The 57,671-nt window shown below is 31.4% G+C and carries 58 protein-coding genes (1 of these 58 running past the window's edge); 15 read left to right on the plus strand and 43 right to left on the minus strand.

Going from position 1 to position 57,671, the window contains the following annotated elements; genetic code table 11:
* The first annotated feature begins 316 nt into the window (after positions 1-316).
* The 4 genes from KA824_RS09265 (at position 317) to KA824_RS09280 (ending at position 3,093) form a co-directional block, all read left to right on the plus strand.
* A complete protein-coding gene (locus KA824_RS09265) occupies positions 317-1,192 on the plus strand; it encodes an undecaprenyl-diphosphate phosphatase (RefSeq protein ID WP_107360223.1) in 876 nt (291 codons plus the stop codon).
* A 159-nt stretch (positions 1,193-1,351) separates the two neighbouring features.
* Positions 1,352-2,053: a hypothetical protein gene (locus KA824_RS09270; protein WP_107386406.1), complete on the plus strand. Its 702-nt coding sequence runs from the start codon at positions 1,352-1,354 to the stop codon at positions 2,051-2,053.
* Between the two features lie 5 nt (positions 2,054-2,058).
* Entirely contained in the window at positions 2,059-2,523 is a 465-nt protein-coding gene (locus tag KA824_RS09275; protein WP_107384439.1) for a YaiI/YqxD family protein, read from the plus strand.
* 3 nt (positions 2,524-2,526) lie between these two features.
* Positions 2,527-3,093: an LOG family protein gene (locus tag KA824_RS09280; protein WP_107384438.1), complete on the plus strand. Its 567-nt coding sequence runs from the start codon at positions 2,527-2,529 to the stop codon at positions 3,091-3,093.
* 57 nt (positions 3,094-3,150) lie between these two features.
* Here KA824_RS09280 and KA824_RS09285 read toward each other — a convergent pair whose 3' ends face one another.
* Positions 3,151-3,768 (minus strand): LysE/ArgO family amino acid transporter, encoded by a 618-nt coding sequence (locus KA824_RS09285; RefSeq protein WP_107384437.1) that lies wholly within the window; start codon positions 3,766-3,768, stop codon positions 3,151-3,153.
* A gap of 311 nt (positions 3,769-4,079) precedes the next feature.
* On the opposite strand from KA824_RS09285, the gene KA824_RS09290 reads away from it, so the two are divergent.
* Positions 4,080-5,507, plus strand: a complete 1,428-nt coding sequence (locus KA824_RS09290; protein WP_107386408.1) for an aminotransferase-like domain-containing protein — start codon at positions 4,080-4,082, stop codon at positions 5,505-5,507.
* 479 nt (positions 5,508-5,986) lie between these two features.
* On the opposite strand, the gene KA824_RS09295 is transcribed toward KA824_RS09290, so the two are convergent.
* From KA824_RS09295 to KA824_RS09310, 4 genes are all read right to left on the minus strand, one after another.
* Positions 5,987-6,541, minus strand: coding sequence for a GNAT family N-acetyltransferase (locus KA824_RS09295; protein ID WP_019468188.1), 555 nt, complete (start codon positions 6,539-6,541; stop codon positions 5,987-5,989).
* 94 nt (positions 6,542-6,635) lie between these two features.
* On the minus strand, positions 6,636-6,932 hold the full coding sequence (locus KA824_RS09300; RefSeq protein ID WP_046207354.1) for a hypothetical protein: 297 nt from the start codon (positions 6,930-6,932) through the stop codon (positions 6,636-6,638).
* A 250-nt stretch (positions 6,933-7,182) separates the two neighbouring features.
* Positions 7,183-7,395, minus strand: coding sequence for an SA0632 family lipoprotein (locus tag KA824_RS09305; protein WP_107505178.1), 213 nt, complete (start codon positions 7,393-7,395; stop codon positions 7,183-7,185).
* A 53-nt stretch (positions 7,396-7,448) separates the two neighbouring features.
* A complete protein-coding gene (locus KA824_RS09310) occupies positions 7,449-7,910 on the minus strand; it encodes a GNAT family N-acetyltransferase (RefSeq protein WP_181187685.1) in 462 nt (153 codons plus the stop codon).
* 98 nt (positions 7,911-8,008) lie between these two features.
* Here KA824_RS09310 and KA824_RS09315 point away from each other — a divergent pair, with 98 nt between their 5' ends.
* A complete protein-coding gene (locus tag KA824_RS09315) occupies positions 8,009-8,692 on the plus strand; it encodes a DUF1129 family protein (protein WP_181187690.1) in 684 nt (227 codons plus the stop codon).
* 76 nt (positions 8,693-8,768) lie between these two features.
* Here KA824_RS09315 and KA824_RS09320 read toward each other — a convergent pair whose 3' ends face one another.
* The 5 genes from KA824_RS09320 to KA824_RS09340 all read right to left on the minus strand — a co-directional run bounded on the left by KA824_RS09320 (position 8,769) and on the right by KA824_RS09340 (position 13,631).
* Positions 8,769-9,929, minus strand: a complete 1,161-nt coding sequence (locus KA824_RS09320) for an MFS transporter (protein WP_107384433.1) — start codon at positions 9,927-9,929, stop codon at positions 8,769-8,771.
* Between the two features lie 159 nt (positions 9,930-10,088).
* Positions 10,089-10,577, minus strand: coding sequence for a DUF456 domain-containing protein (locus KA824_RS09325; RefSeq protein WP_019468182.1), 489 nt, complete (start codon positions 10,575-10,577; stop codon positions 10,089-10,091).
* A gap of 6 nt (positions 10,578-10,583) precedes the next feature.
* Positions 10,584-11,792: a sugar efflux transporter gene (locus tag KA824_RS09330; RefSeq protein WP_107384431.1), complete on the minus strand. Its 1,209-nt coding sequence runs from the start codon at positions 11,790-11,792 to the stop codon at positions 10,584-10,586.
* A gap of 89 nt (positions 11,793-11,881) precedes the next feature.
* Positions 11,882-12,736, minus strand: a complete 855-nt coding sequence (locus KA824_RS09335) for a LysR family transcriptional regulator (RefSeq protein WP_210133263.1) — start codon at positions 12,734-12,736, stop codon at positions 11,882-11,884.
* A gap of 166 nt (positions 12,737-12,902) precedes the next feature.
* Positions 12,903-13,631 (minus strand): ribonuclease FAU-1 family protein, encoded by a 729-nt coding sequence (locus KA824_RS09340; protein ID WP_181187684.1) that lies wholly within the window; start codon positions 13,629-13,631, stop codon positions 12,903-12,905.
* A 211-nt stretch (positions 13,632-13,842) separates the two neighbouring features.
* On the opposite strand from KA824_RS09340, the gene KA824_RS09345 reads away from it, so the two are divergent.
* Entirely contained in the window at positions 13,843-14,955 is a 1,113-nt protein-coding gene (locus KA824_RS09345) for a 5-methyltetrahydropteroyltriglutamate--homocysteine S-methyltransferase (RefSeq protein ID WP_107384428.1), read from the plus strand.
* 71 nt (positions 14,956-15,026) lie between these two features.
* Here KA824_RS09345 and KA824_RS09350 read toward each other — a convergent pair whose 3' ends face one another.
* From KA824_RS09350 to KA824_RS09370, 5 genes are all read right to left on the minus strand, one after another.
* On the minus strand, positions 15,027-15,530 hold the full coding sequence (locus tag KA824_RS09350) for a cupin domain-containing protein (RefSeq protein WP_181187683.1): 504 nt from the start codon (positions 15,528-15,530) through the stop codon (positions 15,027-15,029).
* A 1-nt stretch (position 15,531) separates the two neighbouring features.
* On the minus strand, positions 15,532-16,248 hold the full coding sequence (locus KA824_RS09355; protein ID WP_107384426.1) for a YebC/PmpR family DNA-binding transcriptional regulator: 717 nt from the start codon (positions 16,246-16,248) through the stop codon (positions 15,532-15,534).
* Positions 16,249-16,652: 404 nt separating this feature from the next.
* Positions 16,653-17,009 carry a transcriptional regulator, SarA/Rot family gene (locus tag KA824_RS09360; protein WP_107386436.1) on the minus strand — a complete coding sequence of 119 codons (357 nt, stop codon included), beginning with the start codon at positions 17,007-17,009 and terminating at the stop codon, positions 16,653-16,655.
* 166 nt (positions 17,010-17,175) lie between these two features.
* Positions 17,176-19,326 carry a helix-turn-helix transcriptional regulator gene (locus KA824_RS09365; RefSeq protein ID WP_107524089.1) on the minus strand — a complete coding sequence of 717 codons (2,151 nt, stop codon included), beginning with the start codon at positions 19,324-19,326 and terminating at the stop codon, positions 17,176-17,178.
* Between the two features lie 460 nt (positions 19,327-19,786).
* On the minus strand, positions 19,787-20,449 hold the full coding sequence (locus KA824_RS09370) for a Bax inhibitor-1/YccA family protein (RefSeq protein WP_107385965.1): 663 nt from the start codon (positions 20,447-20,449) through the stop codon (positions 19,787-19,789).
* 452 nt (positions 20,450-20,901) lie between these two features.
* Between KA824_RS09370 and KA824_RS09375 the strand changes: the two genes are divergently transcribed.
* A complete protein-coding gene (locus tag KA824_RS09375; protein ID WP_107385293.1) occupies positions 20,902-21,711 on the plus strand; it encodes a LysM peptidoglycan-binding domain-containing protein in 810 nt (269 codons plus the stop codon).
* Positions 21,712-22,307: 596 nt separating this feature from the next.
* On the opposite strand, the gene KA824_RS09380 is transcribed toward KA824_RS09375, so the two are convergent.
* The 5 genes from KA824_RS09380 to KA824_RS09400 form a co-directional block, all read right to left on the minus strand.
* Positions 22,308-23,315 (minus strand): inorganic phosphate transporter, encoded by a 1,008-nt coding sequence (locus KA824_RS09380; protein ID WP_107385966.1) that lies wholly within the window; start codon positions 23,313-23,315, stop codon positions 22,308-22,310.
* A gap of 13 nt (positions 23,316-23,328) precedes the next feature.
* Positions 23,329-23,946, minus strand: coding sequence for a DUF47 domain-containing protein (locus KA824_RS09385; protein ID WP_019468170.1), 618 nt, complete (start codon positions 23,944-23,946; stop codon positions 23,329-23,331).
* Between the two features lie 736 nt (positions 23,947-24,682).
* On the minus strand, positions 24,683-25,708 hold the full coding sequence (locus KA824_RS09390; protein ID WP_181187682.1) for a sensor histidine kinase: 1,026 nt from the start codon (positions 25,706-25,708) through the stop codon (positions 24,683-24,685).
* On the minus strand, positions 25,701-26,375 hold the full coding sequence (locus tag KA824_RS09395; RefSeq protein ID WP_181187681.1) for a response regulator transcription factor: 675 nt from the start codon (positions 26,373-26,375) through the stop codon (positions 25,701-25,703). Before KA824_RS09395 ends, KA824_RS09390 begins: the two co-directional genes overlap by 8 nt.
* A 13-nt stretch (positions 26,376-26,388) precedes the next feature.
* The gene (locus tag KA824_RS09400; protein WP_107385316.1) at positions 26,389-27,306 is read right to left on the minus strand and encodes an NAD-dependent epimerase/dehydratase family protein; all 918 of its coding nucleotides are present in this window, start codon (positions 27,304-27,306) and stop codon (positions 26,389-26,391) included.
* Between the two features lie 121 nt (positions 27,307-27,427).
* Between KA824_RS09400 and KA824_RS09405 the strand changes: the two genes are divergently transcribed.
* Positions 27,428-27,934 carry a GNAT family N-acetyltransferase gene (locus KA824_RS09405; RefSeq protein ID WP_181187680.1) on the plus strand — a complete coding sequence of 169 codons (507 nt, stop codon included), beginning with the start codon at positions 27,428-27,430 and terminating at the stop codon, positions 27,932-27,934.
* A gap of 361 nt (positions 27,935-28,295) precedes the next feature.
* Here the strand turns inward: KA824_RS09405 and KA824_RS09410 are convergent, their stop codons facing one another.
* The 12 genes from KA824_RS09410 to KA824_RS09465 form a co-directional block, all read right to left on the minus strand.
* On the minus strand, positions 28,296-29,327 hold the full coding sequence (locus tag KA824_RS09410; protein ID WP_107385968.1) for an alpha/beta hydrolase: 1,032 nt from the start codon (positions 29,325-29,327) through the stop codon (positions 28,296-28,298).
* A 144-nt stretch (positions 29,328-29,471) separates the two neighbouring features.
* Entirely contained in the window at positions 29,472-30,539 is a 1,068-nt protein-coding gene (locus KA824_RS09415) for a YkvI family membrane protein (RefSeq protein WP_181187679.1), read from the minus strand.
* A gap of 592 nt (positions 30,540-31,131) precedes the next feature.
* A complete protein-coding gene (locus KA824_RS09420; RefSeq protein ID WP_019468163.1) occupies positions 31,132-31,632 on the minus strand; it encodes a hypothetical protein in 501 nt (166 codons plus the stop codon).
* A 185-nt stretch (positions 31,633-31,817) separates the two neighbouring features.
* The gene (dhaM, locus tag KA824_RS09425; protein WP_019468162.1) at positions 31,818-32,183 is read right to left on the minus strand and encodes a dihydroxyacetone kinase phosphoryl donor subunit DhaM; all 366 of its coding nucleotides are present in this window, start codon (positions 32,181-32,183) and stop codon (positions 31,818-31,820) included.
* Between the two features lies 1 nt (position 32,184).
* Positions 32,185-32,760, minus strand: a complete 576-nt coding sequence (gene dhaL / locus KA824_RS09430) for a dihydroxyacetone kinase subunit DhaL (RefSeq protein WP_181187678.1) — start codon at positions 32,758-32,760, stop codon at positions 32,185-32,187.
* 33 nt (positions 32,761-32,793) lie between these two features.
* Positions 32,794-33,762 (minus strand): dihydroxyacetone kinase subunit DhaK, encoded by a 969-nt coding sequence (gene dhaK / locus KA824_RS09435; RefSeq protein WP_181187677.1) that lies wholly within the window; start codon positions 33,760-33,762, stop codon positions 32,794-32,796.
* A 245-nt stretch (positions 33,763-34,007) separates the two neighbouring features.
* Complete coding sequence (locus tag KA824_RS09440) at positions 34,008-35,024, minus strand: FecCD family ABC transporter permease (protein WP_181187676.1); 1,017 nt, start codon at positions 35,022-35,024, stop codon at positions 34,008-34,010.
* Positions 35,021-36,022, minus strand: a complete 1,002-nt coding sequence (locus KA824_RS09445; RefSeq protein WP_107384951.1) for a FecCD family ABC transporter permease — start codon at positions 36,020-36,022, stop codon at positions 35,021-35,023. The genes KA824_RS09440 and KA824_RS09445 overlap by 4 nt, the downstream gene beginning before the upstream one ends.
* Before the next feature lie 8 nt (positions 36,023-36,030).
* A complete protein-coding gene (locus KA824_RS09450; RefSeq protein WP_107384950.1) occupies positions 36,031-36,834 on the minus strand; it encodes an ABC transporter ATP-binding protein in 804 nt (267 codons plus the stop codon).
* Positions 36,835-37,132: 298 nt separating this feature from the next.
* The gene (locus tag KA824_RS09455; protein WP_107384949.1) at positions 37,133-37,969 is read right to left on the minus strand and encodes a YitT family protein; all 837 of its coding nucleotides are present in this window, start codon (positions 37,967-37,969) and stop codon (positions 37,133-37,135) included.
* A 599-nt stretch (positions 37,970-38,568) separates the two neighbouring features.
* On the minus strand, positions 38,569-39,798 hold the full coding sequence (locus KA824_RS09460) for a NupC/NupG family nucleoside CNT transporter (protein ID WP_107384948.1): 1,230 nt from the start codon (positions 39,796-39,798) through the stop codon (positions 38,569-38,571).
* 338 nt (positions 39,799-40,136) lie between these two features.
* Complete coding sequence (locus KA824_RS09465; RefSeq protein ID WP_107385975.1) at positions 40,137-41,855, minus strand: ABC transporter ATP-binding protein; 1,719 nt, start codon at positions 41,853-41,855, stop codon at positions 40,137-40,139.
* Between the two features lie 241 nt (positions 41,856-42,096).
* Between KA824_RS09465 and pbp4 the strand changes: the two genes are divergently transcribed.
* Entirely contained in the window at positions 42,097-43,389 is a 1,293-nt protein-coding gene (gene pbp4 / locus KA824_RS09470; protein WP_107385252.1) for a penicillin-binding protein PBP4, read from the plus strand.
* Between the two features lie 202 nt (positions 43,390-43,591).
* Here the strand turns inward: pbp4 and tagD are convergent, their stop codons facing one another.
* The 4 genes from tagD to KA824_RS09490 all read right to left on the minus strand — a co-directional run bounded on the left by tagD (position 43,592) and on the right by KA824_RS09490 (position 47,158).
* The gene (gene tagD, locus KA824_RS09475; RefSeq protein WP_019468395.1) at positions 43,592-43,990 is read right to left on the minus strand and encodes a glycerol-3-phosphate cytidylyltransferase; all 399 of its coding nucleotides are present in this window, start codon (positions 43,988-43,990) and stop codon (positions 43,592-43,594) included.
* A gap of 91 nt (positions 43,991-44,081) precedes the next feature.
* The gene (locus KA824_RS09480) at positions 44,082-45,140 is read right to left on the minus strand and encodes a glycosyltransferase family 2 protein (protein ID WP_107385251.1); all 1,059 of its coding nucleotides are present in this window, start codon (positions 45,138-45,140) and stop codon (positions 44,082-44,084) included.
* Positions 45,137-46,228 carry a teichoic acid glycerol-phosphate primase TarB gene (tarB, locus tag KA824_RS09485; protein WP_181187675.1) on the minus strand — a complete coding sequence of 364 codons (1,092 nt, stop codon included), beginning with the start codon at positions 46,226-46,228 and terminating at the stop codon, positions 45,137-45,139. Before tarB ends, KA824_RS09480 begins: the two co-directional genes overlap by 4 nt.
* A gap of 129 nt (positions 46,229-46,357) precedes the next feature.
* Positions 46,358-47,158, minus strand: a complete 801-nt coding sequence (locus tag KA824_RS09490; RefSeq protein WP_107385249.1) for an ABC transporter permease — start codon at positions 47,156-47,158, stop codon at positions 46,358-46,360.
* A gap of 366 nt (positions 47,159-47,524) precedes the next feature.
* Here KA824_RS09490 and tagH point away from each other — a divergent pair, with 366 nt between their 5' ends.
* Positions 47,525-48,319 carry a teichoic acids export ABC transporter ATP-binding subunit TagH gene (gene tagH / locus KA824_RS09495; RefSeq protein WP_107384674.1) on the plus strand — a complete coding sequence of 265 codons (795 nt, stop codon included), beginning with the start codon at positions 47,525-47,527 and terminating at the stop codon, positions 48,317-48,319.
* Positions 48,320-48,479: 160 nt separating this feature from the next.
* On the opposite strand, the gene tarA is transcribed toward tagH, so the two are convergent.
* Entirely contained in the window at positions 48,480-49,226 is a 747-nt protein-coding gene (gene tarA, locus KA824_RS09500) for an N-acetylglucosaminyldiphosphoundecaprenol N-acetyl-beta-D-mannosaminyltransferase TarA (RefSeq protein WP_107384673.1), read from the minus strand.
* Positions 49,227-49,481: 255 nt separating this feature from the next.
* Between tarA and KA824_RS09505 the strand changes: the two genes are divergently transcribed.
* On the plus strand, positions 49,482-50,231 hold the full coding sequence (locus KA824_RS09505; protein WP_181187674.1) for a M50 family metallopeptidase: 750 nt from the start codon (positions 49,482-49,484) through the stop codon (positions 50,229-50,231).
* 173 nt (positions 50,232-50,404) lie between these two features.
* On the opposite strand, the gene KA824_RS09510 is transcribed toward KA824_RS09505, so the two are convergent.
* On the minus strand, positions 50,405-51,049 hold the full coding sequence (locus KA824_RS09510; RefSeq protein WP_181187673.1) for a metal-dependent transcriptional regulator: 645 nt from the start codon (positions 51,047-51,049) through the stop codon (positions 50,405-50,407).
* Positions 51,050-51,170: 121 nt separating this feature from the next.
* On the opposite strand from KA824_RS09510, the gene KA824_RS09515 reads away from it, so the two are divergent.
* Genes KA824_RS09515 through mntC form a run of 3 tightly spaced genes read left to right on the plus strand, consistent with a single transcriptional unit; the run spans position 51,171 to position 53,689 of the window.
* A complete protein-coding gene (locus tag KA824_RS09515) occupies positions 51,171-51,905 on the plus strand; it encodes a metal ABC transporter ATP-binding protein (protein WP_107384670.1) in 735 nt (244 codons plus the stop codon).
* 21 nt (positions 51,906-51,926) lie between these two features.
* Entirely contained in the window at positions 51,927-52,757 is an 831-nt protein-coding gene (locus tag KA824_RS09520) for a metal ABC transporter permease (protein WP_107385981.1), read from the plus strand.
* Entirely contained in the window at positions 52,757-53,689 is a 933-nt protein-coding gene (gene mntC, locus KA824_RS09525) for a manganese ABC transporter substrate-binding lipoprotein MntC (RefSeq protein WP_107385982.1), read from the plus strand. The genes KA824_RS09520 and mntC overlap by 1 nt, the downstream gene beginning before the upstream one ends.
* Positions 53,690-54,044: 355 nt before the next feature.
* On the opposite strand, the gene KA824_RS09530 is transcribed toward mntC, so the two are convergent.
* The 5 genes from KA824_RS09530 to mnhD2 form a co-directional block, all read right to left on the minus strand.
* Complete coding sequence (locus tag KA824_RS09530; RefSeq protein ID WP_107384667.1) at positions 54,045-56,096, minus strand: cation:proton antiporter; 2,052 nt, start codon at positions 56,094-56,096, stop codon at positions 54,045-54,047.
* Positions 56,097-56,464: 368 nt separating this feature from the next.
* Positions 56,465-56,914 (minus strand): Na+/H+ antiporter subunit G, encoded by a 450-nt coding sequence (locus KA824_RS09535; RefSeq protein WP_019468407.1) that lies wholly within the window; start codon positions 56,912-56,914, stop codon positions 56,465-56,467.
* Positions 56,889-57,191 (minus strand): Na+/H+ antiporter Mnh2 subunit F, encoded by a 303-nt coding sequence (gene mnhF2 / locus KA824_RS09540; protein ID WP_019468408.1) that lies wholly within the window; start codon positions 57,189-57,191, stop codon positions 56,889-56,891. Before mnhF2 ends, KA824_RS09535 begins: the two co-directional genes overlap by 26 nt.
* Complete coding sequence (mnhE2, locus tag KA824_RS09545) at positions 57,188-57,670, minus strand: Na+/H+ antiporter Mnh2 subunit E (protein ID WP_040029960.1); 483 nt, start codon at positions 57,668-57,670, stop codon at positions 57,188-57,190. The genes mnhF2 and mnhE2 overlap by 4 nt, the downstream gene beginning before the upstream one ends.
* Positions 57,670-57,671: a 2-nt sliver of a Na+/H+ antiporter Mnh2 subunit D gene (gene mnhD2, locus KA824_RS09550; protein ID WP_107386494.1), read on the minus strand. The gene runs 1,501 nt beyond the window's last position; a 2-nt sliver of its 1,503-nt coding sequence is all that appears in the window; its start codon lies off the right edge, out of view; only part of the stop codon is in view: it crosses the right edge, with 2 bases visible at positions 57,670-57,671. The genes mnhE2 and mnhD2 overlap by 1 nt, the downstream gene beginning before the upstream one ends.

Here is a 57,671-nt window from a genome sequence, read left to right on the forward strand (position 1 = left end):
AATTATACGGACTTTATCTATTTTTGCCATAATTATAATTAAACGATTGAATTATTAAATTTTAAACATAAACAGTAAACTTTTCATCATTATAAACTTATTAAATTATAAATAAAGTTTTCCAAAAAATATTTTGCCGTTCTAATGGAAATTTATAATGATGTACTTTTCGCCTCCATTAACTGAAGTAAGTACCTTTTTCCTCAGTCTTTAGTCCAAAATCTTATTTATCTATGGCACTTTATAATTTTAATGTGCTATTATTATAAAATGAAAATGAATAAACTATAATCCATATTATGAAAGTAGGTTAATTATGATATTGCTTGAATTGATAAAAGGAATCATTCTAGGAATTGTCGAAGGATTAACTGAGTTTGCACCTGTATCTTCTACTGGTCATATGATTCTTGTAGATGATATGTGGTTAAAATCAACTCAATTTTTAGGCTCTGAATCTGCATTCACCTTTAAAATTGTGATTCAGCTCGGTTCTGTGTTCGCAGGAGCCTGGGTATTCCGTGAACGTTATTTTGAAATGTTACATATAGGTAAATATAGATCTGAGCCCATCGATGGTATCGGTCAAAAACCAAAACGCTTAAACTTACTCCACATCATTGTGGGTATGATTCCAGCCGGTATCCTTGGTTTAATGTTTGACGATGTTATTGAAAAATATTTATTTAGTGTCCCAACAGTCATGATTGGATTATTTATCGGGGCAATATATATGATTATTGCAGATATATACAGTAAAAAAGTTACGAATCCACAAACAGTAGATCAAATTAATTATTTCCAAGCTTTTGTAATTGGTTTATCTCAAGCTATCGCTATGTGGCCTGGTTTCAGTAGATCTGGTTCTACAATTTCAACAGGTGTACTTATGAAAATGAACCATAAATCTGCTTCTGATTTCACATTTATTATGGCAGTTCCTGTGATGTTAGCAGCAAGTGGTTTATCACTAGTAAAAAACTTTGAATATATTCATTTAAACCACATTGGTTTTTACTTCCTAGGGTTTATCACAGCATTTATCGTTGGTTTAATTGCCATTAAAACATTCTTATTCTTAATTAGTAAAATAAAATTGATTCCATTTGCCATTTATAGAATTGTGTTAGTTATTATAATCGCAATCCTTTACTTCGGCTTTGGTATAGGCCAGGGAATCAGTGGACAGTAAAATGGTTAGAGGCTGAGACAAATAATTTGTCCAGCCTCTTCTTAAATTTCATTTCTAAAATTACAGCAATAAATCCATGAAAGAACGTGTATTTACCGTTTATTATGATGTATTATGGGGTAATAAGTAGATAGTATAAAATTATTGGAGGCAACGAGTATGGACAAAAAGCAATTAATTAAAACAATCATCACAGTAGCGCCTGTGTTTTTAGTACCGTTAATCGTTGAACGTAAACGTATTAAAGATCATCCAGATGTTAAAAAAGCCAGTGATGCAACTGCTAAAGCTTCAAAAACCGTAGCAAACAAATCTGTTCAAATTAAAGATACAGTAGTAGATAAATCTTCAAACGCAAAAGATTATGTTATTGATAAAAAACATAATATAGATCAAAAACGCGAACTAAAACGTATTGCTAAAGAGCACGATCCTGCTTATATTGAGAAAAAAGGCGAAAAACTTGAAAAAGAAAATCGTAAAGAAGCAGAGAAAATGAATAAGAAATTACAGAAAAATATAGACAAACGCCACAATGAAGAAGATAAGAAACGTCAAGAAAATGAAAAACAACGTATTCAATCTATGAAAAAATCTAACAAACACATGGAAAAAGTTGGCATGACTCCAGGAAAACTAGACAAAGAAACAGAACAAAAAGGCGAAAAACTTGAAAAAGAAAATCGCAAAGAAATAAATAAATTCAATAAGAAATTACAAAAAAATATAGATAAACGTCATAAAGAAGAAGACAAAGCTCGCGATAAAAATAAAAAAGATCGTTTAGCGGAATTCAAAAAGTACAAAAATTATGTTGCTAAAAGCATTGTTAAACAAAACAATGAAGAAAAAGGTAAATAATTATTATGACTCAAGTCATCATTGATGGAGATGCTTGTCCTGTTACCAATTCTGTTGTTGAATTGACGAAAGGGACAAGCATCTTTGTTACCGTCGTTCGAAGCTTTAGTCATTTTTCTTCAAAAGTACAACCTGATCACGTCAATATCATTTATGTTGATGACGGCCCAGATGCGGTCGATTATAAAATAGTTAAAATCACTCAATCAGAAGATATTGTAATAACACAAGATTATGGACTTGCGAGTTTATTGTTAAATAAAGCTAAAGTTGTTATGCACCATAAAGGGTTTGTGTTCAATCAAAATAATATCAACACCTTGTTAGAACAACGACATGCTAGTGCACAATTCCGAAAAAGTGGCGGGCGTACTAAAGGTCCTTCTGCTTTTACAGCAGATGACATTGCGATATTTGAACAAAATTTTTTGTCTATAATTAATGATTTGTCATTATTTACGGAGGAATAGAGTATGAAAAAAATTGCTGTTTATTGTGGTGCAAGTAAAGGTAAAGACGCATCCTACATGAAAGAAGCTTATCAGTTAGGCACTTATATGGCTAAACATAATTATGAACTGGTATTTGGTGCTGGTTCTGTTGGTATTATGGGAGCAATTCAAGATGGTGTATTAGATCATGGCGGTAGTGCCATTGGTGTTATGCCCAATATGTTAAACGAACGAGAAATTACTAGTACTAGACTAAGTGAACTCATATTAGTTGATTCTATGCATGAAAGAAAAAACAAAATGGCAGAATTAGCAGATGCATTTGTCATGGCCCCAGGAGGCGCTGGCTCTTTAGAAGAATTTTTTGAAATGTATAGTTGGTCACAAATTGGTATTCATGAAAAGCCAATCGCTATCTATAATATCAACAGTTTTTTCGAGCCTTTACAAACATTGATTGATCATATGATTCATGAGGGATTTATCGATAAAAAATATCAATCACTTGCACCACTATGTAACAATCCTGAAGAGCTGTTCGAAACGATTCATAACTATAAGCCTTTAGGTGTTAGAAGTTACGATTAACTTTAAAAGCAGAGATATGTATGCATTACGATGCAATTATCTCTGCTTTTCTTATGTTTAAAATAGTATTACTAATAATTGTTTTAATATGATACATGCAACTATCACAATAATCATTGCTGAAAATTTATTTAATATTAAGATATATTTTCCAGTTTTATCAATATTACCTACGACTTTGCCAGCAATAGCCAAAAATATAAACCAAAACCAAGAAACAATGATTGTAGTTATGGTAAAAAACATTTTATCTGTACCTTCATATATTGCTGCGTTCGTACCTATAACACCAATGGTATCCATAATTGCATGAGGGTTCAGTAATGAAACAGACAAAGCAAAACCAATTTGCTTTCGCGCAGACATTGATTGATAACGATCAAGCGCTTGAGGTTTCTCTTTCCATAATGACCAAGCCATATAAATAAGAAAAATAAAACCAATACAATAAATTACAATTTGTAACATTGGTAGTGACAGTAATATAACTGACACACCTAATACAGCTAATACAATTAATAATGTATCACATAGCCCTGCTGCTATGATCACTGGAATTGTCTTAATGAATTGTTTTTGGTTTGCTCCTTGATTAAATACAAATACATTTTGTGCACCTAAAGGTAAAATTAAACCTAAAGCTAAAAACAAACCATGAATCATTGGTTGAAACATATTATCTCCTCTTTCTGAATAACAAAATCATCACTAAACCATACCAGTTTCCCCTTCTCTCGAACTTAACTAGCAGGTATATTTAGCCATTCACAATCAATTACTACTAACCATCATTTCGCTTTAATTCACACATTATACTGATGCTTTCGACTGAATGAATTAATCTTCTACAAAATAATACGCATTAAATATTCAAATATAAATACGGAGCGTGATTCTGTATATAATCATGATACAATATATTCAATTGATTTTTACCAACCAGTTATAAATTAAAAAGCCAACCAATCATTTAAAGGAGATTTAACATGTTCACGCCAAAATACAAAGAAATTATTGATGATATACTTTCAAAGATTAAAACTGGTGATTTAGAAGCAGGTATGAAATTACCTTCTCAGAGGAATTTGGCTACTCAATATCGTGTCAATCGTTCAACTATTATTCAGTCTTTAGAAATACTACAAAGTTATGGAGTATTAGAAAGCAAAGCACGTAAAGGGTTATACGTTTCAAAAAGCAATTGGAATACATATATCAACCATAATATGAATTGGCATGACTATATTAAAAATAGCGCTTCAAAGAATAACCAATACTTTATACAACGAATTAACGAATTAGAATTCGATGCGCACATAATACGGTTAAGTACTGGTGAACTTAGTCCACATTTAATCCCAAACAAGCAATTTCGAGATATATTTTCAAAACAAACGACAACTGCTCTAAAAACCAATTATGAACACCCTTTAGGTAATTTGAATTTAAGAAAAGCGATTGTAAATCATGTTAAAAAATTGGGGATTACGTGTAATGAAGAAAACATTTGTATCACTTCAGGTGCATTGCAGGGATTAAAACTAATCGCTGACGGTTTACTCATACCAAATTCAAAGATTATTATAGAAACACCTTCATATATAAATTCTGTACATACATGGCATAATATTCGAGCAGACCTTAACTTTTTACCGATTTCTAAAATAAAACAACAAATAAATACTATTTTTAATGCAAAAACGTTATATAAAAATAGTATCTTTTATTGTATACCGACTTTACATAACCCCACACAACATTCATATACCCAAGCAGAAAAATATAAATTAATTCAACAATGCCAACAAGCAGGTATCCCTATTGTTGAAGATGATGTATACGGCGACTTGTGGTTCGAAGGTCTTCGCCCTCGACCTTTAAAATCATTGGAAGAGAACGATAATATTTTATATATGAGTAGTTTATCCAAAACAGTGAGCCCCGGTTTAAGAGTAGGATGGATTATAGGTAAACCTTCCGTTGTTATGCATTTAGCTGATTTAAAAATGCAAAATGATTATGGTGCCAGTTCACTATCACAATTTATCGCAACTGAGTGGTTAAATAATCCCATATACCATGAACAACATTTAAAATATTTAAAACAAGCGCTTTTAGAGAGACGTAATAAATTTATAAAATCCTTAAATCAACATTTTCAAGAATTAGGTACGTGGTCTATACCTAAAGGTTCTTATTATATTTGGTTCAAATTGAATGTGCCAGTAAACATGAAGACACTATTCGATTTAGCGATTCAAAATCAAATTTTAATTCACCCCGGTGAAATTTATGATAAAAACGCTCAATATCACATAAGGTTTTCATATTCTTATATAAATATTGAAGATATTGATGTTGCATTACAAAAATTGAGTCACCTCATTAAAAATCAAACACAAAAGAAAATATAATTAAAACATGGTTATTCATTGTGAATTTGTACCGTGCGGACGCGTAAGGGAATGATATGAGTGAGAGACTACTGGCTCGAATCATATCCCCAGGCAAGCATGCACGGTCAAAATCGTAATAAACAAAAGACTAATCGAGTTATATCACTTAATAAATTTAAAAATAAGATTTTCCATTAGTTATATCAATAGAATTATGTTATAAAATCTATAAGTTAATTACCCTATTTAGCTTATTTATTAGTATTAATAAGCTTATGCTAAGTACTTTTCTTTTATACTAAATCGTATCAACACATCATTTTGTACCGTGCGGACGCCTAGGGAAATGATATGAGTGAGAGACTACTGGCTCGAGCCATATCCCCAGGCAAGCATGCACGGTCAAAATCGTAATAAACAAAAGACTAATCCATTTTCATATGGATTAGTCTTTTTTATAAGAATGAGATTTATGTCTCACTACATTATTTAATATTTTATTTTGCTTGTTTTGTCAGATCTTTATAATACCTAACATGTCTTTTAAGCGGATGGTATTTGCTTAATTCTGGATATTCAAAGAAATCATATAATTCCATACCTATTTTTTCCATAACCTTACGTGAAGGTGCATTATTTTCTGAAGTAAATGCATATACGTCATTAATACCATGCTGTTTTGCATATTGGAGTACCGCTTCTGCACCTTCAGTTGCGAAACCATTCCCCCATACTTCAGGGATTAAACGCCAGCCAATTTCATAGAATGGTAGCTCATCAAACGTATATTTGCTGTCTTTAGGTACATAGTTCAATCCAATAAAACCAAGCCATCCATTTGTTTCTTTTAATTCAACAGCAAAAAGTCCTATACCATGATTTATAATAATGTCATTCATCTTTTTCATATCATGTTCTGAACGTCGATAGCTTAGTAAACTCGGGAAATATCTACGGACTTGATGATTCGCATTCATCTGTTGAAATGGAAGTAAATCTTCTGCTTGCCAGTCCCGTAACCTTAAACGCTCAGTTTCTATATAAACTGTCATACTGTTACACCTCTAAACTGGAAATTAAATTTCTATAGAAAATAACGCGTTATGATTATTCTCATACCGCGCTATCACATAGATTAAGCTTTGCTTATGCTCTTGAAATATAACTAATCAATTCAACATTTACAGCCACTTCTTTTAACCGACCACGTTCACTTTTTGGTGCGGTAAATGTTGCATCTATAAAATCATTTTTATGATTTAATTTGTAAGTAGCTACAAATGTATCAGTATCGGATTCAAAGTTTGGTAAATGTGCAATAACACGTTTAATTTCACCCGTTGAATCTTTGATTTCTCTACCAGTTATACTTTCAATTTCTCTACCTAACTCTGGAAGCGTAATTGAACGCCCTTCTAGTAATACAAAATCTTTTTCATGCATCGTTATTCCCTCTTTCTCCTAATGAAAAATGATTATTTAAAAACTGTGTATAATAAATGATTCATTATAAAGTCACGCTTGATATAAAAGTATTGCTAGACAACTGACTTATAATTTCAAATCTATTTTTGAAACTTTTTATGTTCATTACGTTAATGATACCCATTATAACAATTTGTAAAACGATAGTACAATAATTTCCTGGGAAATATTGCATAAAATCATTTTGTAAAGAAATAAATTTAGAAGCCTATGTTTCAGCGTTAACATCTTTTTCTAAATTTTTTGACTTATCTTGGAGTTTATCTTTTTGTTTTTCTAAATCTTCTTTTTGTTTTTTCAAATCTTTATTTTGCTTTTCTAATTTATCAATATCTTTCTCTAACGTTGCTTTTTCATCATTTTTTCCACAGGCTGTAAGTAACACAGTGGACGCAAGTATGAGTGCTAAACATTTTTTCATGTAAGAACTCCTTTTGTTAATTTCATAATAATAATATAATTTTATCATTATTTTTAAATATCTTCATTATTTATTATTAATCTTTTATTCATAGTTACTGTACTTATATGATATCCAAGTTTAAAATTCAAATCTTTCATTGCGTTATTGTGGTTGACTACTGTGCTTTCGATTTCTAAAGCACCTTTGGCATGCGCCCATATTTCCACTTCTTTTTTTAATACTTTCGCAATACCCTGATTTCGATAATCTTCTGAAACATACATCATTTCAATAATGACTTTTTGGTATTGTTTTAAATATTTTGCCCAGATAAAAGCAATCATTTGTTGTTGTTGTATTTCGATAATCACAACATCTGTGTTGGCCATTAATCCATTTTCAATCATTTCTTTGCGCAATGCAACAGAGATAGTAGTGTTTTGATATTGCTCATATTGTTCATTAAGTTGTTGTTCATGAATTTCTGCAATTTCATTTAAATACTGTTGTTGCGTTTGTTTTAAATATTCCATTATTACTCCTTTGAAAGTGTTATTGATTTATAATACTATATTAGTCATAATTAGCATTATCAATATATTTTATATGTAAGAAGGAATGCCAAATGCCGATGAAATCTACCGATAAATTAATGCGTGAAAACAATGTAAAAGCATTACGTTTAAATAATACAGATCGAGATACTTTCGAAAATTATATGACTTACGTTAGAGCAGATTTGAGTGTTAATCCGCATGATTCTGAAAAAATGTTAAATCGTGTTTTAAATCAGTTGTTGGAAACAGAAAAAGATGGTGCATTAGCAATGGAATTCTTTGATCATGATCCAAAAGCTCATGCAAAAAGAGAACTTAGACGTTTACCAAATGAAACAATAAGAAATATTTTCAAGTATATTATGCGTCATATTTTGCTGTTTGTGGGTATTTTTTGTTTTCTCAAAGGATTTGCAGGATTTTTTATTGGTGCAAAACGACTATATCTATATACTTTTCCGCTCACATTAATCGTAGGTATTGCTATCATTTTTTTCTTTATTTGGATGTTATTTAAAACAGTACAAATACGCTGTTTTAGTACATCACATTTATCTTGGCTTTTAACATATCTCGTTTTACTTTTATCCGTATGTGGGATATTTTATGTTTTTTTCATTCCACAGACATTTTTAACTGTAGGACCATATATATTAATCAGCAACTGGACTTTTATTATTATTTCTTTTATCTTCATTCCAACAGCATTATATATTGATCATCACTTTACTAATAAAAATACAAATGCTTCTTTATAAAGATAATTTAAAAACACGTTAGCACATACTTCTAAAATTTAAGAAGTGGCTGACGTGTTTTTAGTTTATGTTTCACTTATGTTGTTATACTTTCTTTCTTTTCTACTGCAATATTGATAAATAAGAATATAAGGCCAATTAATGTTAATATTGGCGCAATTAAACTTAAGGATGCAACTGGTAGATTTGTTACCACGACACCTCCGATAAACGCACCTAAAGCATTTCCTAAATTAAATGCTGATTGGTTAAGTGTACTCGCAAGTGTTGGTGCATCTTGTGAAATTAATGTACTTTTATATTGTAGTGATGGACTCATACTGAATCCGATCAGACCGAAAAAGAAAATACCTGCTACCATTAAGAGTCCATTCATTTGCACAAAATATAATAAGATGAAATATAAAATAAATGCACTAAATATCATTTTTAATGCTTTATTTAAATTCCAATCTGCAAGTTTTCCGCCTACAACATTACCTAATGTGACACCAATACCAAATATAATTAATAAATATGAAATTAAATTTTCTTGTACATGTGACACATCAATAAGTACTGTTGATATATAAGTAAAGTAAGCAAACACACTGCTAAACCCAAATAATGTAACAGCTAATGTTAACCATAAACGTTTTTCTTTTAAGATTTTTAGTTCATTTAATACAGATGATTTAACTGTTTCTTTTTTCATTGGTACAAATATAATAATACCTATTAATGCTAATGCTCCGATGATTGATATAATAATAAATGTCATTGGCCAACCAAAGCTTTGGCCAATTAACGTTCCAAATGGCACGCCTAATATATTACTCATGCTTAACCCCATAAACATTAATGCCATTGCACTAGCACGCTTTTCTGGTTTAACCATACTTGCTGCTAATATTGAACCTATACCAAAAAATGAACCGTGCGCTAATGAAGTAATAATTCGACTCGTCATCATGAATCCATAATTTGGACTAAATGATGCTGCAAAGTTTCCTATAATAAATATCGCCATTAATGCCAACAATAAATATTTTCTATTCCATTTAATTGTCAACATTACAATGATAGGACCACCGATCGCAACACCTAAGGCGTAACCTGTAATCAGTTGACCAGCTTGACTCACACTAACATCAAAATCTCTAGCGATGTTGGGCAATAAACCCATAATTACAAACTCTGTCATTCCGATTGCAAACGCACCGATTGCAAGCATCCATATAGCAATTGGATATTTCATTTAAGACTCCCTTCCTATTCCCGTTTTTTAACACATGTGAGTGATTATACTAAAGTAGTCATAACGAAAACAAGAAGATTGCTTATATTCCAATTCATTTATGCTATAGTAACGCTCGCCAAGATTGTATGCCTCTTGTAACATCTTTCATTACGTAAATTAATTGATTAATAATGCATCAATGAAAAACCAAATAACCATAATAATCATTATTATCGCTTGAGCGATAGAACTTGCTAAAAATGCTACAACTGAACCAAAACTTGCCTTTAAAGCTTTAGAAAAGTGTGGCTCCTGTATAAATTCAACTACTAGCACCGCTATAAATGGGATAATGATTATTCCAAATGGTGGAAAGACAAAACAACCAACAATAACACCAATCAATGCTGCATACTCGCTTAATTTTGATCCACCGAATTTACTGACAAAATATTTATTCATAATGAAATCTGCAATAATAATAAATATTGTGAACAATGCCATCGATACATAAAATATCCAAGACAAATGATGATTATCAAAGCCGAATTGATAAATTAAGAAACCAATCCACAATATAAGTACTGATGGTATAATTGGTTTAATTAAACCGATAAACGCTAAAACAAATGCTGCTATAATAAATAACCATAAAATCAATGTCATTACAATCTACTCCATACTTTCTTCTGTAAATTTTTGTTCTTTCGTAAAATATATTAAAATCATACCTAAAAATATTGATCCTGCTGAAACAAAGAACACGTTACCTAAGCCTACCCAGTGACTCATTATACCACCGAGCAGATTACCACATAATTGTCCTATCACCATCGCATTAGCAAATAATGTAGATGCATAACCAGGAAAATCAGGTAAAATATCTTGGAAATAACTTATACCTAATCCAAGTAGAATCGCTAGGAAGATTGCTAGAAAAACTTGGCCTACAATCATCATGATAAGACTGTTAAATACGCCAATACTAAAATAGAATAATCCTCCAAACAAACCTCCAAGTATCAGTAACGTACGTGTAGTCAACTTGGCCGATAAAATACCTAATATGACCATAAATGGTACTTCTAGTCCTGCACAAATACTAGCTAGCACGCCCACTCGACTTTCTGGCTCATTTAAAAAGTTCGTCACATACAATGGCATATTCAACGTATACATCCATTGTCCTATATGTAATAAAATAAAAGCCATAAATGGTACAAATAAAACTTTATCTCGCAGCATATTAGGTGCAGCCGCTTCGACATGTGTACTATCTGCTACCGGACGTTTTGTTTGAATATCTTTAAAGAAAAAAACTTGTAATAAAAGTGTGAATAATATGATTGTTATCGTTCCGCCAAATAAACCTGCATATCCTTTAAAACTAAGTAACAACGCACCTATAAGTGGACCGAACAAGAAACCAAATGAAAACATCGAACGTAATACAGCGTTAGCGAATTTCGCTCTATCCTTTGATGTAGAAGTATTGATCGATTCTCTCGCTGACGCATACATTTGAGGCATAGCCGGGGCAAAACAACCTTGGAAAATGGCATACATTACTATAAAAACCCATATCTCATGAACATAAAAATAAATTGAAAAACTGACTGCGCCCATAAAAAGCGCAGTAATAATAATCGTTTTTCTATTGATACTATGTGTATCAGAAAAACGCGCTACAATTGTATTCATAGTGAATTGGCTAATTGCAGCTAATGCTAATAACAACCCATATTGGGTAGAAGTCATACCTAAATCATTTGTGGCAAATAATACCAAATACGGTACAGTGATCGCAATACCCATACCTAACATCATCATATTAACAACAAATAATTTATAATTTTTTATATGTAACAATTCACTAAACATTTAGCGTCCTCTATTCCTATTAAATTCAATATAACTCTTCGCAAAGTTACTTTTATAACTGAACCAAAATATTCAATTGTAAATAATTATTATTCCACGTATTCCATTATTAAATTAATAAATGAATCAACTTGTGGCAACTGTAACATGCTTGGATCATAGCTTAAATAAGTAGAACGAATCAGCGGTTTATCGTCTATATCTACGCGTTGAAACGCAAATTGTTCCTTATCTAAGTGTTTCATCATTATTTCTGGCAATATGGTCACGCCAACACCATTTAATAACATTTCTTTACATGTCGCCACTTGATCAACCGTAATCATCGCGTGATAATCTTGACCGATTTGACTACCATACCATTCTTTAATTTGATTAATATATATAGGATCAGCCTGAAATTCGATAAACGGCATCTTTTCTACTTCATCATTACGATTTTTTGCATGGATAAAATAATGTTCGTCATTAAATAAATGTGTGTTGCTTAAATTCATCATTTTATTACCACGAATAATCATCACATGATAATCTCTATGGTTAGCTTTAATTTGTTCACTTGATCCTACTTGAACTTGAATTTCTACATTTGGAAATTGTCGTGTATATAAATTTAATACAACTGGCAACAACGTTTGACCTATTAAAGACGAACAACCGATGGAGATGGTACCATTTACTTCGCCGATATGTGCTTGCATCTTATCTAAAAATAGACGCTCTCTATTTAACATATCGCGCGCGTGTTCAATAATCATCATACCCTCAGTCGTAGTTATTAATTGCTTTTTTGTACGTATGAATATGTCGACACCAAATGCATTTTCTATCGCTTTTAATCGTTGAGTTACTGCTGGTTGAGAGATATATAAAATTTCTGCTGCTTTCCTGAGCGTTTTTGTCTCATCTAATGTAGTTAACAAGCGATAATCGTCAATCTTCATAATTATCCCCCTATTTTTACAAATACTTAAATATCTTTATTTATGGTGGCCTTACTTTTATCTACTTTGCGTTAATTACTTATATTCAGTAATCTTCAATTCTCGCAGTGTTTACTATAACATGGTTAATGCATGACTAATATAGGGAATTTTGTTTACCACAATTTTAAGATTTTTGAGATGCATTTGAATCTTTAATCTTACTATGATGTGATTTATTTTTGTTTTGATTAGAATGATTATGATACTTATTGTATTTTTTTATCGGCTTATGTTTAGTCTCATTGTATACAGAGTCTTTGTCTTTATGCTTTTTTCCTTTAAATTTTTGTTTATTAAAAGAAGATTGTTTTTGAGAATTCGCTTTTTGTTTTATTTTATGAAAACAATACATAATTTTGTCTTGCATCGTTGTAAAATCTGTATCAATTTTAATCATTAACTGATGTGCGATAATGTATGCTTCGTGATATTGTTTCTTCGTTATTTGTCCTTGATTTAAAGCGCGTAACAAGTCGTCTTCATCTACAAGCTCGTATGCTCCACTAGGTAATGCTAATACGTCCAAGCATAAATCAATCGTACGCGCATTTCCTTTTTGCGTAACATTTTTTATATTTATGTCAAAGTAATATTCTAACGGATTGCCCTTGTCGTCTAACATCACTGTGATACTATAACGCTTTTTTTCAGGTAATATTTGTAACCATTGATAGTTATCATCAGCAACAACAATATTTTGTCCTACCACCGATACTTCTAGTGGTTCACGTACTTTTTTCATCGTTACTAACCCAATAATACCTTTAAATTTGTTATTATTCACTTTGACTTCCGTATACTCTCTGTCAATGATGCGACGCCAGTGACGTTTATCAATATATTTTACTTTCACTGCCACCAACTCCTTGTCATTATTATATAAAACTGAACCTTACATGTCATCTTATGTTTGTTACATTTAACTTTTTAGTTAATAGTGAGTAGATAATTATTTTTATTGTACTATATTTCATAGCGCAAAAGCGAAATTGACAATTGTTGAGAATTTTGTTAAATTTTTAATATATTTTTCAGAAAATTCTTTAAAAAAGGGAGATAGCCATATGTCAACGACGCAAAGACCATTTAGAGCGGATCACGTAGGGAGTTTACTACGTCCAAAACGCTTAAAAGATGCACGTAAAGATTATCAAAACAATGAAATAGATGCACAAACTTTAAAAAATATAGAAGATGAAGAAATTGAACGCATCATAGATAAACAACTAGAAATTGGTTTACATAGTATTACTGATGGTGAATTCCGCAGAAGTTGGTGGCATTTTGATTTCTTAGAAAACTTGGATGGTGTTGAAGGTTACACATCTGAGCGAGGTTTAACATTTGAAGGTGTGGAAACTAGAAATCACAACGTCAAAGTGGTTGATAAAGTTGCATTCAATCCAAATCATCCCCATTTTGAACACTTTAAATTTTTATATGATAAGGTGAACGGTCGTGCAACAGCAAAAGTTTCTATTCCTAGTCCAAATCAATTATTCCATCCTAACATTTTAAACGAAGAGATATATCCTGACATCAATGATTTTGCACATGATGTAGCAAAGGCTTATCATGATAGTTTACTTAAATTCTATGAGCTTGGTGCACGTTATATTCAACTAGATGATGTGTATTGGGCAAACTTGACTTCTGGAACACAAAACACACGTGGGCGTGATAGAAGTGAATCAGAAAAAGAAGTTGCGCGTCAACTTGCTTATAAAGTGATTAATGAAGCAATCAGTGATTTACCAAAAGATTTATTAATCACAACACATATTTGTCGCGGAAATTATCAATCTACTTGGGCCATTTCTGGTGGTTACGAACCAATCGCACCGTATCTATTCAAAGAACAATTAGATGGTTTCTTCTTAGAATATGACGATAAACGTTCAGGTGATTTCGAACCCTTAAGATTTTTCCCAAAAGACCGTTCATTTGCAGTATTGGGATTATTCACTTCAAAAAACGGTGAATTAGAAGATAAAGATACTATTTTAAAACGTGTAAAAGAAGCACAAAATTATATAGATTTAGAACAAATTTGTCTAAGTCCGCAATGTGGTTTTGCTTCTACAGAAGAAGGCAATAAATTGACAGAAGAAGAACAATGGAAAAAGTTAGCTTATATTGTTGAAATCGCTAACGAAGTTTTTGGTACTTCAAAATAATATTAATTAAAAAACTCGTGTTACTTTCACAACTGTTTTAATGAGAAAGTAACACGAGTTTGCTTTTATATTTAACTATTAATGTCCAATGATGATAAAGCATAACGATCGTTAATTTGTTTTAACTCAGGGTAAGTTTCGTTTAACCATTCTTTACTCAATAACTCAAAATGTTTAAATTCAAATGCTGGATGGCACATGCAACCCACAAGTGCATAGCCAGCACAATCTTCAATAGACGATGCAAAAATCGTACCTTTTGGTACTACATGTTGCAATACATCACCATTTTCGATATGAGGACCTACTGTTACTTTTTGATAGTTGCCGTCTGGGTGTATCATGTGAACAGTTAAGGAATCTCCTGAATGGTAATACCAGATTTCATCGGCATCTATTCGATGAAAATGTGATATATTATCATGCGTTAAAAGAAAATATATACTCGAATAGGCCGACCTTTGATTTGAGTTATCAGGTATCGCTTTTATAGTCTCTTTATAATACCCACCTTCTGGATGCGGATGTAATTGTAATTGTTCAATCCATTTTTGTACTTCTTGATTTTTATCCATGTTATTTCAAATCCACATTATGGAATACATTTTGTACATCTTCTAAATCTTCTAATGCATCAATTAATTGTTCGAATGTTTCTTGATCTTCTGCTGATAATTCAATATCTGACTGTGGTAACATTTCAAACTCCGCTACTTTAAATGTTTCAACACCTGATGCACGTAATGCATCTTGTACTTGCGCAAATTGATCAGGCTCAGCATATACAATGGTTAAACCATCTTCGTCAATGACATCTCTAACATCTATCTCTTGTTCCATTAAACTTTCTAAGACATCATCCGCTGACTTATCTTCAACACCAAATACGGCAGTATGTTCAAACATATAAGCAACAGAACCAGAAACACCCATATTGCCACCATTTTTACCAAATGCAGCACGAACATCAGATGCAGTTCTATTAACATTATCAGTAAGCGCGTCTACAATTATCATTGAGCCATTCGGACCGAACCCTTCATATCGCAACTCATCGTAATTTTCTTCGCCGCCACCTTTAGCTTTTTCAATAGCTCTATCTATAATGTGGTTAGGCACAGAGTATGTTTTTGCTCTTTCTAATGTTAATCTTAAAGCTTGGTTTGAAACTGGATCGGGTTCCCCAGATTTAGCTGCTACATAGATTTCTTTACCAAATTTAGCATAAATTCTACTCGTATTCTTATCTTTTTGGGCCTTTTTCTCTTTAATATTATTCCACTTACGTCCCATAATTTCATCTCACTTTCTAATTAAATGCGTAAATCAATACATCATATTATACAATATTTTCATTATATCACATAGATTAACATGCTACTTTGCTTATATTTTTATTGATTCTCTCAAGTAAGCTTAACTATTTTGTCATTTATTTAAAGCGAGTTTGAAATGTGTTTGCGCCAATGTAAACTTAACGTCGATGAATTACAACCTCAAACTATAACCGGACAAATAAGCGCGATCAAAATTATATCATTTTAATTGTAAAAAGGACTAATCCACAAAATTTGGATAAGTCCTTTATATCGAGTATGAGATTAATATCTCATACTCGTTCACGCAATACCGTTATAATCTTTAATATTTGTAACTGAATAAGCGTTATCTTTATGTAATTATGCTTTTTAAATATTTTAGTCTACCTGTGCTTCGATTTCATCTAACAAAGTTTGATACTTCGTATTATTCTCTTCCGTCATCGATAAAAACACTTTTCTCTCATCTTTTGTTGAACGTAATTTGCTTACACGATCTTGGTTAATTAATCGTCGAATTGATGCTAACACTTTTGTCCGGCTCAAATCGAGTTCAGTCGTCGCAATTTTTAAAAATGGTTGCATCAGCATGTTTTGCTGTCTACAATTTTGTTGTATTATTTCCAAAATAGCAATATCATTCATTGTTAATTTATATTTATTTTCTATATATGACATTACTCTATTATATTTTTTATAAATTTTTAATAACTGCGCCTTCTTTTCATCAGTCATTGTTGCTACACCTCCAAACGCTAGTAAGCAATACAATTTCATTATCTCTAAAAAAAGTAACTCTGTCTTTATCATTTATTTTTATAGCTTTGTCATTATTACGAACACCAGTAAATTAAATTTTATAAAACATGTTAATTTGATTATATATTTCGGGCTCAAATGCTTATTTATAAATATCAATAATGTGTACAGTGTTATAATCGATAGCTACACTTAAAGATTTGTCATTAAATGGATGTTCAAATACATTAATTAGCGGCTTATTATACGCTTCTATTTTTTCTATAAATAAATCAGACCACTGGTATTTCTCACGTAAATTGCCTGGTATTACACAATTGATATTTCCATGCACATTGTTATAAGTCTCTTTAAAAATTAAATGCTTTTTTCTTAACTTTAAATCTTTAAAATTTATATTAACTGACATTTTTGTCGCATGACGATTCGATACTTCATTTTCCATAATTTGCCAATCGCTTATATAAACGCTAATTTTATCTACTTGGTCAATAATAGTATAAAAATCATGTTCATATACTTTATAGCGCGTTTTTTCTATCAAACGATGAAACATACTTCCGACCAATGTGCGGAAACCACTTTTATCATATAAGTATAAAGATTCATTGCCATTCATTTGCTGTATCAGATCTACACCGATACCTGAAAAATGTTTTAATATTCTTTTAAAAACACCGACTAACAATGGTGGACTTTCAATAATATTCATTGACTCATCATGCACTAAAAAATTATTTCTTACATTTAATAAAAAATAATGCCTTTCCTCTAAACACATTTCTGACATTATTTTTCTTATATAATTAAATTTAAAGATTTCTTTCGTCAACAACATTTCATGAGTATCATTTAAATTTGGTGTTGAAAGCTTTTGATTATCTACACAATAGTAATCAAAACCAATTCTCTTTAACTGTACTTCCAACATTTTAAAAGTATCAGGTTCATTAAATAATTGGGTAATATCAATACCAAATTTCACATTTTCTCTAAACTGTCTGATTTTGATAATATTACGATAAATTTCTTTTATCGGCATTGTACTTAAGTCAAAACAATAAGTTATCTTATTAAGCAAATCCTGATTGAAGTTTGTGCTAGTTTGTAAATAAGTCGCATAAGGTCTACAAATCTGATTTAAATATATTTCAATGTCTTGACTTTCATAAACTTGAAGCACCAAATGTGCATTGTTTTTTATGATAAAGTCAATCGCTTTATATGTTTGTTGTTCAGAAATGTATTTTTGAAAAACTTTTACGTTTATATTGCAATAAATATAAACCTGATTGTCATTTTCAATCAAATAACTCATTTTAGGATCAGTATACAATTGGTATAACTCTGTTATTGTATAAATTTGAATGATTATAGACGAATTGCGATTATCCGAAAAATAATCAGAGCAAATAGTAATTTCATTGTTTTGCACATCACTATTTGCTAATTTTGTAGTAAGTTGAGATTTTACTTGATCTTTAAATGTGTCATCCAGTGTTTCATAAGGATAATATAAATTTTTATTGTATTTCGTAAGCTTACGATATTGATTGGGTGTATAACCGTAATATTGTTTGAATTTTTTACTGTAAAGTGCTGCGCTACTAAAACCATATAAGTCAGATATTTCTCCAATGGTATATTGACCATTCAATAACTCTTTCATAGATGTTGCCAATTTTAATGTATCCACATAAGTTTTAAAATTCATATCCAACTTACTATAAAATTGACTAGATATATTTGATTGTGAAATAAAAATATGATTGGCAATTGATTTTAACGTTAATGGTTGTTTCAAATTACGACTCACATAATCTAGTATTTCTCCAGTAATACCAAAATATGAGTTGTCTGTTTGCTGGGGTAAATAGTTCGAATCTACTTTAGCTTCATTAGCAATAATTTCAACAATTTTGACCATGTAATTTTCATAAATATCACAACTTAATGTATGGTTTAAGTAGTGTTTCGTTAACTCTATTAAAGATTTTGTTAATTGTGCTGTAGATTGAATCAACTTGGAGTTATATTGATAATCAAAAAATGAATAACCTCGTTCTAAAAACCAATCACTCGCAATATATAATAAAATGGTTGTTTCATTTCGTTTAATGCTAAAGATTTCTGTATGGTTTACGATTAATACTTCTGTATCAATTTTTACATTAGCGGTAAATTGTTGAATCTCTAATACTCCCTTTATTGGCAGTAATAGTAGTAGGCCATCTGTTACACGTTTAGTAGGATAAAATTTTTTAGAAATAATATTTAAGCACTGTACTTCCATATTCCAACCTCTCTCATATTCAGTTACACACCATACACATAAAATCATTTTTATAAAAATGAATATTTCTTTAATATTTTCATCTTTTGAAAATAGAACATTCACTTTTTTAGTTTCAAAGTACATGTTTTATCATTACATAATTTTGAATATAATAATTTAATTTGTCAACATAATTTTTCATTCATCGTCCTTAATTCTAAACTTTTTATATTTTATTAATGATAAAATAAATTGTTATATCACATTATTATATGATCATAAATTAAACCTCTCGTGACACGACGATCTTATCTAAACTGAATATTATTCAATGGTCTTGCTGAAGTAATAATGATAATAAAAGTTAAGATAAAGGCAATAAACTAAAAAAACCGTAACTGAATTTTATAGAAATTCAGTTACGGTTTTCTTTTATTAGAATTTATAACTTTCGGTTTGTAAATTTTTATCTTATATATTACTTTTTAAATTTGTTCGCTAGTCTTAATACATATTTGATAATGTGTAATAAATTGATGAATAAATTGAATCCCATTTCTCGTGGAGAAAACTGACCACGTTTCATACGATTAAAATCATATATAGTATATAATAAGAATAACAATAAACCTACTACTGTAATGATTGTATGGAATATTGGATTATGCACAAACATACCGATGATTCCAGCAACAATCAGTGCGACTAACGTAACAAATAAGTATTTACCCATACCTGCAGCGTTATCGACAATGAAGTAGCCAATTATACCAAATGCGATAAAAGCACCTATTGCTAATAGCACATTTTTATAAAACACTTCTGGCCCTAAATTTTGCAAATAAGCTGTAAATGTAGCATAGGACAATAATCCGACAACTATGGCATATATATGTGAAATAACCAATCCATACTTACGTGCACGATTAGTTAAAACTGTAAATAATACTAATACGAGTAAGACGATAGATAGTGGCTTTCTCCATTCCATAGGTAAAAACTGTCCAAAATAACAGCCAATACCAAAAATAATCCAATAATAAACAAAGAATAACCATACTTTACCATACGCATGGGATTTGGATTTGTCCTTTTTAGATTTAGATTGCTTTTGATTAATTTGTTGTGTTGATTCAGCCAACCAATTCACTCCTTAGATGTTATAACGTTTTACACATTAATTGAAATTTATTTGCTGATTTGTATAATCAAGGTGCTTAAACGTCGTTATAGTTTTGTTTTTGATTAAATGTATTACTTTCATTTTCACTATTCCAAGTTAAATCAAACATTTTATTATCAATTCTAAAAAGATATTTAAGTTAATTGAAATTTACACATTTTCAAATGTTACAAAGTAATAAATTTTAAAATGAATTCTAAAACTCAAACCCCGTTTAAAGTCCATAACAAAAGTATTTATTATGTTTACATACCAACGCACTAAAATGTTAATAATGTTACATCTCTATAACAATAAACACAAGTCGCCTATTTTTTGTTAGTATGTAACATGAATTCAATTAAAGAAAATCAATACAGATATATATAATTTGAAATGAGTTATTTATATAGGTGTGAGGAGGAGTTCTTTTGAAAAAGTTCGCATTTGCAGTAACTGCTGCTTCAGGTGCAGCAGCGTTTATTGCTAACCATGAAGCTGAAGCATCAACACAACATACAGTACAATCAGGTGAGTCACTATGGACAATCTCAGAACAATATGGTGTTTCAGTAGATGAGATTAAACAAAACAATAACCTCGATAACAATATGGTATTTCCGGGACAAGTTATCGAAGTTGGTGGAAGTGGTCAAAGCTCAAGTTCAAACACTTCTTCACAAACATCAGGTGGTTCTTCACATACAGTTAAATCTGGTGAATCATTAAACATCATTGCTAACAATTATGGTGTTTCAGTAGATGCACTAATGTCAGAAAATAATCTAAATGGTTATTTAATCCATCCAGGTCAATCACTTACGATTCCAAATGGATCAAGTGTTGGCGGTTCAGGTGGTTCTGGTAACACTGCTACACAAACACCTTCTACAGGTAATACTTCTGCTAGTGACGCTAATTTATATGATTGGGGTCAATGTACATGGCATGTATTTAATCGTAGAGCAGAAACTGGACAACCAATTAGTACATATTGGTGGAACGCTGATCACTGGGCTAACAATGCTGCAGCAGATGGCTATACAGTAAACAACACGCCAACTGCTGGTTCTATCATGCAAAATTATGAAGGTCCAATTGGTCACGTTGCATATGTTGAGCAAGTAAATCCTGATGGCAGTATTTTAATATCAGAAATGAATTATAATACACCTCCAGGTACAGTAGATTATCGTACAATTCCAGCATCTACTGCTTCTAGCTATAATTATATTCATTAAGATAACCAAAATGAATGAATAAAAAAGAGGAAGGACTTAAACCTCTTTATCAAACAAATATTACGTCAATTTCTATGGAAAACATATAGAAATTGACGTTTTCTTTTTCTCAATTTTCATCTCTTGACTCATTTTTTTGATTAGATAAGTATTCACTGCCTTCATCTAAATTGTGATCATATTAGATCAATATATTTATGAGTTAAATCTGTACTACTATTTCATTTAAATTGATACATATTTTTATCTTCTTTCCTTTTCTCTCCTCTACCCCTTTGTTTAATTATTTCATTAATCGCCTTTATCAATTGATTGATTCAACATAACAAATAACACCACTGCTTATTTTATATTATAATTTCGCCAGTGATTTGAGTCGACTTCTGTGGAAGTGCACATGCTGAATACTGCTGTAAGACAATACCCAAGGAAAAGCACGCACAAAAAAACCGCCGACAAAATCAGAGACTTTGTCGGCAGACTGAAAGGATCAACCCTATTGTATTTAGATTAGTCCTTTATCTTAAGAATAAGATGTAGGTCTTAAACTCATTCTTAAATTTATTTAGTTATTTATTATTAACCATTGTTAATACTTATAAAACAAGATTGATTACAAAATATATTAAAGCGGCTAATAACGCAGAAATAGGTAATGTGATTACCCAAGTAATAATCATACGTTGTGCAGTATTCCATTTCACACCTTTAATACGGTTAGAAGAACCTACACCTAATATAGATGAAGACACGACATGCGTCGTTGAAAGTGGAAAATGCAATGATGACGCAACAAAAATAGTTAAAGCAGAAGATAAATCAGCTGCTGCACCATTAGCTGGACGTATTTTCATTATGTTTCCACCAACTGTTTTGATGATTTTCCAACCACCAACAGCTGTACCTAACCCCATCGCAGTAGCACAGGCAACCTTAACCCATAGTTGAGGCTCGGTGCTTGTACCTGTTTGGATATTCGCAACTATAAGCGCTAAAGTAATAATACCCATTGATTTTTGTGCATCATTTGTACCATGTGAAAATGATTGTAATGAAGCAGTGAAAATTTGGAAAAATCTAAAATTACGATTTGCTTTCGTAAGATTTGCATTTTTGAAAACTACTTTAACAATTGAATACATAATAAAACCAACACAAAACGCAATAACTGGTGATAAAAGTAATACAATTATTATTTTTGTAAAGCCTTGATAGTGTAATACAGCAAATGTACCTTGTGAAGCAATTGCTGCACCAGCGATTGAGCCAATTAATGCATGTGAAGATGAACTAGGTATTCCAAAAAACCAAGTTACTAAATTCCAAATAATTGCTGCCAAAATAGCAGCTAAAACCACAACTAGACCATTTTCTAATTTAAATGGATCTACAATATCTTTTGTTATCGTACTTGCAACTCCAGTAAATGTTAATGCACCAATAAAGTTCATAACTGACGCCAAAATAATCGCAGTTCTAGGAGTTAATGCACGTGTTGAAACAGCAGTAGCGACGGCATTGGCTGTATCATGGAAACCATTGATAAAGTCAAATATCAAAGAAAAAATAACGATAGCTACTGTGATAATCAAAATATATTCCATAAGTTAGGACTCCTTAGCTATTTTTCATTATTATTGTTTCAAAGTTATTCGCTACAGCTTGACATTTATCGGCAATTTCTTCTAGACTTTCATAAATCTCTTTGATTTTAATAAGTGTGATAGGATCTGTTTCACTGTTAAAAATATGTTTAATTGACTGACGTAATATACCATCACAGTTAGTTTCAAATTCTTTAATATTAATAGAATGAATGCGCATGTGAGATAATTTTTTATCGACAAGTAAGCCTACTGCTAATTTCATTTCAGCAATAGCTTTTTGGATATTATCAACAAATTCAGCCATATATTCATCTGTATATTCTATAGAGTACATTTCAAACATTGCTGATGTTTCTTCAATTGCATCTAAAACATCATCAATAGCGTTACATAAAGAGAGGATGTCCTCACGTTCAATAGGTGTAATGAATGTTTGGTTCAAATCTGAAATCACTTGATGCATAAGCTCATCACCATGTGATTCGTATGTTTTAATATTATCTGAATATGCTTTAAGGTCTAAGTGTGTATTAAAATCCATTTTACCAAATTCAATTGCTGCACGGTCTAAGTTGAAAACCATTTCTTCAAGTTTCACCATGAACTTATCTTTTTTCTTGTTAAACATTCAAAAAATCCTCCATTTACAGTGACCAATACAATCACCTTCAATAAATTTAAAAAATTACATTCTTTTCTAGACAAATTAAAATTGGCAAGATTTACAATACACCCATTACTTTTTTTGATTTATTAATATTATGTAAATGAGTATTTGCTTACTAGGTTTAAAAAATCTCACAAATGTTGATTTGTCCTTATTTGAAAATAGCACAAATTTAACAATCCTACAATTAAATTTACAAATTCTTAACATTACATTTTCGTTAAATTAATAATTGTGTGTATATCGTTCTGTCGTATTTATATTTTTTCAAAAATGATTTAGAAATTTATAAATTCATACATCAAAACGCACAATAGCAATAATTGCATAATTACAATTTATAATCAACAATTATTTTTCTATATTTCTCAAAATTAACATACACAAAATCATTCCAAGGTAGTGCTTATCTTTAAATTTATGAAAACAAATATTTTGGTCAAAGGTTTACTTAATACGCAATAACGTCAAACGCGAATATATTTTTTATTTTAATTACACTAAATATGAGTAATAACAAAAATGGCAATCCCTTTAGCAAAATTAGGGATTGCCACTTTGGCGCTAACCACGTAATTCATGTCTCAAGCTCCGCATTTTTACACTTTGTGTAAATTTTGATTCGCCATAGTCGATAAATACAATATTTAGACATCTTATTTGTCATCGCATTTTCATATATTGCATATGAACAGATTTAATAATCAGATAACCTTTCAACAATTTCGTTTTGGTTTGGAAAAACAAACTGTACTTTCGTTCCTTTATTGATTTCAGAATTGATATGAACAGTTATAGCTAATTTTTCTTTTACATTTTTCACCAGATATAGCCCTATACCAGAAGACGTCGTTTCATTACGATTTTTCGTTGAGGTGAAACCTTTATCAAAAATTCTTGGTAAGTCTTTTTTACTTATTCCCCTACCTTCATCCTTAATTTCCAACGTCACATGGTTTTCAATCAGCCTTCCACTTATATAAATTGTGCTATTTTCACTATATTTAATCGCATTAGAAAGAATTTGTCTTATCATCATTCGACACCATTTAGTATCTGTATATACTTTATAATCGTCGTCAAATTCAAGATCAAAACCAATGCCTTTCGCTTGGCTAATATATCTAGTAATCTGTATTTCATCTATGACTAAGCGTTTTAAATACACGTATTCATAATACATATCTTTATTTTGTGACTCTAATCGAGTCAAAAACAAATGTTTATCTAACATATCGTTGATACGTGTCCATTCAAATAGTAGTGCACGTCTTCTATTATCATCATTTTCTTTTTCAATCAATAATTTCAATGCAGTGACTGGTGTCTTAATATCATGCACGAAATCTGTTAACGCAGCTTCAGTAGATTTAATTTGTTGTTTTTGTTCAGTCACTAATTTTTTTTGTGTCGTAATTTGATCATATAAATACTCTAACATCTCTTGTTGAAATGGCGTATCTGCCAGTGATTTATGCTTTAACGCTTCGGGTTCTATATTATCATCTAAGTGTTTATAAAACTTAACTTCTTTTAAGTATGTAAATAATAAAAAAATACAACTTAATCCTATATTTAAAATAATAATATATAAAACACTGTTTACATTTAAATCATAATCTAAAAAAGCAATACCTAAAAAGATGAATTGTAAAATGAGTAACCAAAATATCCAATTTTTCCGTGAACAGAGAAATAACCAAACCCATTTAATACTATCCATGAGCCATGTAACCCTTACCGATTTTAGTTTCAATTGCATCTTTCATATTTATATCTGCAAGTTTCTTCCTTAAACGATTCACATTTACAGTTAAGGTATTATCACTGACAAACGCCTCATCGTCCCAAAGTGCAGTTATCAATGTGTCTCTGGTTACAATTGTATCCTGTTTTTTTACTAACATCTCTAAAATAATCATTTCTGTTTTAGATAAGTATATGACTTGATCACCTTTATTAATACTATCTTTTGTAAGATCGAGTGTCGCTTCTTGCCAAGTTATGACCCTTTTCTCATCTATACTAAATTGATAAACGCGTCTATATATCGCTTGTAGCTTAGCAATTAAAATATTCGTATTAAATGGTTTTTGAACATAGTCATCTGCACCTAATTCCATGCTCATTACCTGATCCATTGGGTTATCTCTTGAGGATAAAAATAAAATTGGTGTATTTGATATTTCTCGAATCTTTCTCGTCCAGTAAAATCCATCGTATTTTGGTAGTTTAACATCCATAATGACAATTGCTGGATCCACCTCTTGAAACTTTTCTATTACAAGATTAAAATCATCGATACCATTAACATTAAAATCCCACTGTTCCAGCTCTTCACTAAGTTCTTTAAATAAAGTCATATCATCTTCCACTAATAAAATTTCCATAAACTCACCTCAACTATTTTGTATATTTTATATTTTCTCCAGAATTAATTCGACCTTGGTAATGCTTAATGCGGCAATCAATTTCAAATCCTCTCATCATTAAATCTTGGAAAGGTGATTGTAATAAATAATATACTGGCCAAGTTAATTTCGGGATATAATCAAACAGGTGTACGATGACTTGTTGACTACCTTTTAATTTGCGAAACTCTAATTTCCCCTGCTTTTTTAAATTAGGTTTTACAATACTACCACTTACAAGATACAACGTTATGATATCTTTTTCAGTCTTCACCTTACGTAGTACTAGTATAGGATTACGTTTATTTTTCATATAAACGATAAAATTATCTCCTTGTTCTGCTGTATGTAATAATGTTCCTTTCGTTTCATCTAACCATTTAAAATAATATGTTACCATTTGATTTAATGTCCAATTCATCGGTAATTGTATACTTAGCGCACTTCTTACATCATCGTATTTCGATGTTTGTAACTCAACTGCTACGTGTGGGCGTGCCACTTGTGCTGTCGTCTCTTCTACTTCAGTGCCATATGCCGATAAACGTCTTTTCGTTTCAACATCGAAACGACTACCGCTAATATATATAATCTTACTCACACCTTGTTTTGCTGTAGCTCTACCAAAATTATCTGCGGCTATCAAATTGATATCCCTAGCAGTTGCATGCGTTAATTTAGCAGAATGTTTGGTTGGGTCTAAATAATATATTGCAATGTCTATACCTTCCATAGCAGTTAAAACATCATTATAATTATAAATGTCCTTTTCAAGCCAAATAATTTCTTTATATTCTTTTTCTTTAGGATACTTAGACAATGTGTATAAGACCCCTTCATCTTTAATGGATTCAATTAGATTCTTTCCTATATATCCTGTGACGCCCGCAAGCAATATATTCGGTTTCATTATACGACACCCTTTATCATATATTTTTCTTATTTTAATTATTCCCTAGTAAATTCATGTTAATGATGTTAAGTTATACTATAACTGAGTTTTAAAAATTGGAAATGAGGAGTGGACATATATGGTTCATCAAATTCGAGAAATTGGTATCAACGATATAGAACCTTTTATAAAACTATTAAGTACAATCTATGATGAATCTGATTATTTGATATACAATCCTGGCGAGTACGCGCCCTCTAATACGGATACTATCGCAACCTTAGAACATTATATAACTTCTCCTTCTAATGCAATTTATATTGCAGAAAACAACGGTGAACTTGTAGGATTTGCAATTGTCACTACCGAAAATTTCGAACGTACACGGCATGAAGCACATTTTTCTATGGGAGTTATAAGGCATTATCGCGAAAAAGGATTAGGACAATCATTAATTAATTCCATAGAAGCATGGTGTTTAAACCATGACATTCACCGTATTGAAGTTGAAGTCGTTCCCGAAAATACGACCGCTGTTGATTTATTTAAAAGTGCAAACTATCAAGTCGAAGGTGAACTTAAAGATAAATTGTTTATTGATCATCGATATTATAATAAATATATCATGGCTAAATTACTAATTTAATAGATTAAATGTAATAAGTTAGTAAACATTTCCTTAATTGCAGTTTAATCGTTTTTTGATAATTATCCAAATAACAACACATTCTGTTTGAAAATTTTAGCAATAAAATCATTATAGAATTATATATGATACCAAGACAAACTTAGCGCGCAACATCTTTTGATTGTCACTCCCAATACTTCTATTTCATTCTCAAACGTATAGTTAAAACAAACTAACAAATAAATATGAATCTATTCAATATTAATAAAAACACTTCCGTATGAATACATCTCATTTGCATTCAACGAAAGTGTTTTTTATTTCAAAATCTTTATAAAGTTGAGGTTATTTGATTCAAACATGTTTAGCCATTGATAAGCTAGTACGGGTTTAATTCAACACCATTTGGATTTGCATCTTCAGATTGATATTCCGTTTCAACACCTGAGGAAGTAGTATTTCTACTTAAAAACCTTAAGACGTCTTTCATATTTTGCTGCGATTCTGGTAATTCCATATGAAATTGATACTGATGTCTCAATTTATGTGAACCGTCATAAAATAATGTATCAACTGGTACGTCTGTTGACTTTAATTTTTTATAGAATTCAATATTCTGACTATAAAATGGGTCAGCATCACCCACTGATAAAAATGTTGGAGGATAATCCTCTGTAACTTGATTGATAGTAGACATCTCACTTATATACTTAAATTGTTGTTCCCAATCTCGCTTCCCAGTATAGCTTTCCATAAAGAGTTGAATTCTTGGGAATTCTGTTGCTTTAACTGTTTTCATGTCATAAAATCCACCAAAAAAGATGGCCGCTTTAAGTTGATCTGGTTCGAATTGTTGCTTAAAGTTCATGTCTTCTCTTAAAGATTCATTCGTTTGTATCGCTGTGAATTGACTTGATAATTGTGCACCTGCGGAATCTCCACCAAAGATAACTTGATTGAAATCAATAGGCAATTCATGTTTATTTCTCTTAATAAAACTCACCGCTTGATCAATCTGTTGTAATTGCATAGGATATTTAAAATCTGGTGCAAGTGCATAATTAATATTTACCACAATATAACCCTGTTCAGCAATCTTAGATAATAATGGGTTTTTATATTGTTTATCTCCTGCAATAAATCCTCCACCATGCATCCAAAAAATTACTGGAAGTTTATTATCTTGATCTAATTCATTCGGAGTTAATATATCAAGTCGACTATTTGGCAATCCTTTACCATAAGTGATATTTGTAAAAGCATTCACATTTTTATTATTAATTTGAACTTTTTCGTGTACTTTACCCGTGTTTTGTCTATCATACTGTAGTTTTAAAAGTACTGCCATAACTACTACAACAGTGACAATGATAAAAGCTGTGATAAGGGTCCATTTATGTTTTTTCTTCATAGATTACCTTTCCTTTCGGAAGCATTGTACCATAATAAATAAGTTCACAATAGTATTACAGGGATAATGAATTAGAAAACTCAGCTTGCATAAGTTGGCAAGCTGAGCTATATCATATATAAATTATGTTTTCACTTTTAAAGATTAAGCAATAAATTTCTTGTTTTGTCGTTTTCTACTGTAATACTTAATAAGTACTCCAATAACAACAATTAAACCAACATATCCCATTATTGGATATAAGTAGTTAATTAATCCTGCGAAACCTACAAAGCTTAAACCATAAGCCACAATTACCATAACTATGATAAAGATATGATATTTTTTACTGTATGGTTCTGTAAATCTCGCTGCAAATGAATACATTAAACCTAAAATTGTATTATACATTACTGCTAACATAATTACCGATAGCACAAGTGCTATCCAAGGATTAATTGCATTTGCTAACGTTAACATCGGAATATCTGCATCTTTGATTTTTGGGAATTCAGACTGTAATGCAAAGTTAATTAACGCTAATAATATGGTATAAATAATACCTCCAAATAGCGCGCCAGCGCCTGAAACGCGACGTCTTGAAGCATCGCCACCTATAGCGACAATAGTACTGAATCCTACAGCAAATGCAAGACCACCGTAGTTAATACCTTTAAGTATACCTAGCCATAAGCTGTCATGTGGTACAGTTTCCTTAACTTTTCCAAATGAAATACTACCATTGAAAAGATAGTACGCAGCAATAATAACTACTAATATAATTAAGAATGGCGTAACAATACCTAAAGCACGTACAATTTTATTAAAGTCCATCAATAGTGTGATATATATTGCGATTACCATTATCAATGCACCTAACCACGTCGGTACACCGAAGCTTTCTTGAAATGTTGATCCTGCTCCAGCAATCATAGTAACTGAAATACCAAATAGGAAAAAGATAAGTAAGTAGTCTACAATTTTACTGAATGCATTTCCAAATAAATAGTCTAAAGTTGATTCATGGTTTTGTGCGTCAAACGCAGTCCCAATTTTTGCAACTTGTCTTCCAATAAATCCTAAAATTAGCCCAGAAAGTAAAACACCAATATATGACCATAAGCCATATGGTGAGAAGAATTGCATAACTTCCTGTCCTGTTGAAAAGCCAGCACCTACGACGATACCGACATAAGCGAAACCAATTTTTATAGCTTCTTTATTCAACCCCATGTGATAAATAACCTCCTCATAGTTAACACATTTTGTAATTATAACGTACTGACTGTAATTTGCAACATGAGAAAATTAAGATTTGCACAATTCATTAAAATTAAACATAATAGTCAAACAATATATTTCTTTTTAATCATTCATTTTATCTTTTAAAAATAAATCATCCATTCCTAGATACACTATAAAAATGAACAATTCATAATAAGATTTTGCAACTTTATACATTTTCTAGTTTTATGATAATTCTAAAAATAAAATGAAAATTTTTTTGAAAAAATTTTCATTTCTTCATCTCTTACTGTAATTAATAAATATAAAAAGTAAATTACAGTGTTATTTTCACTCATATGATAATAACAAAATAAAAATGAGCGGAACAGAAATCTCATTGATTTAAAATGCTTTCATGGTACCACCCTAACGAGCCATCCCAATGTTTTAAGAAAATAACGCTTAGTTTCACTTGACCTTTTGATCATGCATAAAAGGCTGAGACAATCCATTTGTCTCAGCCTCAAAAGTCATTTTCATATACATTTGTTTTTACATCAGAATTAAACACTATACTAAAATTTAATTATCACTCAAGTTAATGTGCATTTTTAAAACGATTTAGTTCATTGAAATCAACGACAACATTATCCAAACGTTTCGCTGTTTCTTTAAGTACATTACGCGCAACGCTATTCGTTGGATCTAGTTTAAGTATTTGGCGAGAAATCTCTAATGCTTTTTTATCAGAAATGACTGGTTCAGGAACTGCATGTAATAACAACATCTGTAATAAGCTTTTTACTTCTTTGCCGTCAGTAAGTTTTATGGATGAATCTGCATGATAATACGCAGAATCTAAAGCACCTTGTAGTTCACTTAATGGATAAACGAGTAGTAGAAAAGCTAAGTCATGCATTTCTGCAGTTTCTTCAGTTTTCATCATATCTAAAATACATGTATAAAACATGATACTTTCCACTTCATGAGCGCTTGAGATATAAGCTTCTTCAAATTCCATAAAATCTGTCTGGGACATAAGACGGTATACTGATTCAAATTCGCCGTTTAAGACATGCTTTTGTATCAATTCTTTCATTGCAATGTCCTCCTAGATATCCAGATTTCTTTAATAGTTAAGTCTCATTTTACCATATCTTAATTATATATTCATATAAAAAAGAATATTTTTGTCAAGTTACTTGAAAAAGTTATAATTACATACGCTACTCATATATATAATTATAACTTCTTGAATAGTGTCATTACTCCATATTTTTTCATTTAGCCAAATTTCGTATTTAGTTCATTTATCACTTCGTCTACGGTATTTCCTACAGAAATATTTACAGCTGCAGTAAAAGTACCTTCAACAATCGGTGCATCTATTTTTTCTACACGATGCTTGCCATCATACATCTCAATCGCTAAATCTAAATTCATTTCAGCAGAACCAATGTCATAAAAACATAATGTGTCATCATCTATTTGATTCACCATTTCTTGAATATCGTCATATGATGTTCCGATTTTACCGTTCACACCACCTTGTGCTGTGATTGTGATATCCTCTCCTACCATTTGACTTACCAGCGCTTTAGTCCCGTCAGCGATCTCTTTACTATGGCTTACAATGATAATTTGCGTCATACTAATCAGCTCCTATCAATGCGTTTAAAATATATACACTACTCTGTGCTCCCGGGTCAACATGTCCTTTTGAATCTTCTTTAAAATAGGCAGCTCTACCTTTAGTAGCTACTATATCCTTAGTGGATTCTGCAAATGATTGTAAATCTTCAAATGATAAAGTTTCTCCGTTATTAATCGCTTCATTGGTGCGTTCAATAACGTCATACATTGTTTTTTCATTTAGTTCAACTTTACCACGTTGTGCAACTGCCTCGGAAAATGTATTAAGTATTGTTTTTAAATTTTCTTTGTCAATTTCATCGCCTACAACTTGAGACATTTTCACAAAGCTAAATCCATAAAGTGGACCAGAAGCACCACCAATATTCGACATTAATGTCATACCAGTAGATTTTAATAATGCAGACATAGAGCTATCATCTAACTTTTCGGGTAAGGCTTTAAATCCTCTTAACATATTCACGCCATGATCACCGTCACCAATTGCTCTATCTAATTCTGTTAATAATGATTCTTTTTCTTCAAAGACATCAACTAAATCAAGCAATTTTTCTTTTAACTCTGACACATTCATTCTTCTTCACTTCCTGTCTTATATATTCGTTATTTACGCATTAAAATATGAACTACTTGTCGGTGCAGTCAATGCCTCATAAACCGTTTCTGTATATGGTAAAAAGGTTATTGATAAACCTTCCATGTCTAATGAAGTCATATAGTCTCCAACAAACCATAATTTAACATCTTTTTGTTTATCTTCTAATTGTTGTGCCACGTATTTTGTTGCAATATTTAGCTCAGATAAAGGTGTAGCTCCCATACCGTTTATCATCACGATAAGTTGTTCATCTTCTACCTCTTTCAATAATTCGGCAATCAATCGTTCTACAACTATATCTACGCTTTCAACTTTTTCACGAGCTAGACCCTTTTCGCCGTGTATACCAATACCGATCTCCATTGATTCATCATCTATATCGAAACCATACTGTCCTGTCGTCGGAACTAACGGTGGTGTTAAAGCCATACCTATTGATTTGATAGTTGGTAATAATTCATTTAATTTTTCTTTAATTAATGAAAGCGATGTTCCCTTTTCAGCTAAATATCCAGCTATTTTATGCACAAACACTGTACCAGCGACACCTCTACGTTGCGCTTCATCACTAACAGCAACATCATCCTTGACCACTACTGTCTCTACTTGAATATCTTCCATTTCCGCCATTTCTTGAGCCATTTCGAAATTCATAACATCACCTGCATAGTTTTTTACAACAAGCAGTACACCTTCTCCGTTGTCCACGGCTTTAATTGCACTTAAAATTTTATCAGGTGTTGGAGATGTAAATACCTCACCACATACTGCAGCATCTAGCATGCCTTGTGCTACATACCCTGCATGTGCAGGTTCATGACCACTCCCACCGCCAGAAACAATTGCTACGCCTTTTTCTTTTTTCTGTTTACGCACTACTACTGTGTCAGCAATTACTTCGACATTTTTATTTGAAATCGAAAGACCATCTAACATATCTGGTAAAAATTGTGTTTTATCTTTAATGAGCTTTTTCATAATGAGGACCTCCTATTTTCACTATTCACTTATAGTATACCCTACACATAAATGTAAACGCTAACAACTCAAAGGTTTTTTCTTTATAAAAAAAGCGGGTCTACAATCAATCATTTTCAAAATTGATTTTAAAACCCGCTCATATATGAAATTTATTCTTTACTTGCAACCATCTTTAACGATATGCTCATCTCTTTTCATACTTATTTAACACGTACAAAAATTTGATAACCTTATTGATGCACTTAAACTGATTTTGTTTTATACATTAAATATAAGAAGTAAGGCGCACCAATAATAGATACAACAATTCCAGCTGGCATGCCAGAAGGTTGTAATATCACTTGTCCGACTGTGTCTGCTAATACAAGTAAAAATGCACCTATTAATATAGAAATTGGTAAAAATAGTTGATGTCTCGGGCCAACAATTGATTTAGCAATATGTGGACCTAACAATCCTATAAATCCAATAGCTCCCGCAACAGATACTGCAGCCGATGACAGAATTACTGCTATTAATAATAATACAATGCGTTCTCTACCAATTTTCACCCCAACACCTTGAGCAATATGTTGATGTGTATTTAATAAATTTAATACATTCGCTTTTAACAATAAAAATGGTATAAGTACAATGACCCAAGGTAGAAAGGCAATTACAAACGCCCATTCATCACCCCAAATGTTACCTGCAAGCCATGAAGCAATAAACTCTGATTGATCTTCGTCAAATGTTGACATTATTGTTAGCGAACCACCACTTAAAGCTGTAGCCATACCTACACCTACTAACACCATACTTGCTGGAGTGATACCTTCACCTTTATTATAACTAAACGAAAAAATAATTAGCGCAGTTAGTATACCACCAATCATACTTATAAATGGTAATACATACACAAAATTATCCGCATTAACTTGGCCGACTACTATAAATAATGCAATGGCAAACCCACTTCCCGCATTTATACCTAAAATGCCAGGTTCAGCTAATGGGTTTTTAGTCACACTTTGTATAATAGCCCCACTCATCGCTAATGCAGCTCCGGCTAAAATAGTTATAACCATCCTTGGAAATCGAAATTCCATAAGTATCAGTGTATCAGTATATTCACCTTGACCTATAAGTGTTTTAAAAAAAGTACCTATCGACATCTTATATTCACCTGAAGTCATGCTCCAAGCACATGCGAATATTATCAATATTATAAGAATAATCATGGTAATGAACTGTTTATATCTTAATTTTGGGTCTATCATGAAAAGCGTCCTCCTCGTTTAACCAAATACAAGAAGTAAGGTACGCCAATAAATGAAATAATTGCACCTACTGGAGCTTCACCTAACATGCGTGCTAACGTATCTGCAACGAGTAGCAATAAGCCACCAACAACAGCAGTTAATGGCAGAACACGAGCATAGTCTGTACCTACTAAATAACGTACAATATGCGGGACCATTAGTCCTACAAAGGCTATTTGACCAACCATCGCTACAGCAATACCCGCCATAACCATGGATATAATTAAAGCAATCGCTCGCGTTAATGCAACATTTTGTCCCAATCCAATCGCTAAAGTTTCACCTAAATTTAAAATTGTTAAATGTTTACTCATCGCAATGATGATAACCAATGCAATAATGATAAATGGCGCTGCCCAAACGAGCTGTCCCCAAGTCGTACCAGAAACACCGCCGGCGCTCCAAAACGTTAAACTTTGATTTAATCTAAACAATAACGCTACACCTTGACTTAAAGCTGTTAGCAAAGCACTTACGGCAGCCCCAGCCAATATAATCCTCATTGGATTAAAACCATCACTTCTTGATCTGCCAATCATCAGTACAATAAATCCGCCCATGATAGCACCGATAAATCCTGCAATCATCAGCACTATAAATGGTGCTGTCGGATAAAATGCAAAAGTTAGCGCTAACATAAATGAAGCGCCTGAATTTAATCCGATTAAACTCGGGTCTGCTAAACCATTTTTAGTAACGCCTTGAATGACTGCACCTGAAGTCGCCAATGCTACACCTACGAGCATTGCTCCTATATCTCTTGGTATGCGTATTTCGCTAATGATATTATGTTGCTGATTCTTATTATCATAATTGAATATAGCATCAAATATTGTTGAAATATGAATTTTAGCATCTCCAATCAATATTGATACCGTCAAAGCAATGACTAACAGAATCAAACTAATTATAAATGTTGTTGTGAAGCTTAATTTTCCTTTTTTTTGCGTAGCCATGTTTACACCTAAATTTCTGAATAGCTTTTTCTACATAAATCATAGGTAACTAGCATTGGTTTCCCTGTTCTAGGATCTGTACTAATTTCTACATCTATATTGAATACTTTTTCTAAGTTTTCTTTAGTTAAAACATCTTCCGTATCACCAGAAGCAACAATGTCTCCATGTTTCATCGTAATTAGATGATCTGAGAAACGGACTGCTTGATTAATATCATGTAACACCATAATAATAGTGCAACCTTGTTCCTGGTTTAATTGAGTAATTAATTCTAAGATTTCTAATTGGTGTGAAATATCTAAATATGTTGTAGGCTCGTCTAAGAAAATAATATCTGTTCGTTGTGCTAATGCCATAGCAATCCATACTCTTTGACGTTGACCACCACTTAAATCATTGATAGAACGTAGTCGGAATTCATAAGTCCCTGTTACATTCATTGCCCAGTCAATCTCTTTTTTATCTTCAGCAGAAAGTCTTCCAAATCCTTTTTGATGTGGAAAGCGACCATAAGAAACAAGCTCTCCAACCGTAAGTCCATCAGCGACCTCTGGCGATTGTGGTAAAATAGCAATTTTTTTTGCGACTTCTTTTGTTGATTGTGTATGCAGGTTTTCACCATCTAATTTGATTTCACCATCTTTAATTGGTAAAAGACGTGACAATGCTTTTAGTAATGTAGACTTTCCACAACCATTTGGTCCTATAATGGATGTAATTTTACCAGTCGGAATATGAACATCCAAATTATCTACGATAACATTATCCCCGTAACCTATCGTAACTTGTTCTCCTTCTAATCGAGTCATAATTTACCTTCTTCCTAATACAAAATGTACCAAAAAACAATCTATATCTATATCACTTTAATCTAATTTGTTATTTAAATGATAATCATTATCACAGATGATATTATATCATTTTTTAGATATGATGACTAATAAATGTTCTATGATAATATGCAATATGTATGCTCTATAAATATGTTTAGGTTTGCCATATTGCATTTTAAACCGTATGATTAATTTCTTATTTGTCGAATTATTGTAACTGTACCTAAATTAAAACCTTGATGCATCAAGGTTTTAATTTGGATTTTTTTCATTATTAATGTTCATCAATTAAGAAACCATTACCGTAAACATCACGAACATCATGTATAACTAAAAATGCCTCATTATCGATGCGTTTGATTAAACGTTTCGCTTTACTAACTTGTGTTTTAGTAATAACAACATACAATATGTCTTTTTCTTGTTTAGAGAAATAACCTCTACCATTTAATATTGTTAAACCACGTCCAACCTGTTCATCAATCACTTTCGCTATTTCATCTGGTTTACTAGAAATAATCGTCATTGCTTTTTTCGTATTTAAACCTTCTATAACATAATCCATTACTTTTGTACCGATATAAAGTGAAATCACTGTGACTAACGCACTCGGAACAGGAATTACTGTTAATGATATTGCAACAACAATTAAATCAAAGAACAACAGCGCATATGGTGTACTAACATCTAAATATTTATTAGCTATTCTAGCTAATATCGTTGTTCCAGCAGTTGTCCCTCCTGCAAGAACGATAACACCAATACCTAGACCTACAGACATACCACCAAAAACTGCATTAACTAATATGTTACCTGTCTCAATTTTCCAACTCACTGTTAATTCCAAAAATAGTGAGATCAATATTGTCGCCACTATCGTTAAATACATACTTCTCTTACTTAAAAACTTGTAACCGATAGCAATAAGTACTGCATTGAATACAAAGTTTGTTACACCAGGAGAAATGTGAAAGGCATAATAGAGTACGATAGCTATACCGGTCACGCCTCCTTCGCCTAAATCAGCAGATATGATAAAAGTATTAACGCCTGCTGAAAATATAAATGACCCAATTACAACAAATAACAAATCTCGTACTGTTTTATTCACCCACATGACCCCCTCAAATTAACTTCAATCAATTGAATATTAGCAAACTATAGAACTTACCACAACATCATTCGAAAAAAATTCTGAACCACATACTTACAAAAGCTTGATTTTATAAGGTTTGTTTTTAATATTATTTTAAAAGTTCAAAAATTCTGAATTTTCGGTTTACTTATACACTTTCCTTTGCTATAATAAAATCTATCTTCTTATTGATTGCCAATAAGAAGCCATCTCCTTTGTGTTGTTTATAGTAACATACAAAACAATTTTTGCTCGAGTATATTTTTAGTACCTAGTCCTTACTATTAATATACAATTAATTCATTTCCCGTAAAAGCCAAGTAATATTGAATGTGTCTCCTCACTTCAATTACTTGGCTTTATTTTTATTTTCAAAACATCATGTTACCTAACTCACAACTACTAGTGCAAAAAAGGAGCGCTATTGATATCAATCATTAATTGATCTCACACGCTCCTTTTACATGTTTATTAATATGAATAAATACCTTATTACAACTTTTCACTCGATTGACATACCCTGAGGCTGTTTCAGCATCTATCATTTTATAATGATCCACTCATTAAAAAATGCTTTACCAAGCAAACAAACCAACAAATCCAGCAGTCATTAGCGATACTAAAATACCCGCAAGTAACATCATTGGCACATATTGCGAAACAAAATCAGATGTTTTCTTATCTACAATTCCTTTTAATGTTCCAATAATCATTCCTATTGTTGAGAAGTTAGCAAATGATACTAAAAATGTTGCAATAACTGCACGTCTGTGTGGTGAGTATGAATCAATGACATCTTTAATTTGGCCCATCACCACAAATTCGTTCGTTACAATTTTCTTAGCCATTTGTTGCGCAACTATCCACGCCTCGTCAAACGGTAAACCTAACAATAAAGCAAATGGATACATAAATGTACCAAGTATTTGATCTAGACCAAAGCTTCCTTTAATACCAGCCCAACTGCCGACGATACCTGTGATTAAATTAATAAAACGATCAATTAAATCAGAAAGTGCAACAAAACTAATTACAAAAGCAATGATGATTAAAATCAATTTACCCGCATTTAATACTGAATCACCTAAAAATGAGAAAAATGGTTGTTTCTCAATTTCTTCATTGCGAATACTATAAATAATATCTTCTTTTTCTTCTACAGTAACAGGATTTAAAATAGAAGAAACAATAATTGCATTAATGATATTTAATGGAATAGCTGTTAACACTAAATCACCAGGTATCATTGATACATATGCGCCAACAATTGCACCAGAAATCGAACTCATCGACATCATCGCTACCGTTAAGACACGTGTTTCTTTCATGCGTTTCAATTGTTCATTTGAAACTGCTAATGCTTCTGTATTTCCTAAAAACATCATTTCAATACCAAAGAAAGACTCGAATTTTGGCTGACGTGTAATTTTAGCTAAAACCCAACCAATACCACCTATAACTTTGGGTAATACATTAAAATACATCAAGATATCAAATAATGGCACTACTAATAGTATTGGAAATAGTGCACTCACAGCCATATCCATCATTTCAGTATTTGTCCAACTGGCAAATGCAAACCCTGTACCTACATGTGCTGAATCAATGACCCATGAAATACCATTTGCTAATAATTGAACGCCTGCTTTCCCCCAAGGGAAATACATAAAGAACCACGCTAAGAACAAGTTAATCACGACTAAAATACCAATTGATTTCCATTGGATAGCTGATTTCTTTCTAGAAAAAAGGACAGCAATACCTAAAAACACAATTAACCCAATAATATTAATTAGTAAAAACATCATACACCCACCATTTCCTATTAAATAAATAATTAATTGAATATTTAAAAGCAACACTCGATTATGTATAAGAATTATTAAGATGAGTACATTTTCTCTCGCTCATTAAAAAAGTTGTAAAGATTAATTACACAGTGGTAAATATACTCATCTTGAATTTTGTTACCCATTTATTTAATTTCATTCTTGATAAAAATCTATCATTCCCCAAATGATTGTTACTTATGAATTCACAATAATTATACCATGTATGTACATTATATAAAGTAAAAATTTTATGGTTCGTTTATAGTCAAAAAACATATTTATCTAACAACAAATTATACGTGTTTTTAATATTACTTTGTTAAATTTTGTGTATGAACAAATTGTTGATATTTTTCATGGCTAGCAATCAAATCCTGATGAGTACCTACACCTGTAACACTACCATTATCAATAAAAATAATTTGTTCTGCTTTTTTAATTGTAGATAGTCTATGGGCAATCACGATAGTTGTTCTGTTTTCCATCAATTCTTCTAAAGCATCTTGAATCTTTCGTTCACTTTCGCTATCTAAATTAGCAGTTGCCTCATCCAATAATAAGATGTCTGGGTTTTTAACAAAACTTCTCGCAATATCTATTCGTTGACGTTGGCCCCCTGACAATTTTAAGCCTCGCTCACCAACGATTGTGTCATAACCATCTTCAAACGCTATAATAAATTCATGACAATTTGCTAATTTTGCATAGTAAATTAATTCCTCATTTGAAACTTCACGATTAATTCCATATAAAATGTTGTCTCTGATTGTACCATTCATCATTGAATTAGATTGCATAACATAACCAATTTTTTCACGCCAATCACCTAGATCTATATTATAAATCGATTGGCTACCATAAGTGATATCACCTTGTTCTATGTCATACATTCTCTCTATAATATTAAAAATTGTACTCTTACCTGAACCTGAAGGCCCCACAAAAGCAGTAATGCTACCAGAAGGTATATCAAAATTCACATTTGTAAGAATTGGTTTATTACCGTATTTAAAATGTACATTTTCAAATGATAAGTTACCATCGATGATTGGTTTAGCTTGTTCTAATTCAAATACTTCAGTAGGTTCTTCCATTATTTCATATATACGACTACTTGCCCCCACAGCCTTTTTATAATCTGTAACCAAAGTTGATAAATTGATGATAGGTTGTGTAAGTTGTATAACATAAAAAATCATTGCAATTAAGGTTCCAGCTGTAATTGCCCCAGTAGAAATTCGAATTGCACCAAATCCTAAGATAACTGCAATTGTTAATAACATAATCACACCTGATATAGGTTGTATGATAGCTGTAATCTTAGCTTGCTTTAGTCCTAAAAAGTATATTTCTTGTAAATTTTTATGCGCATTGTTTAACTCTGTTTTTTCTGTACGTGAAACTTTTACTAGGCGCATTTCTGTTAATACACGGCCTAGTAAACCACTGAAATTCGCAATCTCGGTCTGAGTTTTTTTAGAAATATTTTGCATAATTTTACCTAATGGAATCATAATTAATACAAATATAGGTATCGTGATAAAAGTTAGCAAAGTCATTTGCCAATCCATCACAAATAACATTATTAAAGAACCAATAATAGTCAACACAGAAGGTAATAAGTTTGGCAATTTTTGTGAAATAAATTCATTGATTACTTTTGTATCGTCTGTTAAACGACTCATTAATTGTCCACTTTCATTTTTATCAAAAAAAGGCATTTTTAAGTGAATTATGTGTTTCCATAAAACAGATCGAATTGCGTATATGATTTTCTCACCGATTTTACTCAATAAATACAGTCCTATACCACTAAGTAAAGCATTGATAATAAATATTGAAATAAATGCAGTGATAAACATCCAATTAATATTTTCAAAAGAAAATTTATCTACAAGTTTACCTGTAAAAAACGGAACTACTAGTCCTGTAATACTACCTAATGAAGAAATTAAAACAGCTATGATAATCAGACCAACAGGCCATGATAATTTTTTAAATAAGTAGAATAATGGATTCTCTTGATTCATGTCTAATTTACCTCTTCTAAAAATATTTTAAATTACCTCTTACTTATATTAATTATGAGCAGATGAATTTCGAAGTAATAAGTTAAATTAATTTCAACTTATTTTATCATGTTTTACACAATAATTTTTAATTAATTAGTTATTAAAAATATTCTTCTGTGTAACATTTTATAAACTACATACAATATGCTAAAATACTTCTATTGCAATAAAACAGAACATGTTAAGAGGGAATGTAATTATGAGAAAGTTAATTCTGGCAATTGTAACTGTACTCTTCGTCGGTTCAATTATAACACCTTTTGCCAAAGCTGAAACAGTAACACCTACACAGGCGGCAAATCAATATGGTTATAACGTTACTGATAATTATCAACCTGAAGGTGCAGTAAATATCGCTCAAACTGGTCAAATTCTTTATCAATATAATGCTGATAAAGAGTGGTATCCTGCTTCGATGAGTAAATTAATGACCATGTATTTAACACTCGAAGCAGTTAATAACGGGGATTTATCTTTAGATGATAAAGTTAAAATCACAGACAAACACTACAGAATGTCTACTTTACCTGAATTAAGTAATACCAAGCTTTATCCTGGAGAAACATACACGATTAAAGAGTTACTCCAAATCACAGTTTCAAATTCAAGCAATGCCGCAGCACTTATACTTGGACAAGAAGTATCCGGAAACCTGTCAGATTTTACAGATGCAATGAACAAAAAAGCAAAATCAATAGGTATGAAAGATACACATTTTGTTAATCCAACAGGCGCGGAAAACAAACAATTAAAAGACTTCGCACCTAAAAAATATAAAAATGAAGAAAATAATACATCAACAGCTAAAGATTTTACAATTTTAGCTCAACGTACCATTCAAGATACACCGAAAATTATTTATTTCACTAAACAATTAGCTCCAACCCAACACGGTGTTACATATTATACATTCAATCATTCTTTAGAAGGTGCGGATATGAGCTTAGAAGGTACTGATGGTTTGAAAACTGGTTCTAGTGATATTGCAGATTACAATCATACTATCACTACAAAAAGAGGTAACTTTAGAATTAATCAGACAATTATGGGTGCCGGTAACTATGACAACTTAGGCGGCGAAAAACAACGTAATATGATGGGAAATGCCTTAATGAACATGTCTTTTGATCAATTTAAATACCAAAAAATTATTTCTAAAGGCAATCACGAAATTAATGGGAAAACATATTATGTAGAAAAAGACTTATACGATGTGCTTCCAAAAGATTTTGATAAAAATGATTATAAATATGTAATCGAGGATGGTAAATTACATATTGAGTATGACCGTAAATTCATTTCTGAAAAATACGGTCCTCCAACAGTTAATGTAAGTAAACCAATCCTACATCAAACTACTACAGTTGTGAAAACGACGTGGGATGAACATCCAATTCTCACTTTATTAGGAACGATTTTAATCATAGCTGCAATCGCAATTATTATTTATCTTATTATCGAAACTTTCAAAAATAGAAAAAATCATAAATAAAGTACCCGAATATCAGTACCAAAATTCAGTCCCGAAAAGATGCTTTAACTTAGCAATCTTCTCGGGGCTTTTACTCTGTTGATAATTCGATGACTAAACAAATTGAGGCTGGGACATTATAAAGTCCCAGCCTCGCTTAATATATTTACTAAACATATGATTTATTAAAATTACAATTCATTATCGACAAATCATTGTCAATTTATTTTTCTGCATCACCATAAAGTTCTTTTTTGATTTTAGTAGTGGAAATGCCTTCTGTACGGTTAAGGTAAATCACTTCACATTTATCTTTCAAGAAGTCAAATTCACCTTCCCAGTCATGCCCCATTACAAAAGTATCGATTTCATAACGATCAACGTCGATCTCTTTTTGTCCCCATCCACTTTCAGGGATTACAAGATCAACATAACGAATAGACTCTAACATCATTTTTCGTTGTTCATAATTGTAATAAGACTTTTTATTTTTAATGCGATTAAATTCATCTGTAGATAATGCAACTACTAAATAATCGCCCATTTCTCTAGCTCTTCTTAATAATTCAATGTGACCATAATGTAATAAATCATACGTTCCATAAGTAATAACACGTTTCATACGCTCATACTCCTTAACAAAATTTAATTAAAATTTACATTTTTTAAAAGTATAGCACACTGATTTAAAGTTTACGAACTATACCCAAAATTCATTTTTTTAGTATTTGTTTTAATTTCAACTTGCCCCTGAATTTTACACGTTTCGGTAACACTTCAATTTGAAAACGGTAATAGTTCGGTCTACCAATGCCAACATTAAGTAATGCTTCTTGCCATTTTTTATATAATGATTTATTCCAGTTCTTACCACATTGTTCAACAACCTTAATTATTCTAAACATTGCCTCTCCTGCATAATCTGCTTCCTGCATATTATGCATATAAGTCGTTACAACATCTAAAAATGAGTCTGTAAGTTTTTTATTATTTGTGAGATATGCTTGAAGCAAATAACTGACAATGAGCTCATCCATACGATAACTATAATAAATCCTTTCTTCTCTTAACAACAATGTATCCATCACTCTATGTCTTACTTTAATCGCATCACTCATGTAATTTACAAATCGATCTGCCCTTTGAGCTGTGACTGACCCTTTTTCTTCATGATAACCATACACAATAAATGGTAATAATTGTACATCCCGCGCTTTCTTATACGCTTTTATCATAAATGTATGTTCTTCGCAAAACACTACATCTTCATCAAATCGTAAGTCTTTGAATGTGGCACTGAATAACTTACCTCCAGGTCCGATAGACTGCATCATTTCAGGACATTGTGCTAAATTTACTTTATCAAATTTTTGTATTGGCTGATGCGTATAAAAACTTTGCCATGTGCCATTATTTAACCTACCAATTTGTCCTAATACAATATCTACATGTTCATCCTGTTGAAAGTAATCGGCCATAGCATCTATACTATTAGGCAAAAACACATCATCTGCATCTAAAAACATAAAAGCATCACCTGTGACGTAGGCCAATGCATTATTTCTACTCATCGCTGCACCTTGATTTTCCTGATTAATAATCCGAATGTTTTTGTATGCTTTTTGTAATCTTTCTAAAACTTGTTTACTCTCATCTGTTGAACCATCATTGATACAAATAATTTCATAATCTTGCTTTGTATCTACAGAACTTATCGCTCTTTGAATTGTATTTGCTGCATTATAAACGGGTATGATAATTGATATTTTCATGTTTTCACCATTTTCTCTATATGATTTATAACCTGATTCAAACTATTTTGATCATTATAGTCATGCCAATTTTTAAATAACGGCTTTAATTCACTTGCATGTGCTTGAAGTATATGAACGATGCCTTCTTCACTATATGCTTTATAAAGTTCTGGAATTTCATAATAATATGAATTTAGCCCCCGTACTTTTTCATAATTTGCTTCATCGTAGACATAAAATAGCGTTGGCTTATTTAATAAACTTGCCTCTATTGCTAATGAACTGTAATCTGTGATAATAACGTCCGCCATAATCATTAGTGATTGTAGATTTATATGATTTTGCTTATCTTGAGGTAAAGACGGATGCAATTTACTAATCAATGTATATGAAGGCAACGCTGTTTCAAAACGCACTTTATCAATAACTTGATTGGCTTGATGATGTTCGCGGTACGTTGGTACATAAAGTGCTAATTTATCCTTGATACCATATTGTGATTTTAATGCTTGTTGCTTTTGTTTGATGTCTAAATTCGTATATGGAACAAGCCGTGGCAATCCAGTTCTTAAAAACTGATTATCGCGTGCGCCAAATGAGACTTTAAAGCAATCCACCATTGGCTCGCCCCCCACTAAATATTTATCAGTAGCCTGATAAACTTTTTTATATTGCTTCACCATTTTTTTATTATTTAAATCTACTTGGTGGTCAGTAAGTCCAAAATTTTTCAAAGCGCCAACAGCGTGCCAGGTTTGAATCATTGTCTGTTGTGATTTCTTTTTGAAACCACCAAATAATAAATAATATGTATCTATCACTATGATTTTTGCTGTACTCATCGCCTTTATATGTTTGAAGACTTGTTTATTGCCTGCAGGTATAAATGTCACATTGTCTAATCGTTCAACATGTTTTCTATTTATTTCCTTAGCAATCACTGTCACTTTATAAGATTTTCGATTTAATGCTTCAATAATTGGAATTACATCTTCAACAAATGTCATCATGACCACAATATGCTGTGGATCTATTTTTTTCTTTACATATATCAAATTTAAAAAGCTAATGATTGTCATATAAAGCTTTTTTATTAACTGTCTCAAATTTCCACCGCCGGTTATTATTTATTCTCTTTTATTATAGCTATTTTATATTTAAAATTATAGAAAAATCCTTTAACGACATTTAAGCCATCAAAGGATTTAATATAACACGTTTTTGTCTAAATTCCATTACATAAAGTCTGCAAAATGATCTCTATAACGCATATGCAAAATTGATCCTATAACAAATAAAAATACGATGATAAAGAAATTATAGAATGTTAATTCCCAATGTGTAATAAAATACCATTCATTGTATAGAACAGATGCACGATACGCCTCAGCAAGATAATATATTGGATTTAGTTGCATAACATCTTTAACGATACCTTCTGGCGGTACGATTAAAATAGATGAAGCAAAGAATACCATTCTCATTAATGCTTGTATTGCTGGTTGTGTATCTTTTACTAGTACACCTAACGTAGAGGTAAACAGCGCTACTGTTGTAGTGAAAATTAGTGCAAACGGCACATATAAAAATAATTGTAATGTATAGATTGATGGATAATATCCGCCTAGCATACATAATAAAATAACAGCAACTAATAGTGCGATATGCCCATAGAACCTACTCATCACTATATATGATGGTATAATTGATAATGGGAAATTCATCTTAGCGACATGATTATATTTACTTGCGATGGATTTCGTACCTTCTAAAATACCTTGGTTCACAAAGAACCACATACTAATACCAACGAGTAACCAATAAATAAATGGCACACCTTCGATTGGATTATTAGTTCTAATTCCAAGACCGAATACAAACCAATAAACCATAATTTGCATTGCTGGATTAATTAATTCCCAGGCCATACCGAGGTAATTATTGGTGTTAGTAATTTTAACTTGGAACTGTGCTAACCTTTGAATTAGATAGAAATTTTTAAAATGCTCTTTTAAGACTACCCACACTGCACTCATTTAAATAAACCACACTTTCAATCAATTTGCTAATCATAATTATGCTATAAAAAAGACTTCATTCAAATCTAATATACGCTTTGTTATTAATCTTAACAACCTATATTTAATTAAGTAAATTAAATATTTTATGTGGTGAAAGCGGATGTGCTTACACATATGATTGTTGTATAATAGAAAAACAACTATGCTAAAATGACTTCATTTTAGTTGATTTTTTAACTTAAATTCAGTAAACTTTAACAATTGTATAAGAACGTTATCTTAAAATTTGTACTCACTTACTTTACAATAGGTTAATAAATTTAACAACTAATATATAATATAATATACTATATACTATCTGCAAATAAGGAAGGTAAAATTATGAATGTATCGGTTAACATTGAACATGTAACTAAAGAATACCGTATCTATCGCAATAATAAAGAGCGTTTAAAGGATGCTTTAGTCCCTTTTAATAAAAATAAAACCTTTTATGCGCTGAATGATTTATCACTAACTGCATACGAAGGTGATGTTATAGGTCTCGTAGGCATCAATGGGTCAGGCAAATCTACGCTTAGTAATATTATTGGTGGATCCCTATCTCCTACTGCTGGAGATGTTGATCGCCACGGTGAAGTTAGCGTAATTGCAATTAATGCTGGTTTAAATGGACAGTTAACAGGTATTGAAAACATAGAATTCAAAATGTTATGCATGGGATTCACAAGAAAACAAATTAAAGAATTAACACCTGATATTATTGAATTCAGTGAATTAGGAGAATTCATTTATCAACCTGTTAAAAAATATTCTAGTGGTATGCGTGCCAAGTTAGGTTTCTCAATTAATATCACGACAAATCCAGACATTCTTGTCATAGATGAAGCATTATCTGTTGGAGACCAAACTTTTGCTCAAAAATGTTTAGATAAAATTTATGAGTATAAAAAGCAAGGTAAAACCATCTTCTTCGTTAGTCATAATATGAAACAAGTGCGTGAATTTTGCACTAAAATCGCATGGATAGAAGCTGGGAAATTAAAAGAATTTGGAGAATTAGACGAAGTCCTACCTGAATATGAAAAATTTCTGAATGGTTTTAAAAAATATTCCAAAGAGGAACAAAAAGCATTTAGAAATAAATTAGATAATTCAAGATTTGAAGTTAAATAATGTTATTACGTATTAAATGTAATAGATAACGACTGTCCAATTGCATAGCAATTTTAATGGACTGATAATCATCTCGTTAAACTAGTAATTGTAAAACATATCAAGCTCATTTTAGTAAAAAAACCGGCTATAGCTCAAACGACGCTATAACCGTTTTTTATTATTGCTTGGTTTTTTGCTTAATCACTTTAAATACAAATTTCGGTATTGCTTTCATTCTGCCAAACCGCTTCCAATCAATGATAAAACGATAAACCCATTCTATATTTAATTTGCGAAATATTTTTGGTGCTCTTTTTTTCGTTCCACTAAAAACTTCAATAGATCCACCGACACCCATCAGTAACGTCTGTTTAAAATGATTATCATGACGTTCAATCCATTGTTCCTGCTTTGGATAACCCATACCAACGAAAACATAATCTGGATTAAATGAACTAACGTGTTTCAATACTGTTTCATCTTCTAAGTTAAAATAGCCATGATGATAATCAAAATTAATATTGGGGTATTTTTCACTTAATTGACTTACAGCTTTCACTACAACCTCGTCTTTTGCACCTAATAAAAAAACTTTTTGATAATTAGCATTAGCAATCTTTAAACATGCTTCCATTAATTCTATACCTGGTACACGCTCTTTCAATGGTTTTTTAAGCAATTTTGAAGCCATAACTACACCTGTACCATCTGGAATTACATAGTTTGCACTGTTGATCAACTTACGATAAATTGCATTTTCGGTAGCAAAATCAACAATTTCAGGATTAGCAGTTACAATAAATAAATTTTTGTCAGTTTCTGATTCAAAAAAAAGTTTTACGCGGTCACGCATTTCTGTCAGTGTTACATTATCAAATAAAACAGATAATACGTTTACCTTTTCTAATTGATTAGCTCTTGTCATGATTGGTTATCTCCTAACTCAACTCTTTTTCTCGATACGCTATAATATTTTTCTTGTAATATGAATACAGTCACTCTCGCATATATTACAATATCCATAAAACCTAGGTCAAACAGTGTTAAGCGATAATATACGACAAAAGTCCAAATGCTTTATGGGTGTTCTTACTTTATACTGTTATATGTGAGATGCTGTTTTACCAATACCGTATCTCGTAAAACATCAAATAATCGTATTATACAAATGAGGTATTTCATGTCTAAACTACATGCATTTTTCAGCTCGTCTATTCAATTACATCTTTACTGGATTATTTTGGTTGCCATAATCTATATCATTATACATACTTATCGAAATAAATCCATAAACCAACTTTTAGATATCTATTTCAATTATATTCCTGTATTAACACATGAGTTCGGCCATATATTATTTAATAAATTAAGCGGAGGCAAAGCAAGAGACTTAGTGATTGTCGCAAGACCATCAGAACGTCTAGCAACATCTCAACAAGGCTTCGCCATAACACAATCAAAAAATGGCCTCGGGCAGTCCATCACCACATTTGGTGGCTACGTTATGCCCCCACTTATGTTATATATAGGTTTTCTATCAACGCAATATCAATATCCAAGTTTATTTATCACTGCCTACCTATTAATATTTATATATTTTGTATGCTTAACTTCTAGAAAGTTGTTACCAATGTTCATCGTAATACTTTTGGTTTTTTTATTATATTGCTTATTTAAAAGTGAAAACCAATTGACGATACTTTATGTTGTAACTATCACACAACATTTTATATTAGGTGTTTTACTAGGAGAAGTACTTCAATCTTCTTGGACAATATTCAAATTAACTATCTCGACAGATGAAATCACTTGGGATGGTAGTACTTTAAAAACATTGACTCATATTCCAACTTTTATCTATAGCTTTATTTGGATAGCCATCAATTTATTTACAGTTTATCAATTATTCCGAGTGTATTTTATCCCTTAGACCGCTTCAAAAAAAGCGAAATCTAATTTTTATTTAGATTTCGCTTTTTCGTTTCAACTAAATTGTTAACTTTTAAATATGATTGCAATGCCACGCTTTTTCACATACTTTAAACAAATAATTTTACTAGATCAGTCTAAATATCAACTTAAAAAATGCTAGTATTCAATTTATTATTTTTCCGCATAAATATGTTTAGCATTGTCATAACTCAGTACAGTCACTTTTTCTTCTTTCTGCACCATCATCACTTTATTCGTATCATCTTTATCTAATATTTTTATTTGTTCACCAATCAATATGGATTTACTCGTTAAATAAACTAATAATTCCGTTCTATCTCGCACACGTTTTATCGTCACTAGATCACCCGCTTCAAACGACAATAAATCTGTAGTATATATCTCTTTGTATTTACTGTCTCTAGGGATAACACCACCGTGTGGACAGGTTACTGGATAATCTAATAATTTATCTAACCGTTCAACAAATAAGTGTGAAACTTTATGTTCTAGTACCTCAGCTTCCTGATGTACCTCTTCCCAATTATATTCTAATATCTTAATTAAAAATAACTCTAATAATCGATGTCTTTTTATGATATCTAAGGTATATGTCAATCCTTCTTCTGATAGCTGCACACCTTTATATGGCTTCGTTTCTACAAATCCTGATTTCTCTAAACGATTCACCATTTCACTTACAGATGGTGGTTTGATATTTAAATACTGGGATAATGTCTTGTTTGAAACGAAAGAATGATCGCCATTATGGGTTAAAATTGCCTTTAAATAATCTTCTTTTTCTTCAGTTAGCATGGTTTCACCTCTCAAGTCATTCACTTTATTGTATCACGAATCTACTTGACACGCTAAAAGTTAATGTTATATTATAAATTAAATTAGGTTAGCCTAAAATTTAATTTAAGGAGGTAGAAAAATGTTAGAAATTAATAACTTAAATCTCACTTTGGGGAATAAACATGTCTTAGATAATATCAATTTAGAAATTCCCATAAAAGGTGAAATTATAGGTATTATGGGACCCAATGGAGCTGGTAAATCTTCCTTACTCAAATCAATTATTGGTGAATTCAAGTCAACAGGCATTGCTAACTTACATAACATTGCTATACAACAAACACTTAAAAATGTTACATATATCCCACAAAAAGCGCATATTGACTTAGACTTCCCAATTAAGGTAGAAGATGTTGTACTTTCGGGTGCTTACAAAGATATTGGTTGGTTTAGGTTTGTTACCCCTAAAACGCGAGCTAGACTTAATCAGCTGCTAACAACATTAGAATTGCAAGATTTAAGAAATCGACAAATTTCTGCGCTCAGTGGTGGTCAATTACAAAGGGTTTTAGTAGCGAGAGCACTCATGACAGAAAGTACGCTCTATCTTTTAGACGAACCCTTTGTAGGTATCGATTTCCACAGTGAACAAATCATAATGTCTCAATTAAACGAGCTTAAAAAAGCCGGGAAATTACTTTTAATTGTTCATCATGATTTATCTAAAGCAGAAAAGTATTTTAATCGTGTTATTCTTTTAAACAAAACAATTCGTTTCTTTGGAGAAAGTCATGTTGCTATGCAACCAGAGCATTTAAACGAAACTTTCTTAAATCCCACACAAGAAGATCAAGAAAAGTCAGAATCGGCATAAATAGAAAGGAAGTAACACGATATGGAATTTTTTCAACACCTATTTGAATACAAATTTTTAAGCAATGCATTGATTATTTCAATTATTGTAGGAATCGTTTGTGGTACAGTAGGTTGCCTCATTGTACTAAGAGGTCTTTCCCTTATGGGAGATGCAATGAGTCATGCAGTTTTACCTGGTGTTGCGTTATCGTTTTTATTCGGCGTTCCTATGTTTATTGGAGCGTTAGTGACAGGTATGATTGCAAGCATCTTTATCGGATTCATTACTAAAAGTAGCAAGACCAAGCCTGATGCAGCTATAGGTATTAGTTTTACAGCATTTTTAGCTACCGGGGTCATTTTAATTAGTTTAATTAATAGTACCACCGACCTATATCATATTCTTTTTGGAAATCTATTAGCAGTTACACACGCTACTTTTTGGTCCACTGTCATAGTTGGTTTGATTGTTATGGTTTTAATCATAACTTTCTATAGACCATTAATGATTTCTACATTCGATCCAATTTTCAGTAGAATGAGTGGTTTAAACACTACATTCTTACACTATTTTGTTATGTTATTGCTCTCACTCGTTACAGTAGCAAGCATACAAACAGTAGGTATTATATTAGTTGTTGCATTATTGATTACGCCTGCTTCAGCTGCATTTTTAATCGCTAAAAAACTACATACGATGATGATCATTTCCAGTCTTATTAGTGTTATAAGTTCAATCGTCGGAATGTACTTTAGTTACATTTATAATATTCCAAGTGGTGCAACTATCGTCTTATGTGCGTTTATCATTTATATCATTATTTTCACTTGTAATAAAATGCAATTTTTCTCAAAAAAAGGAGCAATTTAATGAAAAAATTATTAACAATTACAATGATTCTTATATTATTTTTAAGTGCATGTGGCAAAGGAAACAACGATTCTACTTCGCAATCCAATGAAAAAATAAAGGTAGTAACAACAAACTCAATCCTTTATGACATGGTCAAAAACGTTGGTGGCGATAACGTAGAAATTCATAGCATCGTTCCAATCGGTCAAGATCCACATGAATATGAAGTAAAACCAAAAGATATTAAGGCATTAACTGATGCTGACGTTGTATTCTATAACGGTCTAAACTTAGAAACAGGTAACGGTTGGTTTGAAAACGCATTATCACAAGCTAATAAGTCATATGAAGATGGCTCTGTTGTTAAAGTTTCAAAAAATGTTAAACCTTTATACTTAAACGGGGCTAAAGAAGGCGATGAATCAAAACAAGATCCTCATGCTTGGTTAAGTTTAGATAATGGTATTAAGTATGTAGAAGAAATAAGCAAAGCCTTGATTAAGAAGAATGACAAATATAAAGATGATATCCAAAGCAATACCAAAGATTACATAGCTAAATTAGAAGATTTGAAAAAAGAAAGTCACGATAAATTTAATGATATACCGAAAGAACAACGTGCGATGATAACAAGTGAAGGTGCTTTTAAATATTTCTCAAAACAGTTTGATATTAAACCTGGTTACATTTGGGAAATCAATACTGAGAAACAAGGTACACCTGAACAAATGAAACAAGCTGTAAAATTTGTACAAGACAATAACCTTAAACATTTACTTGTAGAAACGAGTGTGGATAAGAAAAGTATGCAAAGTCTAAGTGAAGAAACAAACTTAGATATTTATGGAGAGGTTTATACCGATTCTATAGGTAAGAAAGGTTCTAAAGGAGATTCATATTTTAATATGATGCAAGAAAATATCAATACTGTTCACGGAAGTATGGAATAAAATAAGGCTATTTAACCTACATTGTAGGTGAGTAGCCCCATACCGTACGTTTCCCTCCTAATGACGTACGGTATGGTGGTATTCAAGCCTTAAATCATCTATCTCCCTTAACTCCATCAATGGTTGGCTCCTCCCCCCATTGATGGAGATTTTTTTAGTCTTACTTTTCAGCTTTGCTCAGGCGTTCCCCCTTTATACTTTTCAGCTCTGCTGAATTAGTAGGATTGATGCACAACTAAAATCATAATAAAAAAAGACTAATCCACCAAAATGGATTAGTCCTAATTTTTTAAAAGAAGTTGCATCTCACAACTTCTTTCATCTGAGCATGAAGTAAAGTTGCCAACCATTTACTTTAATCTGTTAAACTATCAACGATAATCATCTCATCATAATTAATCGCTTCACGTAATTTTAGCGCAGTAACTTCACTAATTTCTTCGTCTTCAGTAAGTTGATTCAGAACACGACGCTGTTCTCTAAGTGCACCCAATTTAATTTTAGTGATAGAAGTTTCACTTTTTGGATTAAAGAAATTAGAAGGCGTTAAGTTTTCAATTCTCATTAAATAACTATCACAAATCATGCCTACTTCTAATTTATTTTCTTCAGTCGTTTCTTTACCTAAACGACTAACTACACGATAATGCACGGTCCTCATAACATTAGAAATTTCTCTCAAGTTTTCAATCACTGATAACGAGGATGCTGCATTCGTTCTCACTTTTGTTTTAATTCTACTTTTTAAAATAAATGTTTTTAATTCCACTTTAATACGTTGAATTAGAGAAGATTGTTTATAAACCTGAGTACGTTCCGCATAGCGCATATAGTTATCTAAGATATTTGTTGTTATATCACCATTAGATACCAAACTATTCAACGTATTATTTTCAACATCAAAAGCGATTTTTTGTAACCGTTCTAACTCTTTGGTATTTTCATCTTCGTTCTCAACGGTTTTAAGAAATGCTAATTTATCATGATATTCTTTAATAACATTACCATATAGATAACTAGATTCTTCAGAAGATAATTTATTTAAGTGTTCTATAACATTTTCTAAAATATATACCCTTGCTTTTTTAAAGCTCATACCGTGTTGTTTTGGTTGAACCGCATTAGGTGTCACAATAGGTAGCACAAATTGTGCAATAATTAAACTTATAATGACCATACCGGATGCGATAAATAATAAGTCATCTCTAAATACAAACGAATGATGATCTGCCAACATATAAGGTAATGTTAAGGCAATCGCTAAAGAAATTGTCCCATGTACACCACACAACGTCATAATGAAAGCATACATACCACGTTTCGGTGGTTTCTCAGTGACTTTCGTATTGTCTTCATAATTCGTAAGTATTTTTTGGAATGGACTGATTGGTAAATAAAAATAAGGATATAAAACAAAAACCCATAAAAATCTAAATAAATATATTGCTAAAGCAATTAAAACTGTAACTACAATTAGAAAAATAAAATTATGGGGTTCATTTTCTATAATTCGACCAACAAGTTCTGGAACTAAAAATCCTAAAATAGAAAAAACAAAACCATTTAATGCATAGCCCAATATATTCCAGGTATGGTTATAACTCATTTGTAATCTAGTACGTGCTTGTGCAATTCGGTCGCGTTCAAAACCATGTACCAAACCTGCTACTACAGCTGCAATAATACCTGAAGAATGAAACATTTCAGCAACGAGATATGTAATAAAAGGCGTCACAAGCTGTATAAATGTAAACATATTTATATTTTCTATACCTCTTCTGGAAAGTGATACTCTAAACCTAACGAGTGCTACGCCAATAATTAAACCGACAATAAATCCACCAATTGAGGATACTAAAAATTGTTCAACTGCATTCACCATTGAAAAGCCACCCGTAATCAATGCAGCTACAGCAATTTTAAAAGATATGATACCAGCAGCATCATTTAATAATGATTCACCCTCTAAAATTGTCATAGAGCCTTTGGGTAGTACTTTACCATTCGTAATTGCTTGAACAGCAACAGCATCAGTTGGACATAAGATTGCAGCTAGCGCAAACGCGGCAGCTAATGGAAGCTCAGGCCAAATCCAATGTACAAATAAGCCAACTACGATTACAGTAGTTACTACAAGACCTAATGCCATCATTAAAACCGGTTTGATATAACGCCTTAAATGCACACGAGAGACTTTTACACCTTCAACAAATAATAGCGGTGCTATCAATGCAACCATAAATAATTCCGAATCAAAATGGAACTCGACGGGAACTGGTGTAATATACAGTAACATACCGAGGATAATTTGAATAAAAGCTAAAGGAATTTTAGGTAATAGTATATGCACTAAAGAACTTGCGATTACTACCGCTAAAAATATAAGTATCGTTTCGAATATTTGCATGGTTTCACCTCTTTTCAACATTTAAACTTTCATAATTGTTGAGGTTGAAACAAAAATACAATCGTTTATTTATGAACATATTGTGTCTCAAACTCTTACATATCTTTGTTTATACGAACAATGATGTTTACCTGATATGTATTTTTTTACATTAACACAATTACAAATATATATAATTTTATCATTTTTTTAGTAGCCACTAAAATGTATTGCACTTCAACCATGATAAAATTTTGTTATTTCACAAACATCAATACTAACAAAACATTTATAACGTTATATATAAATAGCGGATTAGAGATCAAACTTAATTTTGATTTCTAACCCGCCTAGTCTAATATATAATCTACAAGTAGGTTGTATTTAAATTAATACTTATCTTGTTCTTTTTCATTAATTTTATGTCTACGCTCTTCACGTATTTGAGCACGTTTTTTCAATTGTTCAAATGTGTCATTTTCCGAAGCGCTTAATAAGATACTTGTTTGTTTAGGTGCATCACTTTTCCTATACATATAAGCGCCTGTTCGGTATGCTGCTCTAGATATTAAGTGCCCACCTACTGGAGAAGTCAAATTGATAAATACCAATGCTAAAATCATCCTAACACTTAAATAACCTTGTGAAGAAATGAAATAAATGACAACACCTACCAGCGTTAACAATACCGATAATGTAGAACTTTTCGTAGAGGCATGACTTCTTAAAAATACGTCTTGGAACTTAATAAGACCAATTGCACTAATCAAAGCTATAATACTGCCCAAGAACATCATAAACGCTGCAATTAAATTAACGATTTCGCTTGTTATTTGCATTAAAGACATGCCCCCCCTCTATAAATCTTGAAATAGAAACGGTGCTTACAAAGGAAATGATCGCAATCAACAAGATAGAATCTAAGAAAGAAAAAGTACCAAAAACAATACTTAACACACCAACCGTTGACATTAATATGGCACTAGCAGTATCAAATGCAACCACCCTATCAGCCGTCGTTGGTCCTTTTACTAACCTAAACAACGTTAAAATAAGTGCGATACCAAACAAAATAATTGAACTTGTTATAAAGAAATTTATCAGTGATTCGATCATTCTGCCACCTCCAATATGAGACCTTCATATTGTCTAATACTTTTAAGCAGTTTCTGTTTTTCTTTTTCAGAGATATCAATTGCATGTATAAAAATCTTTTTTCTTTCCTTTGAAATTCTAATAACTGTGGAACCAGGTGTAATTATAATTAGAATCGTTAAAAATGAAACTTCCCAATCTGTTTCTAAAGTCGTTTCATATCTAACTAAACCAGGATTTAAATCTTTCGTTTTAAATAAAATGTAGTTGATTGTGGTCATACTTGATGTAATTAACTGATATAAGTATACCGTTAAAAATTTAAATGCTACCCAAACTTTTTTTAAATAAAATTGTTGGCCAAAAAAACGATGTAGTATATAAATAACTACTAAACCAATTAGATAACCTGAGAAGAAGGTAGAAGCTTTAAATGATTCTTCATCTTGAAATAGCACCCATAAAAATGCAATGACCATATTAAGTAAGACTTGTCTCATT

This window comes from Staphylococcus sp. GDY8P198P (assembly GCF_017891615.1).
Lineage (GTDB): Bacteria > Bacillota > Bacilli > Staphylococcales > Staphylococcaceae > Staphylococcus > Staphylococcus cohnii.

Coding starts and splice junctions, on each gene's coding strand:
- KA824_RS09265 (WP_107360223.1), top strand. CDS start 317: ATGATATTGCTTGAATTGATAAAAGGAATCATTCTAGGAATTGTCGAA.
- KA824_RS09270 (WP_107386406.1), top strand. CDS start 1,352: ATGGACAAAAAGCAATTAATTAAAACAATCATCACAGTAGCGCCTGTG.
- KA824_RS09275 (WP_107384439.1), top strand. CDS start 2,059: ATGACTCAAGTCATCATTGATGGAGATGCTTGTCCTGTTACCAATTCT.
- KA824_RS09280 (WP_107384438.1), top strand. CDS start 2,527: ATGAAAAAAATTGCTGTTTATTGTGGTGCAAGTAAAGGTAAAGACGCA.
- KA824_RS09285 (WP_107384437.1), bottom strand. CDS start 3,768: ATGTTTCAACCAATGATTCATGGTTTGTTTTTAGCTTTAGGTTTAATT.
- KA824_RS09290 (WP_107386408.1), top strand. CDS start 4,080: ATGTTCACGCCAAAATACAAAGAAATTATTGATGATATACTTTCAAAG.
- KA824_RS09295 (WP_019468188.1), bottom strand. CDS start 6,541: ATGACAGTTTATATAGAAACTGAGCGTTTAAGGTTACGGGACTGGCAA.
- KA824_RS09300 (WP_046207354.1), bottom strand. CDS start 6,932: ATGCATGAAAAAGATTTTGTATTACTAGAAGGGCGTTCAATTACGCTT.
- KA824_RS09305 (WP_107505178.1), bottom strand. CDS start 7,395: ATGAAAAAATGTTTAGCACTCATACTTGCGTCCACTGTGTTACTTACA.
- KA824_RS09310 (WP_181187685.1), bottom strand. CDS start 7,910: ATGGAATATTTAAAACAAACGCAACAACAGTATTTAAATGAAATTGCA.
- KA824_RS09315 (WP_181187690.1), top strand. CDS start 8,009: ATGAAATCTACCGATAAATTAATGCGTGAAAACAATGTAAAAGCATTA.
- KA824_RS09320 (WP_107384433.1), bottom strand. CDS start 9,929: ATGAAATATCCAATTGCTATATGGATGCTTGCAATCGGTGCGTTTGCA.
- KA824_RS09325 (WP_019468182.1), bottom strand. CDS start 10,577: ATGACATTGATTTTATGGTTATTTATTATAGCAGCATTTGTTTTAGCG.
- KA824_RS09330 (WP_107384431.1), bottom strand. CDS start 11,792: ATGTTTAGTGAATTGTTACATATAAAAAATTATAAATTATTTGTTGTT.
- KA824_RS09335 (WP_210133263.1), bottom strand. CDS start 12,736: ATGAAGATTGACGATTATCGCTTGTTAACTACATTAGATGAGACAAAA.
- KA824_RS09345 (WP_107384428.1), top strand. CDS start 13,843: ATGTCAACGACGCAAAGACCATTTAGAGCGGATCACGTAGGGAGTTTA.
- KA824_RS09350 (WP_181187683.1), bottom strand. CDS start 15,530: ATGGATAAAAATCAAGAAGTACAAAAATGGATTGAACAATTACAATTA.
- KA824_RS09355 (WP_107384426.1), bottom strand. CDS start 16,248: ATGGGACGTAAGTGGAATAATATTAAAGAGAAAAAGGCCCAAAAAGAT.
- KA824_RS09360 (WP_107386436.1), bottom strand. CDS start 17,009: ATGACTGATGAAAAGAAGGCGCAGTTATTAAAAATTTATAAAAAATAT.
- KA824_RS09365 (WP_107524089.1), bottom strand. CDS start 19,326: ATGGAAGTACAGTGCTTAAATATTATTTCTAAAAAATTTTATCCTACT.
- KA824_RS09380 (WP_107385966.1), bottom strand. CDS start 23,315: ATGGAATATATTTTGATTATCACAGTAGCTATCGTTATTTTTTCTTTG.
- KA824_RS09385 (WP_019468170.1), bottom strand. CDS start 23,946: ATGTTTAACAAGAAAAAAGATAAGTTCATGGTGAAACTTGAAGAAATG.
- KA824_RS09390 (WP_181187682.1), bottom strand. CDS start 25,708: ATGGATAGTATTAAATGGGTTTGGTTATTTCTCTGTTCACGGAAAAAT.
- KA824_RS09395 (WP_181187681.1), bottom strand. CDS start 26,375: ATGGAAATTTTATTAGTGGAAGATGATATGACTTTATTTAAAGAACTT.
- KA824_RS09400 (WP_107385316.1), bottom strand. CDS start 27,306: ATGAAACCGAATATATTGCTTGCGGGCGTCACAGGATATATAGGAAAG.
- KA824_RS09405 (WP_181187680.1), top strand. CDS start 27,428: ATGGTTCATCAAATTCGAGAAATTGGTATCAACGATATAGAACCTTTT.
- KA824_RS09410 (WP_107385968.1), bottom strand. CDS start 29,327: ATGAAGAAAAAACATAAATGGACCCTTATCACAGCTTTTATCATTGTC.
- KA824_RS09415 (WP_181187679.1), bottom strand. CDS start 30,539: ATGGGGTTGAATAAAGAAGCTATAAAAATTGGTTTCGCTTATGTCGGT.
- KA824_RS09420 (WP_019468163.1), bottom strand. CDS start 31,632: ATGAAAGAATTGATACAAAAGCATGTCTTAAACGGCGAATTTGAATCA.
- dhaM (WP_019468162.1), bottom strand. CDS start 32,183: ATGACGCAAATTATCATTGTAAGCCATAGTAAAGAGATCGCTGACGGG.
- dhaL (WP_181187678.1), bottom strand. CDS start 32,760: ATGAATGTGTCAGAGTTAAAAGAAAAATTGCTTGATTTAGTTGATGTC.
- dhaK (WP_181187677.1), bottom strand. CDS start 33,762: ATGAAAAAGCTCATTAAAGATAAAACACAATTTTTACCAGATATGTTA.
- KA824_RS09440 (WP_181187676.1), bottom strand. CDS start 35,024: ATGATAGACCCAAAATTAAGATATAAACAGTTCATTACCATGATTATT.
- KA824_RS09445 (WP_107384951.1), bottom strand. CDS start 36,022: ATGGCTACGCAAAAAAAAGGAAAATTAAGCTTCACAACAACATTTATA.
- KA824_RS09450 (WP_107384950.1), bottom strand. CDS start 36,834: ATGACTCGATTAGAAGGAGAACAAGTTACGATAGGTTACGGGGATAAT.
- KA824_RS09460 (WP_107384948.1), bottom strand. CDS start 39,798: ATGTTTTTACTAATTAATATTATTGGGTTAATTGTGTTTTTAGGTATT.
- KA824_RS09465 (WP_107385975.1), bottom strand. CDS start 41,855: ATGAATCAAGAGAATCCATTATTCTACTTATTTAAAAAATTATCATGG.
- pbp4 (WP_107385252.1), top strand. CDS start 42,097: ATGAGAAAGTTAATTCTGGCAATTGTAACTGTACTCTTCGTCGGTTCA.
- tagD (WP_019468395.1), bottom strand. CDS start 43,990: ATGAAACGTGTTATTACTTATGGAACGTATGATTTATTACATTATGGT.
- KA824_RS09480 (WP_107385251.1), bottom strand. CDS start 45,140: ATGAAAATATCAATTATCATACCCGTTTATAATGCAGCAAATACAATT.
- KA824_RS09490 (WP_107385249.1), bottom strand. CDS start 47,158: ATGAGTGCAGTGTGGGTAGTCTTAAAAGAGCATTTTAAAAATTTCTAT.
- tagH (WP_107384674.1), top strand. CDS start 47,525: ATGAATGTATCGGTTAACATTGAACATGTAACTAAAGAATACCGTATC.
- tarA (WP_107384673.1), bottom strand. CDS start 49,226: ATGACAAGAGCTAATCAATTAGAAAAGGTAAACGTATTATCTGTTTTA.
- KA824_RS09505 (WP_181187674.1), top strand. CDS start 49,482: ATGTCTAAACTACATGCATTTTTCAGCTCGTCTATTCAATTACATCTT.
- KA824_RS09510 (WP_181187673.1), bottom strand. CDS start 51,049: ATGCTAACTGAAGAAAAAGAAGATTATTTAAAGGCAATTTTAACCCAT.
- KA824_RS09515 (WP_107384670.1), top strand. CDS start 51,171: ATGTTAGAAATTAATAACTTAAATCTCACTTTGGGGAATAAACATGTC.
- KA824_RS09520 (WP_107385981.1), top strand. CDS start 51,927: ATGGAATTTTTTCAACACCTATTTGAATACAAATTTTTAAGCAATGCA.
- mntC (WP_107385982.1), top strand. CDS start 52,757: ATGAAAAAATTATTAACAATTACAATGATTCTTATATTATTTTTAAGT.
- KA824_RS09530 (WP_107384667.1), bottom strand. CDS start 56,096: ATGCAAATATTCGAAACGATACTTATATTTTTAGCGGTAGTAATCGCA.
- KA824_RS09535 (WP_019468407.1), bottom strand. CDS start 56,914: ATGCAAATAACAAGCGAAATCGTTAATTTAATTGCAGCGTTTATGATG.
- mnhF2 (WP_019468408.1), bottom strand. CDS start 57,191: ATGATCGAATCACTGATAAATTTCTTTATAACAAGTTCAATTATTTTG.
- mnhE2 (WP_040029960.1), bottom strand. CDS start 57,670: ATGAGACAAGTCTTACTTAATATGGTCATTGCATTTTTATGGGTGCTA.